This window comes from Nonomuraea sp. NPDC049625 (genome assembly GCF_040675285.1).
In the GTDB taxonomy this organism is placed as follows: Bacteria; Actinomycetota; Actinomycetes; order Streptosporangiales; family Streptosporangiaceae; genus Nonomuraea; species Nonomuraea angiospora_A.
Window position 1 is genome coordinate 491719 of sequence record NZ_JBFAOQ010000004.1, and the last position, 56321, is coordinate 548039.

Here is a 56321-nt window from a genome sequence, read left to right on the forward strand (position 1 = left end):
TGCCGCTGGCCGTGCAGGAGTTGCCGCCGGTCAGGTAGTGCCCCAGCCACGGGTGCTCGCCCAGGTAGAAGCCGGCCTCGCACTCCGACGGCACGGCGCTGTCGGTGCCGCCGTTGAGGTCGGGCAGCGTGGTCCAGTTGTCCTGGCCGACCGTGTGGGCCTCGACGATGACGTTGTCATAGCCGGGCTCGGTGTCGAAGGACAGCTGGAAGCCCAGCCTCGGCTGCTGCGCCGCCGTCACGGTTGCCAGGTTGACCGTCCTGGTCAGCCGCATGTACGAGTCGTCCGCGTGCGGCCCCCTGACGTACCACTGGCCCTCGATCGGGTCGAACGGACCACCCGCGCCGAGCGTGTAGCCGGCCGCCGGAGTGCCCGTGAACCTCGGCAGGTCCGTGCCCATGGGCTGCAGCACCCCCGCCTCGTCCAGCGGGTTGTCCACCGTGGCCGGACCGCCGAACGTGCCGCCCGTCCCGGCCAGCGGGCCCTTGCCGGCGAAGCCGGTCGGGGAGTTGCGGGCGATGCGCCCGCCGACGCCCATGTAGTACTGGGTGAAGTCGTCGGCCAGCAGCAGGCACTCGTCGAACAGGCCCTGGATCGTGGTGACCACGCAGTCGCCGTCCGGGTCGCCGTCGATGCCGTAGTAGATGCCTCCGACGATCGTGTCGAGAATGCCGTAGTACGCGGCCGTCTCGCCGGTGTAGAGGAGCTTGCCCCCTTCGTTGAGGTAGTCGCGGATGGAGACGGTCAGGTCCTGCTGCGACCGCTTGACGTCCGCGTCGGGCAGGTCGCCGAGCGGGGTCACGGTGACCAGGTCCTGCTGGTCCATCGACAGCCGGTTGTCGCCCAGCTCCCACACGACGCCCTTGAAGTGCGACAGCACGCCCAGGTGGTCCGGCACGCCCTGCGCGTCCACGTCCCAGGTCTCGGAGGCGTACCCGGCGGCCTGGAGGGCCTTCTTGTACGTCGTGGTGTGCTTGGGCGCCGTCACGGAGGGCGGGTAGTCCGGGTTGAAGCCGGTGTAGTCCTCGTTGGCGACGATCAGGACCTTGGCCGCGGAGTCCTTGGCCAGGGTGTAGGTGAAGTGCGAGCTGGAGACGAGCCCGGTGCCCTGCTTGAAGCCCTGGAACCAGACCTCGACCTTGTCGCCCGGTTTCGCGCCGCTCACGGTGCCGCGGTACTCGGCGAAGAACAGGTCGTTCTCGTCGCCGTACCGCTTGCCGCCCTGCCATTCCGACAGCGGCCTGGTCTGCGCCGGGCCGCCGTTGACGCGGAAGCGCAGCACCTTGCCCAGCAGCGACCGGCGGGCGGTGACCGCCACCGGCTGCGGGTCGCCGTACGAGACGCTGAAGGAGTCCGGCGCGAAGTCGGGCACCGTGCGCCCGACCACGGAGACCGGGGTGTCCGGCGTGTGCACGGTCTTGGCCGCGGCCAGCGCCAGCGGGACGTTCTTGAGGAACTCGTCCTGGATCAGCGCCTCGCTGTCGGGGAAGGTGAAGCCCTGCCCGCCGGCGCAGTCGTCGAGCGTCCACTCGTCGTTGGGGTTCCGCTCGACGGCGTCCTCGCAGGTGGACATCTCCGGCGTGATGGACATGACCTTCCGCACGTTGGTCATGTGCCCGTCCAGCTCGCCGTTGGTGGTGTAGAGCTCCGCTCCGATGTCGGGGTCGTAGCCGGGTACGGCCGGGTGGGCGTCGTCGCCGAGCATGGCCTCGAAGATCAGGTCGTCGGGCGATCGCGTGGCCTGCTGCCAGCCGACCCCGTACAGCAGCAGCATGGCGGCGGAGTGGTAGTTCAGCAGGTACGTGAAGTGCACCCGCTTGGTCAGGTTGTCCAGCGCCACGGTCTCCGGCTCCGACTGCGCCGACTTGCCGCGGTAGGTCTGGCTGGCGAGGATGTTCGACGAGCCCTCGTTGTCGTAGCCCCACTTGTAGGCGAAGTTGCGGTTGAGGTCGACGCCGTCGGCGCTGGTGAGCTGGCCGTCGCCGTCGTTGTCCCGCAGGTTCTTGCGCCACAGCCGGTTGTCGGGGGTGAAGGTGTAGTCGTAGCCGTCGGGGTTGGCCACCGGCATGAACCACAGCTCGGTGGTGTTCACGAGCTTGGTGAGCTCGGCGTTGCCGCCGTAGCCGTCGAGGAAGTGGTGCAGCAGCCGCCGCACCATCTCGGGTGTGATCCACTCGCGGGCGTGCTGGGCGGCCATGTACAGCATGGCCGGGCGCTTGCCGTCGGCGAGCTTGCGGGCGTCCTTGGTCACCTTGATCGCGGTGATCGGCGTGCCGTTGAGGCTGTTGCCGAGGTTGACGACCTTGGCGATGCCGGGCTTGGCGTCGGCCGCGGCGATGATCTCCTCGCGGATGCCGCCGGCGCCCGCGTATCTCTTGAACACCCCGTCGCCCTTCTGTGCCAGCCGCGCCTTGTCGGCGGTCTGGGCCTTCAGGGTGACGCCCTGCTTGGCGAGCGTGCCGGCCAGCGCGGCGGCGAGGACCACCTCGATGGTGACCTTGCCGTTCGCCCGCTTGACGATCCGCATCTCCTCGCGGTCCACACCGGCCGCGACGAGCTTGGCCACCTGGTCCGCGGTGAGCTCGCCGGTGTAGACGAACACGCCGTCGGGGCCCGGAGCGGGCTTGGGCACCGCCGACGCGGGCGGGATGGTGAACGAACCGAGTAACAGGAGAGTGCCAGCGAACATGATTAACGCGCGCTTCATCGCGCCTCCGAGAAATCAGCCCCCGAATGGCTGCTAGGGATGCCCGCAATGTCCGTGTCTGCCAGGGGGCTTGTCAATCAAGACGGCCACATGTGGTCAAATTTCGAACTATGTAATCCAGGGCACGTCCGGATTCGTAGGGAGGCCCCATCCGCCGGTCAAGCTTGCGCGCGTCACGGTGGCGCGGCGGTGAGGCGGAGAAGCGTCACCCTGGAGGGCCCTCGGCCCGGTGCGGCGGGTGGGGCCCACCGTGCGCAGCCGTAAAAGACCGTGGTGGTGAACGCGCAACGGGCCGCCCGCCGTAAGAACGGCGGGCGGCCCGTGAGACGAGCGCTGGACGAAATTAATCGTTCAGGTGCTGGCGCAGGTAGGACTCGACGCCGTCGATGGAGATGCGCTCCTGGGCCATCGAGTCGCGCTCGCGGATGGTCACCGCGTGGTCCTCGAGCGTGTCGAAGTCGACCGTGATGCAGAACGGCGTGCCGATCTCGTCCTGGCGCCGGTAGCGGCGGCCGATGGCGCCCGCGTCGTCGAACTCGACGTTCCACCGGCGGCGCAGCTGCGCGGCCAGGTCACGGGCCTTCGGCGACAGGTCGGCGTTGCGCGAGAGCGGCAGCACCGCGGCCTTGACCGGCGCGAGCCGGTGGTCGAGCCGCATGACCGTGCGCTTCTCCATGACGCCCTTGGCGTTGGGGGCCTCGTCCTCGCTGTAGGCGTCCAGCAGGAACGTCAGCGTGGCGCGGTCGACACCGGCCGCGGGCTCGATGACGTAGGGGACGTAGCGCTCCCCCGTGTCCTGCTCGAAGAAGCTCAGGTCGGTGCCCGACGCCTTGGAGTGGGCGGTCAGGTCGAAGTCGGTGCGGTTGGCGACGCCTTCGAGCTCACCCCACTCGGAGCCGGTGAAGTTGAAGCGGTACTCGATGTCGACGGTGCGCTTGGAGTAGTGGGACAGCTTCTCCTTCGGGTGCTCGTAAAGGCGCAGGTTGTCCTTGTTGATGCCCAGGTCGGAGTACCAGCGGTAGCGCTCGTCGATCCAGAACTGGTGCCACTCCTCGTCCGTGCCCGGCTTGACGAAGAACTCCATCTCCATCTGCTCGAACTCGCGGGTGCGGAAGATGAAGTTGCCCGGCGTGATCTCGTTGCGGAACGACTTGCCGATCTGGCCGATGCCGAACGGGATCTTCTTGCGCGCCGACTGCTGCACGTTGAGGTAGTTGATGAAGATGCCCTGCGCGGTCTCGGGGCGCAGGTAGGCCAGGCCCGACTCGTCCTCGACCGGGCCGAGGTAGGTCTTGAGCAGGCCGCTGAACTGCCTGGGCTCGGTGAAGGTGCCCTTGTTGCCGCAGTTGGGGCAGGTGATGTCGGCCAGGCCGCCCTCGGGCTCCTTGCCGTTCTTCTCCTCGTACGCCTCGATCAGGTGATCGGCGCGGAAGCGCTTGTGGCAGGAGAGGCACTCGGTCAGCGGGTCGGTGAAGGTCTCGACGTGACCGCTGGCCCGCCACACCTCGGGGGCCAGCACCACGCTGGAGTCGAGGCCCACCACGTCGTCGCGCGACTGGACCATCGACAGCCACCACTGCCGCTTGACGTTGTTCTTGAGCTCGACACCCAGTGGACCGTAGTCCCACGACGCGCGCAGTCCGCCGTAGATCTCGCTCGACGGGTAGACGAGCCCGCGGCGTTTGGCGAGGCTGACGATGGTGTCCATGACGTCGGTGCGTCGTGCCATTTTGGTTGATTCTCTTTCCGGCTGGAGGTCGGCGAGTGAAATTGGTGAGATCCCAGCTTAGGGGACGCACGGACCCTCTCGCGCGCCAGTAATCGTTAAGCGCCTTCCTGCGTGTAAACGTCCTCGAACGCACTGGGTTCGTTGACCATGAGAATCATCAGTGGATACATCACCATCCGGGCGGCGGAGAGCGCTCTGCGGTAGAAACCGGCACCCTCCCACTCCGTGACCAGGGCCCACAGGTTGGGCTCATCGACCGAACGGGCCAGCCTGCCCCGCTGGTAGCCCGGCTGGGCGGCGAACGTGTCAAGGATGGTGTGGCCCTGCTTGACGAAATCTTGGGACTGGGACTCTGGAACGGTGTATCGGATCACGGCGAGCACCCGACCAGATTAAACGCGTTACGCCCGTCTGATGCGCCGACCCGGTCAGGCGGCCCGCCCGCTCGGCGCCCTGCCTCCCGCCTGTCTCCCGTAGGCTCTGGGTGTGGCCCCAGACAGCAAGCGCCCGCTTCCCAAGGGCGAGCAGTTCTTCACGCCGGGCGCGACCGGCCTGCGCAAGGCCGTCGAGCGGCGCAGCGCCGTGCCGATGACCTACCTGTTCACGCAGGTGCCCCGATGGACGGCGCCGACGGTGCTGGTGGTCCTGCTGCTGGCCGGGTTCGCCGTGGCCAACCCGCTGGGCGGCGTGGCCGTGCTGCCGGCGATCGCCTTCATCGGCTGGCTGGCGTACCTGTCGTGGCCGTCGCTGGGGATCGGCGGAAAGGTGATGCGGGTCGCCATGCTGACCTTCCTCGTGCTCCTGGCGGCGACCCGCTTCGGCCTCATCGCCCCCTAAGGCAACAGGGTGTAGTGCGGGAAGTTGCCCGGCAGGCGCTCGCCGTCCGGGCCCCCGATGGAGGACGCGGTGGAGGACACGGTGGAGGACACGGTGGAGGCCCGCACCAGCAGCTCGCCGCCGACGAACGCGCCGCGCCAGGACGCCCCGAGCCCGCCGAACAGCTCCTCCCGGTCGCCGCGCGAGCGCGGCCGGTTGTGCCCCACCTTGAACGCCCGCACCTCCGGCGCCAGCCGGTGGAACGTCTCCTCCTCGTCGCACGACAGCGTGGCCACCAGGGCGCCGTTGCTGGCGTTCATGGCGGCCAGCAGCTCGGCCTCCGTGTCCACCAGCACGATGGTGTCCACGGGCCCGAACGGCTCGGCGTGGAAGAGGGGTGAGGAGCGGGGCGGGTTGAGGAGCGCTGTCGGCGCCAAATACGCCGAAATATCCTGCCCCGGCAGGAAATGTCCGGCGTCGAGCGACGCCCGATGCACCGGCACCCCGCCCCTGGCCACCGCCTCGTCCACCTGATCGGCCAGTTCCTTGGCCTTGGAGGCGTTGATCAGCGGCCCGAAGTCCAGCTCCGGCAGCGGATCGCCGGGATCGGCCACCGCGAGCGGATGACCGAACCGCAGCGACCCCACCGCCGCCAGGTACGCCCCCAGGAACTCGTGGAACAGCGACCGCCGCACCACGAACCGCGGATAGGCCGTGCACCGCTGCTTGCCGTAGTCGAACGACGCCCGGATCTGCCTCGTGAGCAATTCCCAGTCGCCGTACTCCCACACGCCCCAGCAGTTCAGCCCCTCCTGCTCCAGCACGTGCCGCCGCCCGAGGTCGGCCAGCGAGGTCGCCACCTTGGCCCCCGCGTCCCGGCCGCCCACGAACGACACGCTGCCCAGCGCCCGCCCGCCGGCCAGCACCGGCGACAGCTCCGCCCCTCCCCCGCTCACCAGCGTGAACGGCAGCCCCTCGCGCACCGCCAGCGCGCAGGCGAGCGTCAGGCAGCACAGGCCGCCGTCCGTGGGGGTCTTGGCGATCACCGCGTTGCCGGCCAGCGCCTGCACGAGCATGGCGTGCATGAGCACGCTCATCGGGTAGTTCCAGCTCGCGATGTTGCTGACGGGCCCGGGCAGCGGCATCCGCCCGGCGACCATGCGGTCGATCTCGGCCACGTACCAGCGCACGCCGTCCAGGCAGCGGTCCACGTCCGCGCAGGCCGTCTTCCACGGCTTGCCGATCTCCCAGACCAGCAGCAGGGCCAGCAGGTCGCGGTGGGCGGCCATCGACTCGACGGCGGCCGACACCATCGCCTTGCGCTCGGCGAGCGGCAGGTGCCGCCAGCGCCGGTGCTCCTCCACCGCGCCCGCCACCGCCCGTCCCGCGCCCGCCCGGTCGATCCGGGGCAGGCCCGCGATGGCGGTGCCGTCCAGCGGCGAGAAGCCGGGCACGGGGCGCCCGTCGCGGTGCCAGATGCCGCCCCAGTGGTTGAGCACCCGGTCGTCGTGGAATGCCTCGGGGGCCGCCGAACAGCACCGTTCGTAGGCGTCCCGCCAGGCCGTACCCGGCTTGATCCGCATGCGTTCCTCCTCAGTCGGACCAGTCGGCGGTGATGAGCTCGGGCAGCGGCTCGAACTCCTTGATCGCCTCCAGCGACGGACCCATGGCGGCGTTGGCCTCGCGCTCCACCATCACCTCCACCAGCACCGGCAGCCGCTCCCGCGCCGACTCCGCCGTCGCCCAGGCCAGCGCGTCCCGGATGTCGCCCGGCAGCTCCACCCGGCGCGCCGGGCAGCCGAACGCCTCCATGGCCTTGACATGGTCGATGCCGCCTTCTCCGTAGTGCAGGTCCACGGCGTAGTTCATGTCGTACGGGATCTCGGCCTGCCTGATGAGGCCCAGGTACTCGTTGTTGATCATGACGATGACGAACGGGATCCGGTACTGGGCGGCCACCGCCACCTCCTCCATGAGGAACTGGAAGGAGTAGTCGCCCACCACCGCCACGACCTGCCGCTCCGGATGCGCGCACTTGACGCCCATCGCCGCGGGCACCTCCCAGCCCAGCGGCCCGGCCTGGCCGCACACCAGGTAGCGGCGCGGCAGGTAGGTCGTCTGGAACTGGCCCGACCAGATCTGGTAGAGCCCGATGGCGGTGACGAACGTGGTGTCCCTGCCGAAATACTCGTTGATCTCCCTGAACACCCTGGGCGGCTTGATCGGCACGTCGTCGAAGTCGTCGCGGCGGGCCATCGTCCTGCGCAGGTCGGCGACCTTCCGCACCCACTTGCCCGGCTGACGCGGCCCGCCCCGGCGGCGCGCCTCGTGCAGCAGCTCCCCGAGCACCGGCCGGGCGTGCCCGACGATCCCGAGATCCGGTTCGAAGACCCGGCCGATCTGCGTGGGCTCGATGTCCACGTGCACGAACGTGCGGCCCCGGCGATAGACGTCGAGGTCGCCGGTGTGCCGGTCGCCGAAGCGGGCCCCGATGGCCAGCACCAGGTCGCTCTCCAGGAACGCGGCGTTGCCCCACCGCGTCTGGGTCTGGATGCCCGCCATGCCCGCGAACAGCGGGTGGTCCTCGGGGAAGGCGCCCTTGCCCATGAGCGTCACCTGCACGGGCACCTGGAGGTGCTCGGCCAGCGCGCGCAGCTGGTCGGACGCGTCCGCGATGATCACGCCGCCGCCGGCCAGGATGATCGGCCGCCTGGCCTCGGCCAGCAGGTCCACGGCCTTGCGCACGGCTCCGGGCAGCGGCGCGGGCTCCTCGACGGGCAGCGGCGCGTCCAGCTCCCGGTCGTACAGGCAGGTCCCGCGCTGCACGTCCACCGGCAGGTCGATGAGCACCGGGCCGGGCCGCCCCGACCGCGCGATCCTGAACGCCTCCCTGAACACCCACGGCGCCTGCGCCGGCTCCTTGAGCTGCACCGCCCACTTGGTCACCGGCCGGGCGATCTCCACGATGTCCACCGCCTGGAACGCCTCCTGGTGCAGCTTGGAGGAGACCGCCTGGCCGGTGACGCAGATCATGGGGATCGAGTCGGCCAGGGCGGTGTAGAGGCCGGTGATCATGTTCGTGCCGGCGGGGCCGGAGGTGCCGATGCAGACGCCGACGTTCCCGGTCACCCTGGACCAGCCGTCGGCCGCGTGGGTGCCGCCCTCCTCGTGGCGTACGGTGACGTGCCTGATCGAGCTGTGCTGGAGCGCGGCGTAGAGCGGCAGGATGGCCGCGCCCGGGATGCCGAAGACGGTGTCCACCCCCTCCGACTCCAGCACCGCCACCACGGCCTCCATACACGGAATCCTCTTCATCCGTTGAGCCTTTCCACGACCTTCAGGAGGGCGGAGTGGTCGAGCGAGCCGTGGCCCTGTGCCCTGGCCGCGGCCACGAGCTGGGCGACCTGCCCGGTGAGCGGCAGGCTGACCCCGGCCTCGCGGGCGGCGGCGACGGCGATGCCCATGTCCTTGTGGTGCAGGTCGATCCGGAAGCCGGGGTTGAACTCCCGCCGGACCATGGTGTGCCGCTTGAGCTCCAGGATCCTGGAGCCCGCCAGGCCGCCCGCGAGCACGTCCAGCCCCGCCAGGGGGTCCACGCCGGAGGCTTCGAGCAGCACGATCGCCTCCGCCACGAGCCCGTAGATGCCGCCGACGACGAGCTGGTTGGCCGCCTTGACGGTCTGTCCCGCGCCGGCCGGGCCGACGTGCACGACGGTCGTGCCCAGGGTGCCCAGGACGGGCCGGGCCGCCTCGACGTCCTCGGCCACCCCGCCCACCATGATCGACAGGGTGCCGTCGATCGCGCCGCGCTCGCCGCCGCTGACGGGGGCGTCCACCGCCCGTACGCCGGCGGCCGCCGCCTGCCCGGCGACCCAGCGGGAGGTCTCGGGCTTGATGGTGCTCATGTCGATGTAGAGCAGGTTCGGGCGGCCGTACTCGACGATCAGCGGCGCGACCTCCTCCACCTGCGGCGAGTCGGGCAGCATCGTGATCACCACCTCGGCGCCGCCGACCGCGTCGACCACGCCGGAGGCGCCCTTGCCGCCCAGGCCGACGAGCTGTTCGACCCGCTCGGCGCTCACGTCATAACCGGTCACGACATGTCCGGCCTTGAGGAGGTTGGCCGCCATCGGGCTGCCCATGATCCCCAAACCGACGAACCCGATGTTCACGCCTGCCTCCAGTCGAACGCGCCCGGCCCCTGGTGCCGGTACTCCAGGCCGACGTGGCCTCGGTAGCCCGCCGCCGCCAGCCGGACGAAGATCTCGTCGTACGGCATGCGGCCGCTGCCGGGGTGTCCCCTGCCGGGGTCGTCGGCGATCTGCACGTGGCCGAACCTGGCGCTGTGCCGGTCGATGAGCTCCAGCACGTCCTCGCCCATCCGGTGCAGGTGGTAGAGGTCGGCCAGGAAGGCCACGTTCTCCCGGTCGACCTCGTCGATCAGCTCGAACGCCGCCCGCGACGACGTGATCGGATATTTCGGGTTCTCGTGGGAGTTGAGGGCTTCGACCACCACGGTCGCGCCGATCGAGGCCGCCGCGTCGGCCGCCCCGCGCAGGTTCGCCACGGCCAGGGCCCGGTCGGTGCCGGGATCGTTGCCGTACAGGGCGTTGAGCACGCCGCAGCCGAGCTCGCCCGCCAGCCGGACCGCCACGTCGATGTTGGCCCGGAACCGGGCGGAGCCGTCCGGCCTGGCCAGCAGGCCGCGCTCGCCGGCGGCCATGTCGCCCGCGTCGAAGTTGAGGCCGGTCAGGCGCACCCCGGCGTCCTCGATCGCCTGCCGCAGCGCCGCCACCTCGGCGCCCGCGGGGTCGGGGACGCCGAACGGCCACCACAGCTCGACCGCGTCGAACCCGGCCTTGGCCGCCGCCGCGGGCCGCTCCAGCAGCGGCAGCTCCGTGAAGAGAATGGACAGGTTGACGGCGAATCTCACGCCGCACCCCGCCGGCTCAGGGCTGAGCGCATGAGGCGGGCGGTCTCCGACGGGGTGCGCCCGACCCGGACCCCGGCCGCCTCCAGCGCCTCCTTCTTGGCCTGGGCGGTGCCCGACGAGCCGGACACGATCGCGCCCGCGTGCCCCATCGTCTTGCCCTCCGGCGCGGTGAACCCGGCCACATAGGCGACCACGGGCTTGCTGACGTTCGCGGCGATGTAGGCGGCGGCCCGCTCCTCGGCGTCGCCGCCGATCTCGCCGATCATGACGATGGCGTCCGTGCCGGGATCGTCCTGGAACGCCTGGAGGCAGTCGATGTGGGTGGTCCCGACGACCGGGTCGCCGCCGATGCCGACGGCGGTGGAGAAGCCGAGGTCGCGCAGCTCGTACATGAGCTGGTACGTCAGCGTGCCCGACTTCGACACCAGCCCGATGCGCCCGGCGGAGGTGATGTCGGCGGGGATGATCCCGGCCGAGGACTGCCCCGGGCTGATGAGCCCCGGGCAGTTGGGGCCGATGATCCGGGTGCGACCGTGCGCGAGTGCGCGGAAGCGCACCGCGTCGTGCACGGGGACGCCCTCGGTGATCACCACGCACAGGGGCATCCCGGCCTCGACCGCCTCCTCCACGGCCGGGCCGGTGAAGCGCGGCGGGACGAACACCACGGAGACGTCGGCCCCGGTCTCCCCCATGGCCTCGGCCACGGACCCGAACACGGGCACCGAGCGCTCGCCGAAGTCCACGGACCGGCCGCCCTTGCCGGGTGTCACCCCGGCCACGACGTCGGTGCCCGCGGCCAGCATGCGGGCCGTGTGCCTGGTGCCCTCCGCGCCGGTCATGCCCTGCACGAGCACCCGGCTGTCCTTGGTCAGAAAGATCGCCATCACGCACCTGCCGCGAGTCTGGCCGCCATCTCGGCGGCGCCGTCCATGGTGGAGACCTGCCGGACCGCCGGGTGCCGGGCGTCGCTCAGGATGCGCCGGCCCACCTCGGCGTTGTTGCCGTCCAGGCGTACGACGATGGGCCTGGCCAGGCCGCGCTCGCCGAGGAGCTCGAGCGCGGTGACGATGCCGCTGGCCACCGCGTCGCAGGCGGTGATGCCGCCGAAGACGTTGACCAGCACCGAGCGCACGTCGGGGTCGGCCAGGATGATCTCCAGTCCGTCGGCCATGATCTTGGCGGACGCGCCTCCGCCGATGTCCAGGAAGTTCGCGGGGGCGGCCCCGGCCCCGGCGACCACGTCGAGCGTGCTCATGACCAGCCCGGCGCCGTTGCCGATCACGCCCACCCGGCCGTCGAGCTTGACGTAGTTCAGCCCCTTGGCCCGGGCGCGGTCCTCCAGGCTGCCGGTGGCCTCCCCGTACTCCCAGGCGTGCCGGAACGCGGAGTTGTCGTCCAGGGTGACCTTGCCGTCGAGGGCCACGATGCGCTGGTCGGTGGTGCAGATCAGCGGGTTCACCTCGACCAGCAGGGCATCCTCCGCGACCAGGACCCGCCACAGCTTCTCCAGCACCTCGGCCGCCTGCTCGGGCAGCCCCGCCTTGGCCGCCAGCAGGCGCGCGGCGTCCGCGTCCACGCCCGTCACCGGGTCGACCGGCAGCCGCACCAGGGCGTCGGGGTCGGTGGCGGCCAGCTCCTCGATCTCCATGCCTCCCCGGCCGGACACCATCGCCAGGAAACCGCCCTCAGCCCGGTCGACAAGGAAAGCCGCGTAGTACTCCTCGAACGGGACGGTCGCCGCCTCGACCAGCACGCTGCGCGCGACGTGCCCCTTGATGTCCATCCCGATCACGTGCTCGGCCTCGGCCTCGGCGGTGACCGGCCCGGCCGCCGTCCTGATCCCGCCCGCCTTGCCGCGTCCGCCGGTCTTCACCTGGGCCTTGATGACGACGGGCGCGTTCAGCTCGGCCGCTATCGCGCGGGCCTCCGCCGGGGTGGCCGCGATCCTGCCGGCCGGGACCGGGATCCCGTGACGCCCGAAGAGCTCCTTCGCCTGATACTCGTACAGGTCCATTCGAGCCTCCTTTGTAGACGGTATACCGTATGGAAAAACCCTCGTCTAGGGTCTCGACAGTCTCTCGTCTACTGGATATTCCATACAGTATGGAGAATGCAGTTAGAGACTGGCGCGGGCGTTCGTACCTCCCCGGACCCGTCCCCGCCGACCGCACGCGCATGTTCTGGCTGGCCTGGGGGGCCATGGCGGCGATCAGCCCGCTCCAGTACGGCTACGCCGCCCTCCTCGCCAAGGAGGCCACCGGGCTCACCCTCCTGGCCGTCTGGATCGCCTGCCAGGCCGCGGGCGCCCTGCCCGCGCTCCACCTGGTACGGCGGGGCCGCCTCGGCGTCCGTACCAGCCTGGCCGCGGGAGCCGCCCTGAGCTTCGCCGGCCTCGCCGCGGCGGCGCTCCCGCTGAGCACCCCGGGCGCCTTCGTGGGGTACGCACTCCTCGGCGGGCTGGGCGCGGGCCTGGTCTACGGGGTCTGCGGCGAGGTCGTCTCCTCCTGGTACCCGGAACGGCCCGCCGCCCGGGTCGGGCTGATCACCGGCGCCTTCGGCTACGGCGCGGTGCCCCTGCTCGTCTGGGCCGGGATCGCGCCGGCCGCCACGTCCATCGCGTTCCTGGTCGCGGCGGTCGTCGCGCTGGCGGTCATCGGGACCGCGGCCCGGCACCTGCGGCTGCCTCCCGCGCTGTGGTGGCCCGCGGACGTGGACCCGCGCTCGCACGCGCTCGACGCGGCGCGGCTGCGCACGACGCCGGAGGCGGCCCGGCAGTTCGGGCCGGCGCAGGCGCTGCGCACGCGTACGCTGCCGGCGCTGGCCCTGATCCTGACGTGCGCGGGCGCGGTGTCGGTCTTCGACGTGATCGTGATCGCGGGGACCGGGTCGTGGGGCGCGCTGGCCGTCCTGGTGGCGCTGAACGGGGCCAGCCGGTCGGTGGCGATGCGCTGCTCGGAGCTGTACGGCCGGCGCCGCGTGCTCGCCGCCGTCCTGACCGCCCTCGCCACCGGCCAGGTGCTCCTCGCCATCGCCCTCGCCACCACGCCACCCGGCGCCGGGCCCGTGCCGGCCGGAGGGCCGCTGTTGTGGTTCGGGGCCGTGGCGGCCGGGCTCGGGGGCGGGGCGTTCTACCCGCTGCTCGCCAGCCTGGTGCGGGAGTTCTTCGGGGTCGAGCGGGCGGGCGAGATCCACGCCGTCGTCTACAGCGCCAAGGCCCTGGCCGGAGCGGGGGCCGCCGCCCTGGCCCTGCTCGCCCTGAGCGCGCCTGTGCCCGCGCTCGCCGTCGCCGCCGCTCTCGCCGCCCTTCCGGCCCTGGCCATCCCCCGCCTCCGCATCCCCGGCCTCCCGGCCACCATCCCCTTGTGACACCCACCCGCCCCGCCGGTCACGGGCGCCGCCCTCCATCACCGGGGCGCCTGTGATGAGGCTCACGGCCAGGAGAGATCCTTGGACGGTATGCTGTAGGCAGTCGACGAAAAACCGTAACGCAGCCCTGGAGACGTGACCATGTTGCTGTCGGATCAGGCCGGTCAGGCGGCGGCCACCAAGATTCCCCGCCCAGCCACGCTCCGCGAGAGCGTTATCGAGGCTATCCAGGAGCTCATCGTCTCCGGGCAGCTCAAGCCGGGCCAGCACCTCGTGGAGAGCGAGCTGGCCGAGCTGCTCGGCGTGTCCAGGCAGCCGGTCCGCGAGGCGCTGCAGCAGCTCAGCGGCGAGGGCTGGGTCGACCTGTTCCCCGGCCAGGGCGCGTTCGTGCACGTCCCGACCGTGGAGGAGGCCGACCAGCTGCTGGCCGTGCGCACGCTGCTGGAGACCGAGTCCGCCAGGCTCGCCGCCAAGCAGGCGGGCGAGGACGGCGTCAAGCGGCTGCGCGCCCTGTGCGCGCGGGGCATCGCGGCGGTGGAGGCCGACGACGTCGACTCCGCCGTGGCGACCAACTCCGAGCTGCACGCCCTGGTGACCGCCCTGTCGGGCAACAAGGTCCTCTCCGAGCTGGCCAGCCAGGTCGCCAGGCGGGTGCGGTGGTACCACACGCCGGTGGCCCGCCAGCGCGGCATGGCCTCGTGGGAGGAGCACACCTCGCTGATCGACGCCATCGAGGCGGGCGACGAGCGGCGCGCGGCCAAGATCATGCGCGAGCACACCGAGCACACCCGCGCCTCGTACATGGCTCAGCGCGAGCAGGAGCCCGTCCAGCCGGCGCCCAAGCCGGTGCGGCGGCGCCGGACGCGGCAGCCGGGTTGATCTGCCGTTCACAAGAGACCGCATGCTCCGAAACACCTCGGGTAGAGGATGGAGCCGGACGAATGGAGGTGCGTGACCATGAAGGCGTTCATCCGCTTTCTCCTCGGTGATCCCGCGGGCCAGGCAGCGGACGGCCGGGTGATCGGCCTGGGTCTGAGCACAGCTCTCAAGAAGCACTACTCCGCCGACGAAGCGGACCGCTACCTGCGCGAGTGGGCGGCCGCGGAGCACGACGTACCCAACTGTCCGCGTCACTGAGGAGCCGCGGCAGGGACGATCGCCCCGATGCCGCGGCGTGGTCAGCGTTCCACGGGCTCGGGCTCCACCCCCTCCGAGGCCGCGGCGGACGCCCTCGCGTCGCGGGCCGACTTGATGAGGCTCAGCACCGTGGTGACGGCTAGGGTGCCGACGATGACGCCGAGGGAGACCAGGATCGGGATCTCCGGCGCCCACGACACGCCGTCGTGGTGCAGGGCCTCGAGGATCAGCTTCACGCCGATGAAGGCCAGCACCACCGACAACCCCTTGCTCAGGTAGACGAGCCGGTCGAGCAGCCCGCCGATGAGGAAGAAGAGCTGGCGCAGCCCCATGAGGGCGAAGGCGTTGGCGGTGAAGACCAGGTACGGCTCCTTGGTGAGGCCGAAGATGGCCGGGATGGAGTCGAGCGCGAAGAGCAGGTCGGTGGTCCCGATGGCGACCATGACGATCAGCATCGGGGTGACCATCCTGCGGCCGAGGTGCACGGTGAGCCGGGCGCCGTGATAGGTGTCCGTGGTCGGGAGCACCCGGCGCACCGCGCGCAGGGCGACGTTCTCGGAGAACTCCGCCTCGTCGTCCTCGCCGCCCATGAGCTTCCACGCCGTGTAGACGAGGAAGGCGCCGAAGACGTAGAAGAGCCAGTCGAACCTGGCCACCGCGCCCGCGCCGGCCGCGATGAACGCGCCGCGCATCCCCAGCGCCAGGATGATGCCGATGAGCAGCACCTTCTGGCGGTACTCGCGCGGCACCTGGAAGCGGCTCATGATCAGTAGGAAGACGAAGAGGTTGTCCACGCTGAGCGAGTACTCGGTGATCCAGCCGGCGAAGAACTCCCCGCCGTGCGCGGGGCCCGACAGCAGCAGGAGTCCCACGCCGAAGGCCGCGGCCAGGGCGACGTAGAACGAGACCCAGGCCACGCACTCCTTCATGGACGGCTCGTGCGGCCTCCTGGCGACGAGCCAGAAGTCCACGGCGAGCACGACCGCGAAGCCGGCGATCGTGGCCAGCCAGATCCAGGGCGGCAGGTTCACCGGCGGGCCCCCTTCCGTGCGCGCAACATCCCGGCGTGCCGGACGTAGACGCCGAGCAGGTCCTTGGCCAGCGGGTTGGCGGCGGCACGGCGGATCAGCCAGTACGGCATGATCCGCTCGTGCAGCCAGACGAAGCCGATCGCGAAGCCGAGGCTCACCATCGCCTGGTACGCCAGGAACGGCAGCACTCCGTCGGCCAGGCCGATCCCGACCAGGCTCTCCTGCGTGAGCCGGGACACGGGGAAGGCCGCCACCCAGTACAGGCCGACCGGCCCGAAGGTCCCCGGACGGAACACGCCGTGGCCGAGCAGCACGCCGTACAGGCCGCCGAAGAGGGCGAGCGGCACGGCGAGCGACAGGGCCGACAGCGCGGCCATCCCGGTGGGCTGCCCCGCGAACAGGGTCAGCCCACCGGCCATGGCTCCGGCGACGGCTCCGATCGACGCCCCTGGCAGGGCGAGTTCGAGGCTGTGCCGTCCGTCCATCAGCCCACGACCACGCCGAAGGCGAACAGACTGTAGAACAGCATCCCCAGGTAGAACACCGCACCGAAGCCGATGATGACGTTCGTCCACCACTTGGGCCGGATCGGTTTGGGCAGCATGCGGTTGTTCACCAGGAGCAGGGTCACGCAGTACGCCCCCATCGCGAACGTCGACAGGAACGCCAGCGTGTCCAGGATCCCGCTCGGCCCGTCGGCCGGTCCGAACAGCAGGATCAGGATGCCGAAAATGATCACGCCCCAGAGGAAGACCCCGTACAGGCGCGACATGCCCAGCTTCTTCGCCCCGGGCACGAAGTGGTACGTCATGTCAGCCTGGCCCCGGGAGAAGGAGTCGAACAGCCCCAGGGTGGCGTTCAGGCCGATCAGCGCGATGAACCCGAGGAACACCGCCCCGAGCACCGAGCTGCCCGCGTGGGAGACGGCGTTGGCCATCGCGGTGAGCGCCACCTCGCGGTCGTCACCCTGGATGACCTCCCGCACGCCCGGGTTGAGCCGCACGGCGGACTGCGCGATCACCGTGAACGAGATCGTCACCAGCATGGTGACGCCCCAGAACAGCAGCAGCGCGTCGAACGTGACCCAGCGCCGCCATCCCTTCCACTTGGCCATCTCGGCCGGGTCCTCGGTGTCGAACATGAACCCGCGCGCGGGCATCTCCTCTTGCTGTCCCGCGTGCCGCAGCCCGCGGATCTGCGGGATGTGCGCGCCCATGCCGGCCCCGGAGTCACGCAGGTGCAGCGTGTACCACATCTGCTGCATGCCGGAGGGTCCGGCGAAGGCGCACGCCCCCACGATGACGGGGAACCAGGCCGCCGACATGGCCTCCGACGGGAAGTAACCGAAGGAGAACATGCCCGAGAGCGTGGAGGCCACGTCGCCCCAGGAGCCGACCATGGCCGCGACCACCGCCGTGCCGATCACGAGTGTGCCGATGAGCAGCGACAGCACGTTCTCCAGCACGTTGTAGATCACCTTGGCCAGGCTGAACACCACGCCGACCAGGACGAGCCCGACGATGGCGGTCACCATCCACGGGATGCCGGTGATCTCCTCGAACGCCGCCGCCCCGGCCGACAGGTGTCCCGGCCAGATGTAGACGGCGATGGCCACGATGAAGAAGAACCACATCAGCGGCTTGAACACCCGGGCCGCGCCGGAGAAGATGCTCTCCCCCGTCGCCATGGCGTAGCGTGCCATCTCCAGCATCACGAAGGCCTGCAGCGTGACGCCGATCAGGAACAGCCACCTGATCTCGGGCCCGAACAGCAGCACCAGCCTGGGCCACATGTACGACTCGCCCATGCCCACGCCCAGCGCGACGAGGAAGACCGTCGGCCCGAGAATGTGCACCGACGGAGGCGCGTCGGGCAGCTTCCTGATGGGCATCGGCGCGAGCCGGCCCGCTTTCCATACTCGTTCGTCCTCGACCGGCGGCGTGGCCGTCGCCGGTGGTGTTTTCGATGTGTCCACCTACGGACCTCCTGGGGGGTTGTTGCTTCCTCGTGCGCCCCGATTAGCCCCCTCACCCGGCTTGTTGCGCTCGGCTCTTAGCGCAACAAGCCGGCAGCCCTGGCCCAGCGGTATTTCGCGCCGAGGACCGCCACGGGCTTCTCCGTCGTGTACGGGTACGCGACCACGCCGTGCTCGAACAGGTACTCGCTGGCCTCCTCTACCTCGGTGTCGCCGGCGAGCGACGCGACGACCGGCTTGACGTTGCCCTTCGCCCGCTCCTCCGCCACGACGCGGGCGATGAGCTCGGCGAAGACCATCGGCGGCGTCACGATCGTGTGCCAGTAGCCCAGGACGAGCGCGTGGATGCGCTCGTCGGCCAGGCCGAGGCGGACCGTGTTCTCGTAGGTCGAGGGGGGTTCGCCGCCGGTGATGTCGATGGGGTTGCCCGCCGCGCCGAACGGCGGGATGTAGGCGCGGAAGGCCGCGTCCAGGTCGGGCGGGATGTCCATGAGCGTCAGGCCGGCGTCCACGATGGCGTCCGACAGCAGCACGCCGGAGCCGCCCGCCCCGGTGATGATGACGACGTTCTCGCCCTTGGGCGCGGGCAGGATCGGCAGCGCGCGGGCGTATTCGAGCATGTCGTTGAGGCCCGGCGCGCGCACGACCCCGGCCTGCCGCAGGATGTCGTCGTAGACCTTGTCGTCGCCCGCCAGCGCGCCCGTGTGCGAGCCCGCCGCCCGCGCGCCCATCGCGGTGCGGCCGGCCTTGAGCACGATGACCGGCTTCTGCCTGACGACCCGGCGCGCGGCCTCGACGAAGCCGCGGCCGTCCTTGAGGTCCTCCAGGTGCATGGCGACGGCCTTGGTGTTGTCGTCCTGCTCGAAGAAGGTCAGCAGGTCGTCCTCGTCCACGTCGGCCTTGTTGCCGACGCCGACGATGGCCGAGACGCCCATCTTGGTGGTGCGGCTGAAGCCCAGGATGGCCATGCCGATGCCGCCGCTCTGCGAGGTCAGCGCCACGCTGCCCTTGACGTCGTACGGGGTGCAGAACGTCGCGCAGAGGTTCTCCGGCGTGTAGTAGTAGCCGTAGATGTTGGGTCCGAGCATGCGCACGCCGTGCCTGCGCGCGATCTCGACGATCTCCTTCTGCCCCTCGACGTTCCCCGTCTCGGCGAACCCCGACGGGATCATGATCGCGCCCGCCACGCCCTTGCGCCCGGTCTCCTCCAGCGCCGGCGCCACGAACTTGGCGGGGATCGCGAACACGGCCACGTCCACGTCGCCGGGCACGTCCGAGATGCTCTTGTACGCGGTCAGCCCCATGATCTCGTCGGCCTTGGGGTTGATCGGGAAGATCTGCCCCTGGTAGCCGCCGTTGATGAGGTTGCGCATGACCGAGTTGCCGATCTTGCCGGTCTCGGCGGAGGCGCCGATCACGGCCACCGAGCGCGGCTTGAAGATCCGCGTCATCTGCCGGAGGATCTCCTCCCGCGACAGGCGGGCGACCTCGGCGGGCTTGTCGCCGATGAGGATGCGCACGTCGGCGGCGACCGCGCCGTTCGCGTCGGCGAAGACGGGGTTGAGGTCCACCTCGACGATCTCGGGGAAGTCGGAGACCAGCCGGCCGACACGCTCGATCAGCTCCGCCAGCGCCTGGCGGTCGGCGGGCTCGGCCCCCCGGGCACCACGGAGCACTTCTGCCGCCCTGATGTCGTCCAGCATCCCAAGCGCATCTTCTCCCGAGACGGGGGCGAGCCGGAAGGTCACATCCTTGAGCACCTCGACCAGAACGCCGCCCAGCCCGAACGCGATGACCTTGCCGAACGTGGGATCGGTGACGGCGCCGACGATGACCTCGTGGCCGCCGCCGACGAGCTGCTGCACCTGGACGCCGTCGATGGCGGCGTCGGCGTTGTACGCGCGGGCGTTGGCGAGGATCGTGTCGTAGCCCGCGCGGACCTCCTCCGCGCTCTTCAGGCCGACCAGCACGCCGCCCGCGTCCGTCTTGTGCAGGATGTCCGGGGAGACGATCTTCAGGACGACCGGGAGGCCGATGCGCTCGGCGATGGAGACCGCCTCGTCGGCCGAGGTGGCCAGGCCCTCGCCCGGGGTGGCGATGCCGTACTCCTCGCAGATCTTGCGCCCCTCGGGGGCGGTCAGGGCCGTGCGGCCCTCGGCGAGCGCCTTCTCGATGACTTCCCTGACCACTAGATGACTCCGTTCGTCTTCAGTTGGGCCAGCTCGTCCGCGCTGACGCCGAGCTCGCCGTAGATCTCCTGGTTGTGCTCGCCGAGCAGGGGCGGGGTGCGGACGTCGACCGGGGAGTCCGACAGCTGCAGCGGGCTGCCGACGGTCACGAACTCGCCGCGCTCCGGGTGGTCGACCGTGACGACGATGCCCTCCTCGCGCAGGCTCTCGTCCTGGACCAGCTCCTTGGTGGACAGGATCGGCCCGCACGGGATGTTCTCGGCGTTGAGCCGGTCGAGGACCGTCCACTTGTCGTGGCGGATCGTCCACTCCTCGATGAGCTGGAACATCTTGTCCAGCTTCGGCAGCCGCGCCTCGGGCGTCGCCCACTCGGGGTCCTCGGCCAGCTCGGGGCGGCCGATGATGTTCGAGATGGGCTTCCAGCCGACCGGCTGCACGATCACGTAGATGTAGTCGTTGGGTCCGCCGGGCGCGCAGCGCACCGCCCAGCCGGGCTGGCCGCCGCCGCTGGCGTTGCCCGAGCGGGGCACCTCGTCGCCGAACGTCTTGTTCGGGTACTCGCGCAGCGGGCCGTGCGCCAGGCGCTGCTGGTCGCGGAGCTTGACGCGGCACAGGTTCAGCACGGCGTGCTGCATGGCCACCTGTACGCGCTGCCCGCGGCCGGTCTGCTGGCGCTGGTAGAGGGCGGCCAGGATGCCGGCGACCGCGTGGATGCCGGTGCCCGAGTCGCCGATCTGCGCCCCGGTGGCCAGCGGCGGGCCCTCCTCGAAGCCGGTGGAGGTCATCGAGCCGCCCATGGCCTGGGCGATCACCTCGTACGCCTTGAACTTGGCGTACCTGCCGGTGCCGAAGCCCTTGATCGAGGCGTAGATCAGGCGCGGGTTGAGCTCCTGGAGGCGGTCCCAGGTGAAGCCCATGCGGTCGACCGCGCCCGGGCCGAAGTTCTCGACCAGGATGTCGGCGCTCCTCACCAGGTCGGTGAAGATCTCCTTGCCGCGCTCGCTCTTCATGTTGAGGGTGATGCTGCGCTTGTTGCAGTTGAGCATCGTGAAATAGAGGCTGTCGACGTCCGGGAGATCGCGGAGCTGCTGCCGGGTGATGTCGCCGGTCGGGGCCTCCAGCTTGACGACGTCCGCGCCCAGCCAGGCGAGCAGCTGGGTGCAGGACGGGCCCGACTGGACGTGGGTCATGTCGAGGACGCGGACACCTTCGAGAGCCTTCATGTTGGAGCTCCCCTACTTGTACATCGTCTGGTTCATGGTTCCGGGGGCGTAGACCTCTGGATCGACCCACACGTTGATCAGGGAGGGCTTGCCCGACTCCCGGGCCCGCTCCAGCGCGGGGCGGATCTCGGCCGGGTCGCGCACCTCCTCGCCGTGGCCGCCGAGCAGCTTGGCGAAGTCGCCGTAGCGGATGTCGCCGAGGGTGTTGCCGACACGGGCGCGGTCCTCGCCGTACTTGGCGGCCTGGCCGTACCTGATCTGGTTCATGGACGAGTTGTTGCCGATGACCCCGATGAACGGCAGGTCGAAGCGGACCATGGTCTCGAAGTCCCAGCCGGTCAGGCTGAAGGCGCCGTCGCCGAACAGGCAGAGCACCTCCTTGTCGCGCCGCGCCTGCTTGGCCGCCATCGCGAACGCCATGCCGACGCCGAGCGTGCCGAGCGGTCCCGGGTCCATCCAGTGGCCGGGCGACTTGGGCTGCACGACCTGGCCGGAGAAGGTGACGATGTCGCCGCCGTCGCCGATGTAGATCGTGTCCTCGGTGAGGAACTCGTTGATCTCGTGGACCAGGCGGTAGGGGTCGATGGGCTGGGCGCTGGAGAGCTGGCGGGGCAGGCGCTTCTCGTACGCCTGGGTCTCCACCGCGCGCAGCTCGTCCATCCACTCCTTGCGCTTGGTGACCGCGTTCTCGATGCGGCCGCTGGCGGCCTGGGCCGCCGCCGCGAGGACGAGGCCGGCGTCGCCGACGATCCCCAGGTCGATGTCGCGGTTCTTGCCGACCGTGCGGTAGTCGAGGTCGATCTGGACCACGGCGGCGGTCGGCGACAGGCGCTTGCCGTAGCCCATCCGGAAGTCGAACGGGGTGCCGACGATGATGATCAGGTCGGCGTTGGTGAAGGCGTACCTGCGGCTGAGCTGGAAGTGGTGCGGGTCGCCGGGCGGGAGCGTGCCGCGGCCCGAGCCGTTCATGTACGCGGGCACGTTCAGGGCCCGGACGAAGTCGATCGCGGCGTCCGTGGCCCGGCACGTCCACACCTGGCTCCCGAGCAGGATGCACGGCTTCTCCGCGTGCGCCAGCATGTCGGCCAGCCGCTCGATCGCCTCGGGGTCGCCCTGCTGGCGGGTCGAGGCCCGGTAGTGCCCGGTCTTGGGGATGCGCGCCTTCTCCAGGGGGACCTTCGCGTCGAGCACGTCGCGCGGGATCTCCAGGAACGACGGGCCCGGAGCGCCGTGGTAGCACTCGCGGAAGGCCATCGACACGATGTCCGCCACCCGCTCCGTGCTCGGCACCGTGGCCGCGAACTTGGTGATCGGGCTCATCATGTCCACGTGCGGCAGGTCCTGCAGCGAGCCCATCTTGTGCTGGCTCAGCGCTCCCTGGCCGCCGATGAGCAACATGGGGCTCTCCGCGCGGAAGGCGTTAGCCACGCCCGTGACCGCGTCGGTCGTGCCCGGCCCGGCGGTGACCACCGCGCAGCCGGGCTTGCCGGTGATGCGCGCGTACCCGTCGGCCGCGTGTGCCGCCACCTGCTCGTGGCGTACGTCGATGACCTCGATGCCCTCATCGACGCAGCCGTCATAGATATCGATGATGTGGCCGCCGCAGAGCGTGTAGATCACGTCCACACCCTCGGCCTTGAGTGCCTTGGCTACGAGATGACCACCAGAGATCGTTTCCGACATCATGCCACCCTTTCCGGCGTCGGCTGTCTTCCGCATACTGCATACCGTATGACCGCAATGGTTACTCCCTCCCGTTCGGCCTGTCTAGCCCCCCGGGGGCAACTCGATCAGCTCGACCTGCTCACCGGCCCACCCCGGAGGGACGACGGCCAGCGCGTCGGCCAGCGCCGCCCCCCACAGCGAACCCGGCCGGTCGTGCCCCACCGGCACCGCGCCCCGGCCCGACCTCCGGACCGGCACGAGCCGCGTGTCGCGCGGGTGCGCCCGCACCGCTCCGGCCAGCGCCGACGTCTCCGTGCGGACGGGGATCCCGGCCAGTTCTCGCAGGATGGGTGCGAGCAGCGTGAGGGCCGCGCCGAGGGCCGCGAACGGGTTTCCCGGCAGGCCGACGACCAGCGACCCTCCGGGCAGCCGGGCCAGGAGCTGCGGATGCCCGGGCCGCACGGCGACGCCGTCGACGATCACGTCGGCGCCGAGGTCGCCGAGCACGGCCCTGAGGTGGTCGGCGGGCCCCTTGGACGACGCGCCGCACACGACGAGGACGTCCGCCGCCCCGGTCTTGAGTGCGGCGTGGAGCGCTTCCCGGCCGTCGGGCAGCACGTCGGTGCTCGCCACCCGGCCGCCGGCCCACGCCACCAGCCCCGGCAGGAACGGGCCGATGGCGTCGCGCACCCGGCCCGGCGCGGGCAGGCCCTCGTGCACGACCTCGTCCCCGGTGATCAGCACCGCGACCTGCGGGCGGGGCCGTACCGGCAGCTCGTCGTGGCCCAGCGCGGCGGCCAGCCCGAGCGCCACCGGGGTCACCACCGCGCCCGCGCCCAGCACGACCGCGCCCTCGGCGATGTCCTCGCCCCGCCGCCGGATGTGCCGCCCGAGCTCGGCGGCGCCGTTCACCCGCGCCCCGTCCACCGCGGCCTGCTCGTACGGCAGCACCGCCGACGCCCCCGCGGGCGTCGGCGCGCCGGTGGCGATCTCGACCGCCTCCCCCGGCCGCAGCTCCTTCCCGTAGCAGGCGCCACCGGCCAGAACCCGGCCGACCACCCGCCACGGGCCGGCACCGGCCACCGCGTAGCCGTCCATCGCCGAAACGTCCACCCCGGGCACCGCCACCAGAGCCGTCAACGGCGCGGCGAGGCGGCCGCCGAGAGCGTCGGCGAGCAGCACGGACGCGGGTTCGAGGGGCGTCGCGGCCCCCTTCGCGAGGGCCCGCGCGGTCACCCAGGTCGTCGATTCCATCACTAGATCATGCCGAAGAACGGTCACAGGCATGCTCCTTGACCCACGTTTTTCCATACTGTATACCGAATGCAAATCCGACGCGAGAACGGAGCGCAGCATGAAGGTCGCTGTTCTTGGCGCCGGCGCCATCGGCGCATACGTGGGGGCCGCCCTCCACCGGGCGGGAGTCGAGGTGCACCTCATCGCGAGAGGCGAGCACCTGCAGGCGATCCGGCGCGCCGGTGTGCGGGTGCTCACCCCCAGAGGCGACTTCACCGCCCATCCCCATGCCACCGACGACACCACCCAGGTCGGCCCGGTGGACCACGTCTTCCTGGGCCTCAAGGCGAACAGCTACGCCTCCGCGGGCCCCATGATCAGGCCGCTCCTGCACGAGGCCACGAGCATCATCGCCGCGCAGAACGGCATCCCGTGGTGGTACTTCCACGGGCTCAAGGGCCCCTACGAGGGCTACCGCATCGAGAGCGTCGACCCGGGCGGCGCGGTCACGACCGCGCTGCCCCTGCACCGTGCCGTCGGCTGCGTCGTGTACGCCGCCACCGAGATCGAGCGGCCCGGCGTGATCCGCCATCTTGAGGGCACCCGCTTCTCCATCGGCGAGCCGGACGGCGAGCTGACCGAGCGGTGCGCCGCCTTCAGCCAGGCCGCGATAGCCGGCGGGCTCAAGTGCCCGGTGGAGCGCGACCTGCGCAAAGACGTGTGGGTCAAGCTCATGGGCAACATCGCCTTCAACCCGATCAGCGCGCTGGCCAGGGCGACGATGGCCGGGATCTGCCGCCACGACGGCGCCAGGGAGCTGGTCGTGGCCATGATGCGGGAGACCGTCGAGGTGGCCGGGCGGGTCGGCTGCGATCCGGGGATCTCCATCGAGCGCCGCCTGAAGGGGGCGGAGAAGGCGGGCGAGCACAAGACCTCCACGCTGCAGGACCTGGAGAAGGGCAAGCCGCTGGAGCTGGACGTGCTGCTCGCGGCGGTGGTCGAGCTGGCCGACCTCACCGGCGCCGAGGTGCCGACGCTGCGTGCCATCCACGCGGTGAGCGACCTCCTCAACGCCAACCTTGTCCGCGCGGTCTAACGGGGAATACCGTAGCCTGTATACAGAATGGAGGGATCATGAGCTATGACCGCCTGACCCATCCACTGGTGCGTGAGAACGGCGTGCTGCGCAGGGCGACCTGGGAGGAGGCCCTGGAGCGGGCGGCGGAGGGCTTCCGCCGCAACCTCGCCGCGCATGGGCCCGACTGCTTCGCCATGTTGTCGTGCGCCCGTTCCACCAACGAGATGAACTACGTCGGGCAGAAGTTCACCCGCGTGGTGATCGGCACCAACAACGTGGACTCCTGCAACCGCACCTGCCACGCGCCGAGCGTGGCGGGGCTGTCGGCGGTGTTCGGCAGTGGTGGCGGCACGTCCTCCTACCAGGAGGTGGAGGACACCGATGTGATCGTGATGTGGGGTTCGGCGGCGCGTAACGCCCACCCCATCTTCTTCCAGCACGTGCTGAAGGGCATCCACAACGGCGCGCGGATGTTCGCGGTGGACCCGCGCCGCACCGGCACCGCCCAGTGGGCCGACCTGTGGCTGGGGCTGAACGTGGGCACGGACATCCCCCTCGCCCACGCGGTGGCCAGGGAGATCATCCAGGCCGGGCTGCACAACGAGGCGTTCATCGAGCGGGCCACGGTCGGGTTCGAGGAGTTCAAGGAGTCGGTCGAGCCCTGGACGCTGCCCGTCGCCGAGCAGGTCACCGGCGTGCCCGCGCACGCCATCCGCGAGCTGGCCCACGCCTACGCCCGCGCCGACCGCGCCCAGCTGTGCTGGACGCTCGGCATCACCGAGCACCACAACGCGACGGACAACGTACGGGCCCTGATCAACCTGTCCCTGCTCACCGGCCACGTCGGCCGCTACGGCTCCGGCCTGTCGCCGCTGCGCGGCCAGAACAACGTGCAGGGCGGCGGCGACATGGGCGCCATCCCCAACCGGCTGCCCGGCTTCCAGGACATCCTCGACCCCGGCATCAGGGCGCGTTTCGAGAGCGCGTGGGGCAGGGAGATCCAGCCCCGCTACGGACTCAACCTCACCCAGATGCTGGAGGCCATGGCCGACGGCGAGGTGACCACCTGCTATCTCATCGGTGAGAACCCCGTGCAGTCCGAGGCCGACTCCCTGGCCTGCATCAAGCGCCTGTCCATGCTCGACCACCTGGTCGTGCAGGACATCTTCCTCACCAAGACCGCCCAGATGGCCGACGTCGTGCTGCCTGCCAGCGCCGCCTGGTGCGAGGCGGACGGCACGTTCACCAACAGCGAGCGCCGGGTCCAGCGGGTGCGCAAGGCCCTCGATCCGCCGGGCGAGGCGCGCGACGACATCTGGATCATGTGCGAGCTGGCGCGCAGGCTGGGCCACGACTGGCACTACGACGGCGCCGAGGAGGTCTGGAACGAGCTGCGCGCCATGTCGCCCCAGCACCACGGCATGACCTACCAGCGGCTGGCCGACCTGCAGGGCATCCAGTGGCCCTGCCCGTCGGAGGACTCGCTGGAGCCGCCCTACCTGCACGGCAGGCTGTGGGAGAGCGACCCGGTCAGGCGGGGCGTGCCGGCTCCGTTCGCGGTGCTGCGCCATTCGCCGCCGGTGGACCTGCTGGACGAGGAGTATCCGCTGCGGTTGACGACCGGGCGGCGGCTCGACTCGTACAACACGGGCGTGCAGTCCTCCGGGTTCGCCTCTCCCCTGCGCCGGGGCGAGACGGTGGAGCTCTGCCCCGAGGACGCCGACCGGCTCGGCGTCGTCGCGGGCGAGGAGGTGCGGATCACCTCGCGGCGCGGGTCGGTGGTCGCGCCGGTCTTCATCGACCCCGCCCTGCGGCCGGGGCTGGTGTTCATGACCATGCACTTCCCGGACGAGGTGGACACCAACTCGCTCACCATCGAGGCCACCTGCCCGATCGCGGGCACCGCCGAGTTCAAGGCGGCGGCCGTACGCGTCGAGAAGCTCGTGAAGGCCGGGTGATCAGATGGATCTGAGGTTCCGTGGCGCAGAGCCGTCCGACGAGGAGCGCGCGGCCGTCGACGCCCTGCTCGGGCCGCCCGCGTCGGCGTGGGACGGCGGCGGGAGGACCGAGGCCGACCTGCGGGTGGCCGCCCGCGCCGAGTCGCAGCGCGACATGCTGCTGCCCGCGCTGCACGCGGTCAACGACCGGGTCGGGTGGATCAGCGAGGGCGCGCTCGACTACATCTGCCGCCGCCTGACCGTGCCGCCCGCCGAGGCGTACGGGGTGGCGACGTTCTACTCGCTGTTCTCCATGGAGCCGCGGCCGAAGCGGGTGCTGCACGTCTGCACCGACCTGGCCTGCCAGGCCAAGGGCGGCGAGGACGTACGCAGGCGGGTGGAGGAGCGGCTCGGCCCGCCCGGCAAGGCGTGGCACGAGAGCCCCTGCCTGGGCCTGTGCGAGCGGGCCCCCGCCGCGCTCGCCCTGGAGGCGGGCACGCCTCCCAAGGCCCAGGTGTACGCGCCCGCGAACGCCTCCCTGACCCTGGACTCCCCCACCCCCAACGGCACCACCCCCAGCCTCGACGTCGCCGGTGACGCCCCGGTGGCGGCGGCCGTGCCGCAGTCCGGGCAGGACGGGCTGACCCTGCTCAGGAGGGTCGGCACGACCGATCCCGCGAGCCTGGACGACTACCGGGCGGCCGGCGGCTACAGCGCGCTCAGGAGGGCGTTCGAGCTGGGGCCCGCCGGGGTCATCCGGGAGGTCCTGGAGTCGGGGCTGGTCGGCAGGGGCGGCGCCGCGTTCCCGACCGGCCGCAAGTGGGACGCCACCGCGCGCCAGCCCGACCACCCGCACTACCTGGTCTGCAACGCCGACGAGAGCGAGCCGGGCACGTTCAAGGATCGCGTGATCATGGAGGGCGACCCGTACGCGCTGGTGGAGGCGATGACGATCGCCGCCTACGCCACCGGCTGCGCCAAGGGATACCTCTACATCAGGGGCGAATACCCCAGGGCGACCGCGCGGCTCCAGCACGCCATCGCGACCGCCCGCGCGCGGGGCCTGCTCGGCGACGACATCCTCGGCAAGGGCCTGTCGTTCGACATCGAGCTGCGCAGGGGCGCGGGCGCGTACATCTGCGGCGAGGAGACCGCGATCTTCAACTCCATCGAGGGGCAGCGCGGCGAGCCGCGCAGCAAGCCGCCGTTCCCCGTGGAGAAGGGGCTGTTCGGCAAGCCGACCGTGGTCAACAACGTCGAGACGCTGGTCAACGTGCTGCCGATCCTGGAGCGCGGCGCCCGGGCGTACACGGCGGCCGAGCCCAAGCTGTTCTGCGTCTCGGGCGCGGTCGAGCGGCCCGGAGTGTACGAGCTCACGTTCGGGACGACGTTGCGCGAGCTCCTGGACATGACCGGCACCACCGGCACGACGAAGGCGGTGCTGCTCGGCGGCGCGGCCGGCGCGTTCGTCACCGACCTGGACATCCCGCTCACCTTCGAGGGCACCAGGAACGCGGGGGCGACGCTCGGCTCCGGCGTGGTGCTCGTCATCGACGACACCGTGGACATGAAACGCCTGCTGCTGCGCATCGCGGAGTTCTTCCGCGACGAGTCCTGCGGCCAGTGCGTGCCCTGCCGGGTCGGCACCGTACGGCAGGAGGAGGCCCTGCACCGGCTCTCACGCCGGGTCTCCGACGACGATCTCGTGCTGCTGCGCGAGGTCGGCCAGACCATGCGGGACGCCTCGATCTGCGGCCTCGGACAGACCGCCTGGAACGCCGTCGAATCGGCCATCGACCGTCTGGGAGTGTTCAAATGATCCCGCTCCAGCCGCCCCGGCGGCTCATCGACGTCCAGATCGACGGCGAGGACGTACGGGTGCCGGAGGGCTCGACGATCCTCGACGCCTGCCACGCGGCGGGCAAGGACATCCCCACCCTCTGCTACGGCGACACGCTGACCCCGAAGAACGCCTGCCGCGTCTGCGTCGTGGAAGTGGAGGGCGCCAGGACGCTGGCGCCCGCCTGCTCCCGCAAGGCCGAGGCCGGCATGAAGGTCGGCACCGACACCGACCGGGCCCGGCAGAGCCGCAAGGTGGTGCTGGAGCTGCTCGGCTCCTCCGTGGACATGTCGACCACCCCTCGCGCCGCCGAGTGGGCCGAGGAGTACGGCGCCGACCCCACGCGGTTCGGCGACGACGCGGCCACGGTCGAGCAGCCCGCCAAGGTGGACAACGACCTCTACGTGCGCGACTACAGCAAGTGCATCCTGTGCTACAAGTGCGTGGACGCCTGCGGCGACCAGTGGCAGAACACCTTCGCCATCGCCGTCGCGGGCCGCGGGTTCGACGCGACGATCTCCACGGAGTTCGAGGCGCCGCTCACCGACTCGGCCTGCGTCTACTGCGGCAACTGCGTGGAGGTGTGCCCGACGGGCGCGCTGTCGTTCAAGACCGAGTTCGACATGCGGGCCGAGGGCACCTGGGACGAGTCGCGGCAGAGCGAGACCACGACGGTCTGCAGCTACTGCGGGGTCGGCTGCAACCTGACCCTGCACGTGCAGGACAACAAGATCGTCAAGGTGAGCTCGCCGCACGACAACCCGGTGACCAAGGGCAACCTCTGCGTCAAGGGCCGCTTCGGGTACGGCTATGTCTAGGGCGCTCATCCGGGCCGAGGGGAGCGCTCGTGTCTAGGGTCGCGGTGAAACGGCGGATCCTGCGGGTCAAGGACACCGCCCGCATCCCCAAGGTCGACTCGCTGGCCGCCGAGGAGCCGCTGGAGATCCGCCTCGACGGGACGCCGCTGACGGTCACCATGCGCACGCCCGGCGACGACTTCGACCTGGCCGCCGGGTTCCTGGTCAGCGAGGGGGCCGTGGGCGCGGCCGACGACATCGCCACGATCCGCTACTGCGCGGGCGCGACGGTGGACGGCGGGAACACGTACAACGTGCTCGACGTGCGGCTGGCGCCCGGCGTGACGGCGCCCGCGCCGCGCAACTTCTACACCACGTCCTCCTGCGGCGTCTGCGGCAAGGCGTCGCTGGAGGCGGTACGCACGGTGGCTCGCTGGAGCGCCGGAGACGACCCGGTCGAGCTGGCGCAGCCGACCGTCGCCGCCCTGCCGGACCGGCTGCGCGCGGCCCAGCGGGTGTTCGACCGGACCGGGGGCCTGCACGCGGCCGGCCTGTTCACGTCCGACGGCGAGCCGCTGTGCGTGCGCGAGGACGTGGGCCGGCACAACGCGGTGGACAAGCTGCTCGGCTGGGCCCTGCGCAACGACCGGCTCCCTTTGCGCGGGACCGTCCTGATGGTGTCGGGCCGGGCCTCGTTCGAGCTGGTGCAGAAAGCGGTCATGGGGGGCATCCCGGTGCTCGCCGCTGTCTCGGCGCCGTCGTCGCTCGCGGTCGAACTGGCCGCGGAGGAGGGGCTGACGCTCATCGGGTTCCTGCGCGGGGACTCGATGAACGTCTATACGGGCGAGCGCCGCCTGAGCATCACCCCGAGCGCCGGCTATGGCTCGGCCGGCGCACACTCACCGGGGTGATGGCGGGATGCCGCACGGCGCCCTGGCCCCCAGCCGCCGTCCGGCATCCCCTCCCTGCTTATTGCCTCCGCTTCGCGGAGGCGGGCTCGGTCGCTGCGATCCGGGGATTTTGACAACCATTTTCATTTTGGCGCATACTGACTCACATGATGTCAGGATTTTCCCGGTCGTACGCCGTCGGATTGCTGGCCGGGGCCACCCTCCTCACCACCGCCGCCTGCGGATCCGGCTCCGCCGAGACCGCCGCAGGGGGCAGGCCGGAGGTGGTCGCCGCGTTCTATCCGCTCCAATGGCTGACCGAGCAGGTGGGGGGATCCGACGCGCACGTGACCGTCCTGACCGCCCCCGGCGTCGAGCCGCACGACCTCGAGCTCAGCATCCAGCAGGTGACCGAGATCCAGAAGGCGGCGCTCACGGTCTACATCAAGGGCGTGCAGCCCGCCGTGGACGACGCGGTCGACGCCGACAAGAGCTTCGACGCCGCCACGGCCGTAACGACCCTGCCCGCGAGCGGGCACGAGGAGGGCGAGGAGGAGCACGGCCACGAGGTCTCGTACGACCCGCACCTCTGGCTGGACCCCACCCGCCTGGCCACCATCGCCACCAAGCTCGGCGAGCGCCTGGCCGCCGCCGACCCGGCGCACGCGCAGGCGTACAAGGACCGCGCCGCCAAGACGGCGGGCGCGCTTGGAACGCTCGACCAGGAGTTCGCCAAGGGCCTGAGCACGTGCAGGACCAAGTCGCTGGTCACGGCGCACGAGGCGTTCGGCTACCTGGCGGACCGTTACAAACTCAAGCAGGTCGGCATCACGCTCGACCCCGAGACCGAGCCGTCGCCCGCGCGCATCTCCGAGGTGGCCAAGCTGGCCAAGGCCGAGGGCGTGACCACGATCTTCACCGAGTCCCTGGTCAGCCCCAAGGTGGCCGAGGTGCTCGCGAACGAGGTGGGCGCGAAGACCGCCGTGCTCGACCCGCTGGAGAGCCGGCCCTCCGGCGATTACCTGTCGGCCATGCGCGATAACCTCAAAACCCTACAAACAGCACTGGGGTGTACGGCATGAGCGAAACGGCCTTCGCGATGACCGACGGCCGGGTCTCCTTCGATGGCAAGCCCGTCCTCCGGGGGATCGACCTGACCGTCTGCCCAGGGGAGGTCGTCGCCCTCCTGGGGGCCAACGGCTCGGGCAAGTCGACGCTGGTCCGCGCACTGCTCGGCCTCACGCCGCTCACCGGCGGCTCGACGCTGATGTACGGGTCCCCGCCGGGCAGGTTCCGCGACTGGTGGCGCATCGGCTACGTGCCGCAGCGGCTCCAGGTCGGGGGTGGCGTGCCCGCCACCGTACGCGAGGTCGTGGCCTCGGGCCGGATCGCCAGGCAGAGCCGCCTGCGCAGGACCAGCCCGGCCGACAAGGCCGCCGTGGCCGGCGCGCTGGAGGCCGTCCGGCTGGCCGACCGCGCGAACGACCCCGTCCAGTCGCTGTCCGGCGGCCAGCAGCAGCGGGTGCTCATCGCCCGGGCGCTGGCCGGGGAGCCGGACACGTACGTGATGGACGAGCCGACGGCGGGCGTGGACGCCGACACGCAGCAGTTGCTGGCCGACACGCTGGCCGGGCTGGTGCGCGACGGCAAGACGGTGGTGCTGGTCGCGCACGAGCTGGGGCCGCTGGAGCCGATCATCACGCGCGGCGTGGTGATCCGCGAGGGCCGCGTCGCGCACGACGGCAGGCCGCCGCGCCCGGAGGGCGACTGCGCCCGGCCGGGCCACGAACATCAGCATCCGCACGCGGCCACGCCGGCCGCGGGGCCGTTGACCGGCTGGCAGGGGGAGGCGCCGTGAACGGCCGCCGACGGAGGGAACCGCGATGATCATGGATCTGCTCCAGGAGCAGCTCTTCCAGCTCGCCCTGGTGGCCGCGCTGCTGGTGGGCCTGTGCGCGCCCGCCGTGGGGACGTTCATCGTGCAGCGCAGGCTGGCGCTGCTGGGTGACGGCATCGGTCACGTGGCGCTGACCGGCGTCGCCCTCGGCTTCCTGACCGGCACCACGCCCGTGCTCACCGCCGTGATCGTCTCCGTCGTCGGGGCGGTGGCCATCGAGCTGGTCAGGGCGCGCGGGCGGACCAGCGGCGACGTGGCGCTGGCACTGCTGTTCTACGGCGGGATCGCGGGCGGCGTCATGCTCATGGGCATCGCGCCGGGCGGCAGCAACGCCAAGCTGAACTCCTACCTGTTCGGCGCCATCGCCAGCGTCACGGTCCAGGACATCTGGGTCATCGCCGCGCTGGCCGTGGCCGTGATCGGCGTGGTCGTGGTCTTCGGCAGGGAGCTGTTCGTGCTCTGCCAGGACGAGGAGATGGCCAGGGCGAGCGGCCTGCCGGTCCGCTTCCTCAGCCTGCTGATCGCGGTCACCGCCGCGCTCACCGTCGTGATCGCGATGCGCGTGGTGGGCCTGCTGCTGGTCAGCGCGCTGATGGTGATCCCGGTGGCCACCAGCCAGCAGCTCACCCGGGGTTTCCGCACGACGATGGGGCTGGCCATGCTGTTCGGGGTGCTCGCCTCGGTGGGCGGCCTGCTCGCCTCCACCTACTCGGCCAAGGTGCCTCCCGGCGCGGCGATCGTGCTTCTTGCTCTCGCCGGCTTCGTCCTGGCCCTCGGTGTCGGTAAATTCGTACGCCGAGGCCGTACCCAGGAGTCGACAGTGAGCGAGCGACCGAAGATGCGCGTGGAGGAGGTCGCATGACGACGAGACGCGACGCCGTGCACGACACCCTCCGCAGGAGCGAGGGGTTCCGCAGCGCGCAGGACGTCTATGCCGAGATGCGCCTGCACGGGGCGAAGATCGGCCTGACCACCGTCTACCGCGCCCTGCAGGCGCTGGCCGACGGCGGGCAGGTCGACGTGCTGCGTACGGACGAGGGCGAGTCCGTCTACCGGGCGTGCGCCAGCGACGTCCATCACCACCACCTGGTCTGCCGCCGCTGCGGCCACACGGTGGAGGTGGCCGGTCCCGCGGTCGAGCGGTGGGCCGAGGCGGTGGGCGGCGAGCACGGCTTCACCGAGATCACCCACACGGTCGAGGTCTTCGGCACCTGCGCCGCCTGCTCCAAGGGCTGACCGGCGTCAACCGGCCTTCGGCACCTGCTGCTCGCGCGGCTCTATCCGGCGTGTCTCGCCGGGCTGCGGCGAGCGGGTGCGGGTGCGGGAGCCGTACAGGACTCCGAGGACGATCACCGCGCACCCGGCGAGCTGCAACGCCGACGGCCGCTCGCCCAGCACCACCGCGGACAGCGCGACGGTCGTCATGGGCTGGACGAGCAGCAGCAACGCGGTGAGCGCGGCCGGCTGGCGCGGCAGCGAGAACGTGATCAGCGACCACCCCAGCACCTGCGGCCCCAGCGCGAGCAGCAGCAGCCACCCGTGCGCCGGCCAGCTCGGCATGAGGTCGGCACCCCCGAAGAGCGGGCTCAGCAGGGCGATGGCCACGGTGGCGACCACCGTGGCGTGTGCCAGCGGCCCCACGGCCCGCGCCGGCCCGGCCTTCATGAGCAGCAGGAACGCCGCGTACGAGATGGACGTGGCGACCCCGGCCAGCACCCCCATGATCGGATCGCGCCCGTAGGCGGCGCTGTCGAACACCCCGGAGATGAGCACCACCCCCGCGAACACGATCGGCGTCGCGACCATCAACCGGGACGACGGCCGCTCCCCGAACAGCGCCCAGGCCGCGAACGCCACCAGGAACACCTGCAGATTCCCCAGCACGGTGGCCAGCCCCGCGCCCACGTAGTCGATCGCGTGATGCCAGAACAGCAGGTCGAGCGCGAACACCACGCCCGCCAGCCAGGCCAGCACCACCCCTTTCCACGGCAGCGGCCCCAGCCTGCGCCGCTCCAGCCAGGCCAGCACGATCATGGGCGGCACGGCGTACGCGCAACGGAACAACGCGGACGTGGCAGGCGATACACCTGAGAGCCGAACCAAGGGGGCGGAGGTGGAGATGATCAGCGCACCGACGATCGCGATCAGCACGATACGGCGATGTGCACTCATAGAAACCCCCGTACGGCCATGCAGGAGATACAGTGCGACCACGCTAGAACCCGGCGCGGACAGGAGTCAACATGCCGTTTGGCCATGACATGGTGCATTCTTTGGCCACCGTTGTCGAGCTGGTCAACACCTCGCCCTCCACCGGGGGCGACGAGGGCCTGCCGGGCCTGGCCGAATTGCAGGCGTTCGTGGAGTCCCGCCAGATCAGCGGCGTCACCAAGCTGACGCCCCGCGACCTGGGCCAGGTGCGGATGGTACGAGAGGTGTTCTACCGCGTCTTCATCTCCCCGGACCAGCCCACGGCGGTCCGCACCCTGAACGTCCTGCTCGCCGAGACGCGCATCACCCCCCGGCTGACCGAGCACGACGGCCACCCGCTGCACATGCACTATTTCGCCGCGGACTCCACCCTGGCGGAGCACGTGGCGGCCGACTGCGGCGTCGCCCTGGCCCACCTGCTGGTGGAGGGCGAGGTCGAACGCCTGCGCACCTGCTCGGCCCCGGACTGCGACCGCGTCTTCGTCGACGAGTCCCGCAACCGGTCCCGCGTCTACTGCGACAGCCGCACGTGCGGCAACCGCATGCACGTGGCCGCCTACCGCGCCCGCCGCCGCGCCTAACCCCGCGGAAAGCCCAGGGCTCCCGGGGGGAGCTCGGGAGCCCGGGAGAATCGGGGAACCCCGGAAGAAAAGCTCGGTCCTCGCACTGAGGCGCGCTACGCGCGATGGAGCACTCGGGCAGCGCCCTGTGGGGGCAAGCCCCCACACCCCCAGGCGGGGCCCTGCCGGTCCCCGCACCCCTCGGACGCGACCCCGATTACCGCACCGAGCCTCGATAACGGCGTCCCGAAGGGCACAGCAGGACCTACACCTCAGCCTCGGGAAGACTGGGCATATTGTTGATCACATCCCCGCCCTCGACCTCGCCCTGCATTGCGATTTTCGCAACTAGAACATAGGATTCATCCATGGCCGGGGACGCGACAGCACGAGTACGTCAACTGATAGCGGAAAGCGGCCTGACCCAAGCCGAATTCGCCGTCAAGGCAGGGCTTGATGCCCCAAAGATGTCCAAGTCGTTGTCGGGTGTTCGAAGATTCACATCGCTGGATCTCGCCAGAATCGCCGACCTGTGCGGCGTATCCGTCGATTGGCTGCTCAGGACAGACCCAGTCACGCCCGCGACAGCCGCACGGACGGCCACGGTCCCCCTCAAGTCCGCGGACTCGGCGATCCGCGAAGCCGAGCGACTCGCACAGTTGCGGGCAGACCTCGCATTCCTTGGATATCACCAAGAAGTGCCGCGATTCGCACTCACCAGAATGTCCGCGTCATGTATGGATCAAGGGCGGGATCTCGCCGCTCTCGCTACAACGCACGCGGCGCAGAAGGGGATCGCCCTGTGGCGCTGCAGGGACCTGGCTGGTGCGGTTGAAGCAGCCTTTGGCGTCGATGTGCGAGTTCATCGCCTGGCTGACGGCTTCGACGGCTTGTCGTGGTCCGACGACCACAGCTCGCTGATCGTGGTGGGCACTTCGGAAGTGCCTGCTCGCCAGAGGTTCACCATCGCCCACGAGCTTGGGCACCTCCTCGCGGGAGACGACCAAGGGCTCCACGTCGATGCGGATATTCACGACACGGAACACAAGAGCAAGCCTTCCGAGAAACGCGCGAACACGTTCGCGGCGGAGCTGCTCCTGCCCGCCGAGATGCTGCGCGAGAAAACTCATGGCATCACCTGGTCGCTCGAGGCGTTCGCCCTGCTGGCGTGCGAGCTGTGGGTCTCGCCCAGCACTCTCGCGTGGAAGCTGTTCAATCTCCATCTGATCGACAAGAGACAGTGCAATTCCTTCAGAGGATTGACAGCCTGGGAGGCCGCAAGGAAGGCGAACGCCGTCGAGTCGCTCGGCGAATGGATCCAGCAGACCTCGCGGTCGCGAATTCCCGCTCCTCTCGTTCGTACGACCTTCCAGGCTTACGCCGACGGGAAGGCCACGCTGCGGCCGTACGCGAATCTGATCGGCGTTGCCACCGATACGTTGCGTGCGGCCATCAGCGACATGAGAGAGGACTCTCCCCCCGAGTCATGAGCTGGTATTGGTTTCCCGACAACACGGTGCTGCAAGATTGCCGTCGACGGATGGCTCGGCGAGCCCATTGAGATCGATGATCCCCTCGAAGTCGATCAAGTCGAGCGGATCAGGCGTGCAGTTTTCGGCGGCACCCGGCACGAGCCGTTGAAACATCTGGGTGAAGCGCAGACTTGCCATGTGATTCACAACTGGGCGGAATATGTCGGCTCATACTGGATCACCGACGACCGCGACGCACAGGAGTATGCGCGTCCTATCGGGATCACGACCCGGGATACGGCCGATCTGATCAGTGAGGGGATCACCGACGGCTGCTGCAGTCGCGGCGACGGCTTCAGCCTTCTGCAGCTCATGCGGATGAGGGGTCGCAACCTTCGTATCCCGCCGAATCAAACGCGTCTTTGATCACCGAGGCGTCGGCGTTTCGGCCGACCCACGCAAATCAGCCTCAGCCATCGATTGTCGAGCGCACGCCGAAAGGGTTGTCGATGGCGTACCGCCAGCGCCCGTCCCTTCCGCGGCGGGCGACGTCGGTGGCGGTGCCCTCGATGTGGACCTGCTGCCCGTCCCGGTCCACACCGTCGATGGCCCAGTCCACGATCAGCAGGGCCGTGTCGCCCGCGGTGTAGACGTGCCGCGGCCGGACCGTGATCGGCAGTCCCAGGGCCATGAAGCGGGCGTTGGCGGCTTGGGCCTGCGGGCCCGTCAGCGGGGAGCCGGGCTCGGGTACGAAGACCGCTCCGCTCTCGTAGACCTCGGCCACGGCCGCCGGGTCGCCGGTGTTGAAGCGGTCGGCGAACACGGCAGGCACGTCCTCGGGGCGTTCGGCGAGTTGGCGCATCGCAGTTGCACGTCCTTCCGGCAGGTAGAAATCGGGTGGATGCGGAAAAGCTAGGAGGCTCCCTCGTGACTCACCAAACGGTTGGCCATCCCGGTCTGCCCGATGATCCTCGGGCCGAGGTCACCGAGCCGGATCCGTCGTGTCCGGTGGAGATCGCGCTCGCGGCGCTGCGCGGGCGGTGGACGACGCTCGTGATCCGCGAGTTGCTGCGGGGTGAGCGTGGGTTCACGGAGCTCCGGCAGGCGCTGCCCGAGTTGTCGGACAAGGTGCTGTCCGATCGGCTGGCGCAGCTCGCCGAGGCCGGGGTGCTCGAACGTCGCCGGAGGTCCGGATGGCCGCCCCGTACGCACTATCGGCTCACCCCGCACGGGCGCCGCCTCGGGCCCGTCCTCCAGGCGCTCTGGGACTGGGGCGCCCAGGTTGAAGGCCGCCATGGGCAGGAGGTCCAGTCGGGTCTGGCCGCCACGGCCGAGAGCGATCACGACTGAGCGCGGGTGGGTGAGCGGGTGAGCGCGGGTGGGTGAGCGGGTGAGCGCGGGTGGGTGCGGCTTTGTTCGGGCGGTGAGGTTGCTCTACAGTGAGGATCACTCTGATCAGGAGCTCCCCAGAAGCGCGCCGCAGAACGGGAGCCCTGCCTCCCCCGTCGTGGAGGTCCTGGAGGGGCGGCATCGATTCCGCATACCCCTTCACGGAGGTACCTCATGAACGTCGGTCTTGGCCTGCCCATCAGCGACCCCGCGGCCCTGCTCGACTGGGCCAGGCGCGCTGATGCCGGCCCCTTCACCACCCTCGGTCTCCTCGACCGGCTCGTCTACGACAACCCCGAACCGCTGATCGCCCTCGCCCTCGTCGCCGGGGCCACCACCCGCGTACGCGTGCAGACCGAAGTGCTGCTCGCACCGCTGCGCGAGCCCGCCCTGCTGGCCAAGCAGGCCGCGACCCTGGACCGGATGTCCGGCGGGCGGCTGGTGCTGGGGCTCGGCGTGGGCGGTCGCGAGGACGATCACCTGGTCGCGGGCACCGACCTCCGTACCCGGGGACGGCGGCTCGACGAGCAGATGGCCGTCATGCGGCGGCTGTGGTCCGGCGAGCCGTACGGTGACGGCGCCGGCATGATCGGGCCGCTCCCCGCCCGGCCGGGCGGGCCAGAGGTGCTGTTCGGCGGCTTCCAGCCGGCCGCCCTGGCGCGGGTCGCGCGCTGGGGAGACGGGTTCCTCGCCGCCGCCGCGCCGTCGTGGGCCGGCGGGCTCATCGACACGGTCCGGCGGTTCTGGCGGGAAGCCGGGCGGTCCGGCGAGCCCCGCGTCGTCGCCCAGGTGAACGTGGCGCTCGGCTCCGAGGACGTCGTCACCGAGGCCCGTACGGCGATGGGCGCCTATTACGAGTTCACCGGCAGGGCGGACCGGATGGTCGCCGGGATGCTCACCACGCCCGGGCAGATCCGCGAGTGCGTCGCGCAGTATGCGGACCTCGGCGTGGAGGAGGTCATGCTCTACTGCTACGGCGGCGATCCGGGCCAGGTGGACCGGCTGGCGGACGTGGTAAGCACCCTTTGATCAAAAGCACCCCTTGATCAACAGAAGTCCTACAGCAGGGCCAGCATCCGGTCCGCCTGCGCGGGCCGGATCTCCCGGCGGCAGCGCAGCAGCCAGAACAGCGCGAGCAGCCGCCGGCACTCCGTGAGCCTGGCCGCCTCCTCGGCGGTCAGCTCGAACCGGTCGAGCACGGCGGTCAGCCCGGCCGGATCGTTCTCCCAGACCGAGATGTGCTCGGTGACCTCGGCCAGCTCGAACGCGCGGTCGCTGAGCCCGGAGTACTCGAAGTCGATGACCCGGACCCTGGTGCCGTCCCACAGGTAGTTGGCCAGGTTCCCGTCGCCGGTGCCGAACACCGGGGTGCCCGGCTGCGCGAACATCGCCTCCAGGCTCGGCCCGGACACCCAGTCCGTGGCCGCGCGGAGGGCTTCGGCGGTCGCGGGTTCGGGCGTGGCCGCCGCCGCCCAGTCGCGTACCTTCCGCAGGAGATAGACCGGGTGCCCGGCACGCGCCGGCATCCGGTCGAGCAGCCGGGACGGGACCGAGCGCTGGACGCCGGTGATGGCCCCGGCCAGGGCATCGACGAGTTTCCCCGCGATCTCCCCGCGTACCGTCGTGCCGTCCAGGCGGGTCATCACCACGGTCGGCGGGTCGGCCTCCAGCTCGGCGGTCACCGGCGCCGGGGCCAGGCCGGGATCGTGTTCGCCCAGCAGCTCCAGGGCACGCCATTCGCGTTCGGGCTCACCGTAGTCCGACGACCGGTATCGCTTGATCACCACGTCGGACCGCACCTCGATGGAATGGCCGCCCATCCGCCCTCCGATCTTGTCGAATGGGACGACATGCTAGACCAATCACCCGAAGTCGCGGCGGCGAAGAGCCGCGAGGGCGCCGCCGAGGAGCAGCGCCGTGAGGGCCGTCAGCGCGAGGGCGGGACGAACGTCGAAGGAAGTTCCGAGCATCGGGTTGGGGATGTAGTGGAACGGCTCCAGCGGGGTCCCGTGCCACAGCCCGTACAGGGGGCTGACGATCTTGCCGAGCCCGGCGGTCAGGAGCCAGACGATCCAGGAGATCGCCACGCTCGCCCTCGGCACCAGCCCGTACGCGAGCACGCAGACCGCCCCCACGCACCAGGCCGCCGGCACGGCGCTCAGCGCCCCCGCCAGGAAGCGGGGCAGGTCGCGGGCGAGATCGCCGACGAGCAGCGAGTACAGCGTGCCGAACACGAGCCCGGCGACGGCCATCAGCGCCGCCGTGCCGAGCCCGGTCACGACCAGGTGGCCGGCCGCCCAGCGCAGGCGGGTCATCGGGGTGGACTGTACGGTCTCCGCGCGGCCCGAGGTCTCCTCCGAACGCAGCCGCAACGTCATGAGCACCGGGTAGAGCGCGACGGCGTACGCGATGACGAGGATCAGGTACCACGAGTACGCGCCCAGCGCCGTGCCCGTGTCGGACACGCCGAGGAGGCTCGTGATGCTCCGCACCACGATGCTCGGCCGCGAGAGCAGGTCCTGGGCGAGCGGGCTGAGCCCGGCTCCGGCCACGGCGAAGCACGCGACCCCGGCCGCCCACTTGACCAGCAGAGCGCGGTGCAGCCGCCAGGCCAGGCTGATCGGGCCACGCAGCTCCGGCGCCGACTCCCGGCCCAGGCGCTCGGGCAGCAGGCCCTCACCGAGGTCGCGGCGGCCGAGCAGCCGGTACGCGACCGCGCACAGGGCCACGCTGACCAGCACCGACACCCCGAGCAGCCACCACCGCTCGTCCTGGTACGCCCGCACCAGGTGGCTCCAGCCGATCGGCGACAGCGCCTTCAGCCAGTACTGTCCGGTCGCGTCACCGGCGTAACGCATCACGTAGGCGGCGCCGAGCGCGGCCAGGCTGATCGCGGTGGCCGTGCGGGCGCTGCGCGCGAGCTGCGCGGCCACTGCCGCGACGGCGCCGAACACCCAGCCCGCGACCGTGATCGCGGCCCCGTAGGCGACGGTCCCGACGGGCTCGAACCCGAGCCCGACGAGCACGGCCCCGGTCAGCACCCCGCCGGCCAGGCTGATCCCGCTGGCTACCAGCAGGGCGGCGGTCAGCGGCGCGTGGCGGCTCACCATGCCGGAGCGGACCAGCTCGGCCCTCCCCTCGTCCTCCTCCCTGCGCGTGTGGCGGATGACCGACATGAGGGCCGCGAGCGCGCTCGCCACGTACAGGAACCCGCCGCTGCGCCACGTCGCGATCACCTCCAGCCGCGGCTCGATGAGGCCGCCGCCGAGCGCGCGCAGGAAGACGTTCCTGGTGGCGAGTTCGACATAGGTGAGCTTCAGCTCGTACGTGCCCATGGCCCGGTTGACGTAGGACACCAGCGCCAGGGCCAGGGCCACGATCAGGAGGATCCACCAGGGCGCGATGCCCCGCTCGCGGCGCAGCGCCAGGCGGACGAGGTGGCCGGTGCCTGCCAGGGCGCCGGCCCGGCCTTGTCGTGCGTCAGCCATTCGGCATCAGCTCCTACTCACGAGTACAGCCAACTGTTCCGACGAACAGCAGGCTATACCCGCGTATAGGCGACAGCCAGCCCTGGGCCCCGATCGAGAGGTTGGGGCCGGTCAGACCGGGTTGGGGAGCGCCCCGCCGTAGCGCCTGTCGCGCTTCGCGAAGACCTCGCAGGCCTCCCACAGATCCCTGCGGTCGAAGTCGGGCCACAGCCGGTCGAGGAAGACCATCTCGGCGTAGGCCGACTGCCACAGCAGGAAGTTCGAGAAGCGCTGCTCCCCCGACGACCGCACGAACAGATCCACCTCGGGGATCTCCGGCTCGTCCAGGTAACGCGCGAACACCTTCTCGTTGACCTTGGACGGCTTGACCCGCCCGGCCGCGATGTCCTCGGCCAGCCTGACCGCCGCCTCCACGATCTCGGCCTGCCCGCCGTAGTTGACGCAGAACTGCAACGTCAGCTTGCTGTTGCCGACCGTCATCTCCTCGGCCGCCTGCAACTCCGAGATGACGCTCTTCCACAGCCGCCCCGGCTTGCCCGCCCACCGGACGCGCACGCCCATGGCGTTGAGCTCGTCGCGCCGCCGCCGGATCACGTCGCGGTTGAACCCCATGAGGAAGCGGACCTCGTCGGGCGAGCGCCGCCAGTTCTCCGTGGAGAACGCGAACGCGCTCAGATAGGGGATGCCCAGCTCGAGCGCCCCCTCGATGACGTCGAACAGCGAGGATTCGCCCGCTTTGTGCCCCTCGATGCGGGGCAGGCCACGAGACTTGGCCCAGCGGCCGTTGCCGTCCATGATGATCGCGACGTGCTTGGGCACCAGGTCGCGCGGGATCGGCGGGGGCGTCGCGCCCGACGGATGCGGGGTCGGAGGTCGTACGTTCACACAGGCTCCCTTTCGACGTGTCGGAGAGAGCGTATTCCGTGTTCGAGGTGCCATTGCAGATATGCGGCAACGAGCCCGCTGCACTCACTCCGGTGGCGCGACTCCGAGGCGTCGGCGGTGGCCCAGTCGCCACGCAGCAGCGCCGTCATGAGCCCGATCGTCTCCCCGGCGGGCACGGCCGAGCCGGCCGGGCGGCACGCCCCGCACACCACGCCCCCCGCGACGATGGCGAACGCCCTGATCGCCGGTGCCTGGCACTTGGCGCACGCGTCGAGCGCGGGGGCGTATCCGGCCACGGCCAGCGAGCGCAGGAAGTACGCGTCCAGGACCAGCCGGGCCTCGTGGACGCGTTCGGCCAGCGTGCGCAGCCCGCCCACCAGCAGCAGGAACTGCCGCAGCGCCGGCTCCTTCTCCCCGTGCGTCAGCCGGTCGGCGGTCTCCAGCATCGCGCTGCCCGCGGTGTAGCGGGGATAGTCGGCCGCCAGCGTCTCGCCGTAGGGTCTGATCGTCTCTGCCTGCGTGACGACGTCGAGCGTACGGCCGACATGGAGCTGCAGGTCGACATGCGTGAACGGCTCCAGCCTGGCGCCGAAGCGGGACTTCGTGCGGCGCACGCCCCTCGCCACGGCCCTGATCTTGCCGGTGCGCTTCGCCAGGATGGTGACGATGCGGTCGGCCTCACCGAGCTTCTGTGTGCGTAGAACTACGCCTTCGTCACGGTAGAGACTCACTCGGACATCTTACGGCCGCACCGAAGCGACGTTACGGGCATGCTCTGGTGACGCGACTTTACGTCACCCTCACTAGACTTTGACGTCTGTCCCCGGATTACCCGTTGTTCAACCCCCCGCTACCGCCTCGAAAGGGAGTCATGACCCGCGTGGTCCTGCTGGGCGCCTCGCCCGGCCCCGACACCTCTCCGACCGGCCTGAGGCTGGCCGCGCTGCCCGGCACGCCCACCGTGGCCGAGCGCCTGCGCAGCCAGCTCACTTCCCTGGATCCGCGGCTCGCCACGATCGAGTCAGGCGACGTGGCCGCCGCCCTGCGCGCGCTGGCCGACGTCGCGGAGACCGCGACGGAGAACCTCTTCATCATCCCGGAAAACTCTGTCATCCACGACGAGCTGATCTACCAGATCACCAAGGCCAAGCGCGGCGCGCTGGCGCTCGTCGCCAAAGAGCCCCGGCCGGAGGTGACAGAGGAGGAGCCGCAGGAGGACATCGTCCCGATCGACGAGGCAGAGCCCGAGATCGGCCTCGGCCGCCTCGAAGGGCTGCCCATCCGCTCGCGCGTCGGCAAGTCGCGCGTGGTCTCGGTGGGCACCGCGCGCCACGCCGTGACCAGGCCCAACGCCATCCTGCTCGGCCCGCTGCACCTGAGCGCGCGCAACGCGCCCATGCTGGCGCAGACCTGCCGCGAGCTGGCCGCGATGGCCGACACGTTCGGCGAGGACGACGACCTGCTGCAGCTGATCGTGTTCGGCCTGGTGCGCAACGGCGTGTCGGTCGGCATCAGGGGCCGGCGCGACCTGTTCTACCGCCGGGTCACGACCCAGGAAGAGGTCAACGAGGCCGGCACCGAGATGGCCGGCATGAACGAGGACCGGGCCAGGCTCAACAACGCGGTCAAGGGCGCCGACGGCTTCTTCACCACGTACTTCGTCTCCACCTACTCCCGCTTCATCGCCCGCTGGGCGGCACGGCGCGGGCTGACGCCCAACCAGGTGACGCTGATCTCGATCACGCTCGGCGTGGCCGCCGCAGCCTGCTTCGCCACCGGCGACCGGCCGTGGATGGTGCTGGGCGGTGTGCTGATCTACTTCGCGTTCGTGTTCGACTGCGTGGACGGGCAGGTCGCCCGCTACGCACGTAAGTTCGGCGTGCTGGGGGCCTGGCTGGACGCCACGTTCGACCGGTTCAAGGAATATGTGGTCTTCGCCGGGCTCGCCGTCGGCTGGGTCGTCTCGGGCAACAGCGACGACATCTGGATCCTGGCGCTGGCCGCGATCGGCCTGCAGTCCGTACGCCACCTGCTCGACTTCTCCTTCGGCGTCTCCAACCGCCGCAAAGCCCCGTCCCCGCTGCCCACGCTGGCACTGGACGCGCCCGACGACCGCGACCTGCGTCAGGCCCTCACGCGCCGCAAGGTCGAGCGCAGCCAGGGTCTGCGAGGCGTGCTCAAGATGTGGACCAAGGCCGGCAAGTTCCGCGCCGTCCACTGGGCCCGCAAGATGATCGTCTTCCCCATCGGCGAGCGGTTCGCGGCCATCGCGATCACCGCCGCCCTCTTCGACGCCCGGATCACCTTCATCACCCTGGTGATCTGGGGCTCCGTCGCCGCCGCCTACACGCTCACCGGACGCCTCATGAGGTCGCTCGTATGATCACCCAACCGCAGGCCATGGCCACCCCCACGCCGGACCCCGACGAGGAACGCCGTCGCATCCAGACCGCCCGCCTGCTCGCCTACCGTGACGACGGCCCGCTCGCCCACGCCCTCGCCGGCAAGCTCGGCAAGGGCCTGCCGCCCGTGCCCGCCACGCTCGTGGCCCTCCTGGCCGTGCTGGCCTTCCTGGTCACCGGCCTGCTCGACCAGGGCGGCCCGATCCTGCTCCTGCCCGTCGCGACCACGCTGCTGCTCGTGCTGCCGACCACGCCGCGCGACCATCTGGGCCGCTTCGACTGGCTCACCCCGCCGCTGCTGCGCGGCACCGAGTTCCTCGCCGTGATCTCGATCGGCCTGGCCGCGGGCGCGCCCAAGTGGCTGCTGTTCGTGCTCGTCTACGTCGTGGGTTACCACACGTACGACACCGTCTACCGGACCCGGCAGAGCATCTGGCCGCCCGCCTGGGTGTTCCACGCGGGGCTGGGCTGGGAGCTGCGCCTGCTGGTCATCGGCCTGGGCGCCGCGCTCGGCATCCTGACGCCGGTGCTGGCGGTGCTTACGGCGTACCTCTTCGTGCTGTTCGCGGTGGAGAGCGTGACGAGCTGGGTCCGCCTCGACAAGGCCTCCGCCCAGGCGGGCGCCGACGCCGAGCAGGACCTCGAGGCCTCCCCCGAGGACCAGCTCGAACAGGCCACCGGCGAGGCCGACAAGGGCTGACCCCACACGCGGCCCGGCTTGCCGACGCCCGCCCCGAGCACAAAGGGCCTCCCGAGGGAGCGCTTCGCGCTCGGGGCTCAGGCGTTCTTATGGAGGCGCCTTCCGGCGCAACCCCCGCGCCTACGGCGCCATCACGCAGCCCACCCCTTGACCGACGAGGCGGTGGGCCGACTGACGCCCACCAGACCAACCCGCCTCCGGCCACCCGTCGGCCAGGACGCAACACCGCTGAACGGCAACCCGACTGAGACCCCTGCTCCGAGATGGGGTGCGGCAAGGCTACGCACGTACGGCGGCAGTGAGTTGCCGTACTCCAGGCACTCGCGGATGATGCGCGGCGAGGTTGTCAGCAATCGCTCGGATAGACGGTCGATCTCGGACCTCGGCCGGCGCTTCCTTGTGCGCAGTCAGCAACGCGGCGACGGTCTCCTCCGGCTGACCTGCCTGCCACCAGACGCGGGCCATGTCCGTGTGCAGCCGTCCGCGTCGTTCGGGCGTAGGGAACATGCCCGGATGCAGGCCGCGCCCCACGCGTAGCGCTGCGCCTGTGTCCTTCAGTGCGTAGTGGATGTCCACCTCGTACAGGCGGACGAACGCCCGGCCGGCCCCCGGGCGGCCGGCGACGCGTGCGAGACGGTCGGCGGCCCGATGCGCGTCCCCCACCTGGTCCAGCGCACTGGCCCTGTCACCGGCCCAGCTCGCCGTGTATGCCGAGGCGCACACCAGCCGCATGTAGGTGTTGGCCTGCGTCGGCGTGCGCAGCCCGGCTGCGTCGAGCCGGTCTATGGCCCGCTGGATCACGGCGGCGGCTGTCTGATGGCGGCCCTCCGTCCGCAACACCATGCCGAGCGCGCGCGCACTGGCGCCCATCGCCACTGGGTCCTCCGAGCGGTCCGCATACAGCACGGCGCGATCGGCGGTGAGCCGGGCCGTCGCCGGCCTCCCGACCTTGTTCATCGTGTCCGTCGCCAGGTCATAGCAGGAGGCCAGCAGCGCCCAACCGCCAGGCGTACCCGATCGCTCCGCCATGTCCCGTGCCGCAGTGAGCAGGGTCGGCAGTCCTGCCACCAGCGCGGACAGCGCACTCGTGTCGTACTGGCGCCGCGCCACCTGGAGCCGCTGCGTGATCTCCGTTTGATCTGTCGGGGCCTCCGGCTCGAGCGGTACGGCGAGCACGTCATCCACTTTCTGGATCAGCTGGATGGGAATGCTCAGTCCCACCGCGGCCAGTAGTGTGCGTCGCCGCATCGGATCTCCCCCTGTATCGTCTTGCTCACTAACTGTAATTTCCGGCCGCCTGCGGATGCAGTGGCCACACGCCGATATGGCGTGCAGGTCAGGCCGAAGCCCCAGCCGCTCGGGTGGTACTCGATACAGGCGGCACAGTGCCGCGGCGTACTCCGGGCTGGGCGTTGCGGTGCCGTGCTCCCACCGGCACAGCATCGCCGGTGTCGTCGGCGGCTCGGGCAGGCCGGCCGCGCGGTACAGGGCGGCGAGGGCCTCCAGCGCCGTCGGCCGCGACCAGCCGTAGGCCAGCCGGTACGCCTCCAGAGGCCGCAGCTCCGGTACGGCGGTCAGAATCTCCTGCGCGATCTGCTCTGCGGGAGCAGCGCGGCGCTGGCAGTCCAGACGGGTTTCCCGGGCACGGCGCTGCAGCTCTGCCCGTCGTGCTCGGCTCATGGCCATGGCGACCTCCAGCGCGCCCATCCTGTGCAGACCGTAACGCCACGAGGACGGAACGAACATTGCCGCCGAGGCAATGTTCCGGTCAGGGCGGCATTGATGCCTGCCATCGGCTCAGCGGAGTGTGGCGGCACTCAATCACCCAGCAACGGAGGGCCGACACCATGCACGTCCTCAGATCCGGCGCAGCCGTGCCGCTCGGCGCGTACCCAATCGGCCAGTCCGAGCCGACTGGCGGCTTCACCCCCGGCCACCTTGCAGTCGTGGCCCTGAGTGGGCCCGACAACGTCGGCAAGACCACACACGCCCGCCTCCTGCAACACCGGACCGGCGCCCGCAGCCTCGGCCCGCTGGACGACTACGACCGCCGCTGGCAGCACGCCAAACGCAACGGCCTGCCCGATTGGTGGTTCGGCACCGCGCCGATCGAAGAGGTCGCAGACGTGCTGGCCTGCTCCTACCTCGCCCGCTCCGCCGCCGCCCAGAGCGGTCCGCCCGCCCCCCTGATCCTCATCGACCGCGGCATGACCATGCTCGTGGCCTCTGTCGCTGCCACTATCGCCGTCCGCGACCACACGCGCACCGAACTCGCCGCCGAGCGCGCTCACCTCCTGCTCGCCCCTTACGCGTCGGCCATCGCCCACGCCCAGCAAGCCGAGCACGAAATCCTGCTTCTGCACCACGCCGCCCCCCGCGAAGGCGCCCGGATGGCACTGTCACGGGAGCCCGCGATCACCCCCGTCTACCGCCGCTACCAGCACGCCCTCAACGAGCACCTCGCCAAACTCCCCCCGAGCGACGCAATCGTGGCCGGTGAACGCCCCATTCTCGCCGTGCACGCAGACATCTGTGCCACGCTCACCCGCCCGGCCGTCCTGGCACCCACGATCAATGATCGGTGGATCATCGCGCTCGGCGGCCTGTCGGAATGCGGCAAGTCCACCGCAGGCCGCCATCTCCAGCACGAGCACGGCGTCACCCGCCTGAAGATCGGCTACCTGCTCGACCTCGCCGCCGCCCGCCACCGGCTCACCGACATCTACGCCCTCCCCATCGCCGAGCAAGCCGAACTGCTGGCGCAGGAACTCGACGCCTACGCGCACGCCCACCACTACCAGCAGACGTTCAGCATCGAAAGCCTCCACAGCCACGACCTGGCCACCGAACTGCGCAAGCTCCTCGGCGACAGCCTCACCACGGTCTACCTCGACGCCGACCCGACTGTGCGCGCCACGCGCGGCACCCTCGGCCCAGACGACGTTACCGAACGCGACCGCATCAAACGCGCCCGCGGCGCCGACCGCGTCCGCGACATCGCCCAGCACGTGATCGACAACAACCGGTCGGCCACCGAACTCGGGCACGCCCTGGACCGGCTGATACGCGATCGACTCTGGCCACGCCGCTCCCCGCGGGTGGTGCTCCCGGCCGAGCTCGGCCTGCCCGATCACCTCACCGGCTTCCTCGACTACACGGTGGCCGCACTCACCCGGCCAGACGACACAGTCCGCCTGATCGCGATCACCGGCTCTGGTGCCCGCGGAAAGTATCTGGACGGCTGGTCCGACCTGGACGTGCTCATCGTGGCCGACCCGCCGGCACTGCCCGCCATCGGCGCGGCTCTCCGGCAGGCCCGTGGGCGCCTCGCTGGCGTCAAGCTGGGGCTGACCGTGCTCGCTCCCGCTGAATGCCAGGCCGGCGCGCTCACGTCCCGCCTGCTGTACACGCTCGCCCAGATCGCCGACGGCGCGCTCCCCGCGATCTGGGCCGCCCCCGGGTTCACCGTGCCGCATCCGGACGCGGCCACCGTGACGGCGCGCACCTGGCGGGACGGAGCGACGGCGGCTATGGACCTGCGGCGGCTCCTTCTGCGCGAACCCATCGACGTGCGCGCGGTGTACAAGGTGGCCGCGCTGCTGGCGAAGATCGTGCTGCGGTGCGAGGGGGAGCTGCACGCCGCCGACAGCGACGCCCTGGTCGCGTTCGCCAAACTCGCCAGCGACCTGCCCGAGGCCCCATCCGACCCGCGGTTCGGCGCGGCCGAGCAGGTCACCGCGATGGCCGAACAGGTGCTGGCGTGGTGGCTGGCCAGCCTGGAATCGGCAGTATGACCGCGATGATCCAGGACGCGCCCGGCAACTTCCACCACCACGATGACGGCACCTTCCGCAAGAACATGCCGGCGGCGCTGGCCCAAGCTGAGGCGCGCGGCCATGCGGCAGTACGCGGCCATCTTCCGGCCGCCGTCCTTCTCGGCACCACCGTCGACCCCGACGGCCGGCACACCCTGATCTATCAGGACGTGTTCGCCGACGGCCGCTGCACCGCTCTCCTTGCCGACCTCATCACCCGCGCCGACGCCGACCCCCGCCAGGTTCCCGCCGTCACCGCCCTCATGGACGCGGCCTGTGACAGCATCCTGCTGGCTGCCGAGCGCACCGGCGAACCAGCTCCGATCGGCTCGTGCCGCCCCGGCCTGTATGCCGAACGGCTACGCCCAGGCGGACGGCTGGACCGCTGGTACGGTGCGGAGCCCCCGCTGACCGTCGTCACCGGCGAGTCGACCGTCGACATCGACTTCCTCCGCCTGTTCGCCCAGCTCCGCGAGCAACTGGCCCCGGCCACGGTGACAGCTACGGCGCTCACTCAAGGCGACCCGACTGAGCCGAACCTCGCCGCCCCGTTGTGCTGGCTGGACTGCGAACACGCCGGCCGCAATGCCTTGCCCGGAGAGGCGGCCATCCTGTTGTGGTACCTCCTGGCAATGGGCGGCTGGCTCGTGCCGAGGTACAAGCCGCTGACCTACTGGCGGACCGTCCGCACGCCCGGCCCGGCATGGCCCCCAGCGCTGACCCACTTGCGCACCGGACAAGGCCGACTGGAGGTCAGCGGCAACCTGCAGGTGGGCGCGGGACGCCACGCGGCAATCGCCACCCTGACGCGGCGCCTGCACGGCGACCTTGGTGCACTCGTCGCGGCCGGCGACGATCCGCTGAGCGCCCTCCGCCCATGGCTGGTGCTGCGTATCCTGGGCGTCCTGCCTCTCACTGCCATGGCTCAGGCGGACCGGGCGTTCTGTCTGGCGTTACTGGCCCAGGTGCTGTGCGAGCGCATCCTGCTGGAGGGCCTCGCCCGCGTCGAGCCCGGCCCGGTGGCGGTGAACGGCATACAGCCAGCCCGATCGGAAGGACGATCATGAAGACACGCGTTCGGGGCGTTCTCGTCACGCCGGGCAACGGCGTGTTGACCATTAAACGGGTGCGGCCCGCAATGGCGCCGTACTGGGTGCTTCCCGGAGGTGGCGTGGAGGACAGCGATGCCAGCCTGGAGGAGGCGCTGCTGCGGGAGATACGCGAGGAACTGGCGGGCGAGGCGCGTATCCACTCGCTGATCCACGTGATCGACGGTGCAGACGAACGTCAGCTCTTCTTCCTTGCCACCATCGAGTCCTGGGATCCGGCGAAGCGGACAGGCCCGGAGTTTGCCGAGCCGGCCAGAGGCGAGTACCTCGTGCAGGAGGTACCGCTTTCGGCTGCGGGGATCGCGTCGATCGATCTGAAGCCCGAGCAAGTGGCCGAGCTACTGGCCGAACACGGGTCTGGCATGTTCGAGCTCGCCGACCTGCGGCCGGAGTGGCTCCCCTCCGCACGCTGATCCCGTCGTCGTGCGGCGGCACAACGAGCCTTTGCCGGGTTTCCCTGGGCGCCGCCCTACTGGCGCCCGGGGCAGGCATCATGGAGGCATGGCTCTCGACCTGCCTGCCGAACTGTGGACTGCGGAGAATGCGGCCCGCGAGCTCCATCCTGAGATGACTGTCGAGCAGGTGCGCGCGCTCGTCGCCTTGGTCGGCCTCCAGCCGATCGGGAAGCGCCCAGGAGGGTTCCGCACCTTCCCTCTGTCGCGGCCCCACGTGGGCCGATGGCGTGGTCAACCGGCAGGCGCCCTGCTCCTTGTCCGACGCACGCGCCTTGCGCCACTTGGCGTACCTCAGCTCTTCACTGCTCGGCATAGCGCTCCATCACCTCACGAATGATCTGCTCGCTGACGAACGTGGGCTGCGCCACGTGACTGAGCGCGTCCCATCGCTCGCTGATTGCCCGAACCCTCTCTTCTTGTCTGGTCACCTCTCCGGTCTCCGCCGCCTCCAGGTACGCGGCATCGGCGGAGCGCTCCACCTGCGCGAGCACGAATGACCCCAGCAGACCCGCAGTGACGCCTGCCGCCAGAGGCACGATGCGCACCGTGATGCGGGGGTGCGCCGCCATCGACAACAGATGCGCGAGTTGCTCGCTCATGACCTCCGCTCCTCCTATCGGACGGAGCAGGACGGTCTCGTCCAGCAGCACAGAGTGCATCGGCGGAGTCGGCCGGGTAAGGATCTCCTGCCGCTTGAGCCGCGCCCGCACAGCCATGTCCACCTGCTCGGGAATCACTCCTGGCTCGCCCTTGAAGAGGGTCGCGGCGTACCGCTCCGTCTGGAGGAGCCCCGGGATGAGCGCGAGCTGGTATGCCCGGATGGTGTGGGCGGCCGCCTCGATGCCGGGCCAGTCGCGGAACCAATCGGGGCCCCGGGTCGACGTGGATCTCCGGAAGCAGCTCCAGCAGCTCGCCGTTGAACCCGAGGACCCGTTCGACTTCTTCGGTGACGTGCCGGTCCAGCCTGCCGCCTACAGCCCTGCACGGCGCCGACTATAACCGTAGGAGGTCAAGTCTTTACTGTAAGTTAAGAAGCTCTCATTCTCGGGCCACGAGCGATGCGTGTGACGGTGACATCGCCGCCATTCCGGATAGTGGCCGTTTAGCCTGGGGGCAGGGACACGGGTCCAGCTGAAGCCTGGAGACGCGGATGGCGTTCTTGTCGCGGCTGTTCAAGCGGGGCGATCCGCCGGCCGAGCGGGAGGAAGCGCGTCGGCGGGGGATGCGGGACGCCCGGGAGCATCCTTTGGGCGAGTTCACCGATCCGGAGTTCCAGCCCGCCTACGTCACCGAGGTCCGGGCCCTGGCCCGTGAGCAGGTCACCGAGGTCGATCGGCGACTGGCGGCCACCCGTACCGCGATCCTGGGGCGGGCGCTGGGGGCGCGCGAGGTGATCTTGCAGGAGCTGGCCAGGAGTGACACCCACCCGGAGCCGGCCCTCGCCAACGGTCACGTCTCTGACGAAGTCGACGAGCAGCAGCCGGACGCGTTCATCTCGATCGCGGAGGCGAGAGCGCGGCGGGCGGAGGCGCGGCGGCGGGCCGTGGTCGAGGAAGCGAACGTCGGCGTGCAGCGGGCCAGGGCCCGCATCGAGCACCTCACCCAGGAGTGGGAGAGCGCGCTGATCGAACGCGACCACGAGGTGGAGGCGGTGCACGCCAGGGCCGAGCAGCTCATCGCCGCGTACAAGGGCGGGGTACTGGGGGCCCATCCGCGCAGGGAGGAGATCCCGTCCTTATGGAAGGGCGAGGTCATCGCGATGGGCGCCACGGGTGAGACCGTCACGGCGGTCTCCGGGCGGGAGGAGATCGCGCGGATCCTGCGCGAGGTCGAGGACCGCATCGAGGTGTGGCACGCCGAGGTGATGCCCCGCGAGCTGCCGGGAGGGGCGCGCCGCCAGCTCTCGCCGCCGCCGCCCGCCGATCCCGGCGATCCCGGCGTCCCGGAGGACCGCGACGCGAGGGACGCCGGGGACGATCGCGCTTCAGGGAGTGAGCAGGAGGGCACGTGAGGGCCGAGGAGCGTGACGGCGACGACGACGAGGCTCGGGAACGGGGCATCCCGGCGCGCAGGCCGGTGGCGGCACGAGGAGCGCCCGACCCCGTCGCGGCGTCGGAGGCGTGCAGGCCGGAGGCGGTGGCGCGTGAGGTTGGGGCGGCGTCGGAGGCGTGCAGGCCGGAGGCGGTGGCGAGGGCGCGTGGGGTTGGGGCGGTGCTGGGGGTGATCCTGCTGGTGGCCGGCACCGTGGCGGCGTGCGGGACGGAGGCCAAGGCGGTCTGCGGCGTGATCGTGGACTCGACCAGCTACGCCGACCCCGCCACCTCCAGGAACGACGTCACCTCCAAGCTGCCCGCCTTCGCCCAGGGGTGCGACTGGATCGGGTTCGCGGCCGTCACGGGCAGCTCGGAGAGCAGCACCTGCCGCCAGGACCCGGTCTCCATCGCCGCCACCCAGGCCGAGAACCCCAACGACAACCCCGTGGTCGAGGATCGCGTCAGGGCGCACCGGATCACGGAGGTGGTGCCGAGGGCGGTGAAGCTGTTCGACTGCCCGGCGGAGGGCGAGGGCTCCGACGTGCTGGGAGCACTGCGGTACGCGGCCAAGCAGCTCGGCGCGCAGCGGCAGCCGGACAAGCCGCACCGGCTCATCGTGTTCAGCGACCTGATCAACAACCGGGGCGACCTGAACATCAACAAGCTGGACCTGAACGAGGGCGCGCGCAAGCAGAAGATCAAGGAACTGCGGGACGCGCGGCTGCTGCCCGACCTGACCGGGTACTCGGTGGTCGTGCACGGCTTCCTGCGGGAGAAGACGTCGAGCCCCGACCGGTTCCCGCTGCTCGAAGGCTTCTGGAGTGAGGCCTTCGAGGCGTCCGGCGCGAGCACGGTGGATCTGCTCTAGGAGAGCGCGCTCCCTCCGGGTACGCAACGTTGACAGCAGGTAAAGACTGTGTTGACATCGGCCCAGAGAGCGCTCTCTCCCATCAGGCCCCCCACCCCCCATGGAGCAACGATGACAACAGCCCTCCGGCACCGGCGCCGACTGGCGGCGGTGGCCGTGGCGCTCGCGGCGCTCAGCGGCCTGCTCGTCAACGTGGCCGTCAGCGCCTCGGCCGCCGTCCCGCCCACCCCGTCCGGCTGGTCGCTCGTCTGGTCGGACGACTTCGACGGCGCCGCCAACACGCTGCCCTCGTCCACCAACTGGATCGTCGACACGGGGCACGCCTACCCCGGCGGCCCGGCCAACTGGGGCACCGGAGAGATCCAGAACTACACGTCCAGCACCTCCAACCTCAGCCTCGACGGCGGGGGCAACCTCCGCATCACGCCGCAGCGCAGCGGCTCGGGCGAGTGGACCTCGGCGCGCATCGAGACCCGGCGGGCCGACTTCAAGCCCGCCGACGGCCGGATCCTGCGCATCGAGGGGCGCATCCAGATGCCGAACGTGACCGGCGACGCCGCGCTGGGCTACTGGCCGGCGTTCTGGGCGCTCGGGGCGCCGTACCGGGGCAATTACTGGAACTGGCCGGGCATCGGCGAGTTCGACATCATGGAGAACGTCAACGGCATCAACGCCGTCTGGGGCGTGCTCCACTGCGGCGTCAACCCGGGCGGGCCGTGCCAGGAGACGACCGGCCTCGGCGCCAACCGCGCCTGCCCCGGATCGACGTGCCAGGCGGCCTTCCACAGCTACCGCTTCGAGTGGGACCGCAGCGTCAGCCCCAACCAGCTGCGGTGGTACGTGGACGGGCAGCAGTTCCACAGCGTGAGCCAGTCGCAGTTCGACGCGGCGACCTGGTCCAACATGACGGGGCACGCGGGCTACTTCCTGCTGCTCAACGTGGCCATGGGCGGGGCCTTCCCCAACGCGCTCGGCGGCCAGACGCCCACGGCGGCGACCGTGCCGGGGCGGCCGATGCTGGTCGACTACGTGGCGGTGTGGCAGAGCGGCAGCGGCACCCCTCCGACGAACCCGCCCGGCGGCGTGGACGCCCGTTCGACGATCCAGGCCGAGCAGTACCAGGGGCAGTCGGGCACCATCGTCGAGACCACCACGGACACCGGCGGCGGCCAGAACGTCGGGGCGATCGCCAACGGCGACTGGCTCCGGTTCGACGGCGTGAACTTCGGGACGGAGGCCGCCCGCCAGTTCAGGGCCAGGGTGGCGTCCGGGGCCGCGGCCGGGGTGAGCGGGCTGGTGCAGGTCCGGCTGGACAGCCCCACCGCCGCTCCCATCGGGGACTTCGCCCTCGCCAACACGGGCGGGTGGCAGAGCTGGCGTACGGTGCCGGCCAACATCTCGGGCGTGACCGGCACGCACACCGTGTACCTGACCTTCAGCAGCGGTCAGCCCGCGGACTTCGTCAACGTCAACTGGTTCACGTTCTCGACCAGCTGAGGCCCTCAGAGCTTCTCGAAGAGGCGCGGGAAGACCTTGGAGACCTTGGACAGCAGGTACTCGCCGTAGGTGCCGGTGAAGTCGACCTGGCCGTCCCAGCGATGGCCGGGGGCGTACGGCAGCGGCGGTACCTCGCTGTCCCAGCCTGGGTCGAAGAAGAACGGGAAGCTCAGGCGCTCGTTGCCGCTGCGGTTGCGCACCCGGTGCGGGGTCGAGCGGTAGTGGCCGCCGGTGAGCTTGTCGAGCATGTCGCCGATGTTGCAGACGAAGGTGTTCTCCAGGGGCGGGGCCTCGATCCAGCCGCGCGGGGTGCGTACCTGGAGGCCGCCGTTGGCGTCCTGGAGGAGGAGGGTCAGCAGGCCGTAGTCGGTGTGCTCGCCGACGCCCCAGGTGTCGGGGTCGTCCGGCGGGGCGGGCGGATAATGAAATATCCGGAAAAGCACGGTTGGCTGGGCGGTGTAGCCGGAACGGAAGTAGTCCTCGTCCAGGCCGAGGCTCAGGGCGATCCCCGACATGACGGCCTGGGCGAGCGCGGTCATCGAGCCGAGATGGTCGAGCACGGCGTCGCGGAGCTCGGGCACCTGGGCGGGGAACAGGTTCGGGCCGTGCAGCGGCAGCGGGCCCGGCGGCTCCTCGGCGCCGAAGTAGATGCCCTCCTTCAGGTCGGGCCGCCCCGAGGTCAGCTCGCCGCCGACCGGGAAGAAGCCGCGCCAGGCCTTGCCTCCCCGTTCCATGGAGATCTCGGCCTTGACCTCTTCGGGCAGGGCGAAGAAGCGCCTGCTCGCGGCGTCGAGCCGGCGCGGGAGGTCCGGCGGCACGCCGTGGCCGGAGACGTAGAAGAAGCCGCTGTCCCGGCACGCCTCGCCGATCGCCTCCGCCACGGCACGCTTGGCGGGGCCAGCGGCGGCGGCATCGGCAGGATCAGCGGCGGCGGGGGCGGTGGGGTCGGCGGCGAGCAGGGGCGAGACGTCGATCACCGGCAATTCGCTCA

Annotated in this window: 53 protein-coding genes (2 of these 53 only partly in view); 27 read left to right on the top strand and 26 right to left on the bottom strand. The window is 70.7% G+C overall.

The annotated features are described in order from the left end of the window. From AB0J87_RS20605 to AB0J87_RS20615, 3 genes are all read right to left on the bottom strand, one after another. A protein-coding gene (locus AB0J87_RS20605; RefSeq protein ID WP_363967319.1) for a M14 family zinc carboxypeptidase crosses the window boundary here: on the bottom strand, nucleotides 1-2707 show its 5' portion. The gene continues 404 nt to the left of window position 1, outside the view; the window shows 2707 of its 3111 coding nt (coding positions 1-2707); its start codon is at nucleotides 2705-2707; its stop codon lies beyond the left edge, outside the window. A gap of 343 nt (nucleotides 2708-3050) precedes the next feature. Then, entirely contained in the window at nucleotides 3051-4436 is a 1386-nt protein-coding gene (locus tag AB0J87_RS20610; RefSeq protein WP_350725101.1) for a glycine--tRNA ligase, read from the bottom strand. A gap of 95 nt (nucleotides 4437-4531) precedes the next feature. Further along, nucleotides 4532-4819: an antibiotic biosynthesis monooxygenase gene (locus tag AB0J87_RS20615; protein ID WP_192791193.1), complete on the bottom strand. Its 288-nt coding sequence runs from the start codon at nucleotides 4817-4819 to the stop codon at nucleotides 4532-4534. A gap of 103 nt (nucleotides 4820-4922) precedes the next feature. Here AB0J87_RS20615 and AB0J87_RS20620 point away from each other — a divergent pair, with 103 nt between their 5' ends. After that, a complete protein-coding gene (locus AB0J87_RS20620; RefSeq protein ID WP_355208086.1) occupies nucleotides 4923-5273 on the top strand; it encodes a DUF6703 family protein in 351 nt (116 codons plus the stop codon). On the opposite strand, the gene AB0J87_RS20625 is transcribed toward AB0J87_RS20620, so the two are convergent. Genes AB0J87_RS20625 through sucC form a run of 6 tightly spaced genes read right to left on the bottom strand, consistent with a single transcriptional unit; the run spans nucleotide 5270 to nucleotide 12199 of the window. Continuing rightward, entirely contained in the window at nucleotides 5270-6835 is a 1566-nt protein-coding gene (locus tag AB0J87_RS20625; protein ID WP_363967321.1) for an aldehyde dehydrogenase family protein, read from the bottom strand. The genes AB0J87_RS20620 and AB0J87_RS20625 overlap by 4 nt on opposite strands. Before the next feature lie 10 nt (nucleotides 6836-6845). Further along, complete coding sequence (gene gcl / locus AB0J87_RS20630; protein ID WP_363967323.1) at nucleotides 6846-8567, bottom strand: glyoxylate carboligase; 1722 nt, start codon at nucleotides 8565-8567, stop codon at nucleotides 6846-6848. Next, the gene (locus AB0J87_RS20635) at nucleotides 8564-9424 is read right to left on the bottom strand and encodes an NAD(P)-binding domain-containing protein (protein ID WP_363967325.1); all 861 of its coding nucleotides are present in this window, start codon (nucleotides 9422-9424) and stop codon (nucleotides 8564-8566) included. Before AB0J87_RS20635 ends, gcl begins: the two co-directional genes overlap by 4 nt. Continuing rightward, the gene (locus AB0J87_RS20640; RefSeq protein WP_363967327.1) at nucleotides 9421-10185 is read right to left on the bottom strand and encodes a TIM barrel protein; all 765 of its coding nucleotides are present in this window, start codon (nucleotides 10183-10185) and stop codon (nucleotides 9421-9423) included. Before AB0J87_RS20640 ends, AB0J87_RS20635 begins: the two co-directional genes overlap by 4 nt. Next, nucleotides 10182-11069, bottom strand: a complete 888-nt coding sequence (gene sucD / locus AB0J87_RS20645; RefSeq protein WP_350725090.1) for a succinate--CoA ligase subunit alpha — start codon at nucleotides 11067-11069, stop codon at nucleotides 10182-10184. The genes AB0J87_RS20640 and sucD overlap by 4 nt, the downstream gene beginning before the upstream one ends. Next, the gene (gene sucC / locus AB0J87_RS20650) at nucleotides 11069-12199 is read right to left on the bottom strand and encodes an ADP-forming succinate--CoA ligase subunit beta (RefSeq protein ID WP_355208100.1); all 1131 of its coding nucleotides are present in this window, start codon (nucleotides 12197-12199) and stop codon (nucleotides 11069-11071) included. Before sucC ends, sucD begins: the two co-directional genes overlap by 1 nt. A gap of 89 nt (nucleotides 12200-12288) precedes the next feature. On the opposite strand from sucC, the gene AB0J87_RS20655 reads away from it, so the two are divergent. From AB0J87_RS20655 to AB0J87_RS20665, 3 genes are all read left to right on the top strand, one after another. After that, on the top strand, nucleotides 12289-13551 hold the full coding sequence (locus tag AB0J87_RS20655; RefSeq protein ID WP_363967329.1) for a hypothetical protein: 1263 nt from the start codon (nucleotides 12289-12291) through the stop codon (nucleotides 13549-13551). A gap of 141 nt (nucleotides 13552-13692) precedes the next feature. Beyond that, nucleotides 13693-14430, top strand: coding sequence for a GntR family transcriptional regulator (locus AB0J87_RS20660; protein WP_350725084.1), 738 nt, complete (start codon nucleotides 13693-13695; stop codon nucleotides 14428-14430). A 78-nt stretch (nucleotides 14431-14508) separates the two neighbouring features. Beyond that, nucleotides 14509-14688 carry a hypothetical protein gene (locus AB0J87_RS20665; protein WP_350725083.1) on the top strand — a complete coding sequence of 60 codons (180 nt, stop codon included), beginning with the start codon at nucleotides 14509-14511 and terminating at the stop codon, nucleotides 14686-14688. A gap of 41 nt (nucleotides 14689-14729) precedes the next feature. On the opposite strand, the gene AB0J87_RS20670 is transcribed toward AB0J87_RS20665, so the two are convergent. From AB0J87_RS20670 to AB0J87_RS20700, 7 genes are all read right to left on the bottom strand, one after another. Next, a complete protein-coding gene (locus tag AB0J87_RS20670; protein ID WP_350725081.1) occupies nucleotides 14730-15719 on the bottom strand; it encodes a TerC family protein in 990 nt (329 codons plus the stop codon). Further along, the gene (locus AB0J87_RS20675; RefSeq protein ID WP_363967331.1) at nucleotides 15716-16204 is read right to left on the bottom strand and encodes a hypothetical protein; all 489 of its coding nucleotides are present in this window, start codon (nucleotides 16202-16204) and stop codon (nucleotides 15716-15718) included. Before AB0J87_RS20675 ends, AB0J87_RS20670 begins: the two co-directional genes overlap by 4 nt. Then, nucleotides 16204-17694, bottom strand: coding sequence for an Nramp family divalent metal transporter (locus tag AB0J87_RS20680; protein WP_363967333.1), 1491 nt, complete (start codon nucleotides 17692-17694; stop codon nucleotides 16204-16206). The genes AB0J87_RS20675 and AB0J87_RS20680 overlap by 1 nt, the downstream gene beginning before the upstream one ends. Before the next feature lie 77 nt (nucleotides 17695-17771). Further along, nucleotides 17772-19883 carry an acetate--CoA ligase family protein gene (locus AB0J87_RS20685; RefSeq protein ID WP_363967335.1) on the bottom strand — a complete coding sequence of 704 codons (2112 nt, stop codon included), beginning with the start codon at nucleotides 19881-19883 and terminating at the stop codon, nucleotides 17772-17774. Further along, nucleotides 19883-21106: a formyl-CoA transferase gene (gene frc, locus AB0J87_RS20690; RefSeq protein ID WP_355208121.1), complete on the bottom strand. Its 1224-nt coding sequence runs from the start codon at nucleotides 21104-21106 to the stop codon at nucleotides 19883-19885. The genes AB0J87_RS20685 and frc overlap by 1 nt, the downstream gene beginning before the upstream one ends. Before the next feature lie 12 nt (nucleotides 21107-21118). Beyond that, entirely contained in the window at nucleotides 21119-22825 is a 1707-nt protein-coding gene (locus tag AB0J87_RS20695) for a thiamine pyrophosphate-binding protein (protein ID WP_363967337.1), read from the bottom strand. A gap of 48 nt (nucleotides 22826-22873) precedes the next feature. Beyond that, nucleotides 22874-24028: a molybdopterin molybdotransferase MoeA gene (locus AB0J87_RS20700; protein WP_363967859.1), complete on the bottom strand. Its 1155-nt coding sequence runs from the start codon at nucleotides 24026-24028 to the stop codon at nucleotides 22874-22876. A 97-nt stretch (nucleotides 24029-24125) separates the two neighbouring features. On the opposite strand from AB0J87_RS20700, the gene AB0J87_RS20705 reads away from it, so the two are divergent. From AB0J87_RS20705 to AB0J87_RS20745, 9 genes are all read left to right on the top strand, one after another. Next, nucleotides 24126-25103, top strand: coding sequence for a 2-dehydropantoate 2-reductase (locus tag AB0J87_RS20705; RefSeq protein ID WP_350725070.1), 978 nt, complete (start codon nucleotides 24126-24128; stop codon nucleotides 25101-25103). A gap of 38 nt (nucleotides 25104-25141) precedes the next feature. Further along, nucleotides 25142-27043, top strand: coding sequence for a molybdopterin-dependent oxidoreductase (locus AB0J87_RS20710; RefSeq protein ID WP_363967339.1), 1902 nt, complete (start codon nucleotides 25142-25144; stop codon nucleotides 27041-27043). Nucleotides 27044-27047: 4 nt separating this feature from the next. Continuing rightward, entirely contained in the window at nucleotides 27048-28841 is a 1794-nt protein-coding gene (locus AB0J87_RS20715; protein WP_363967341.1) for an NAD(P)H-dependent oxidoreductase subunit E, read from the top strand. Further along, the gene (locus tag AB0J87_RS20720; protein WP_363967343.1) at nucleotides 28838-29680 is read left to right on the top strand and encodes a 2Fe-2S iron-sulfur cluster-binding protein; all 843 of its coding nucleotides are present in this window, start codon (nucleotides 28838-28840) and stop codon (nucleotides 29678-29680) included. The genes AB0J87_RS20715 and AB0J87_RS20720 overlap by 4 nt, the downstream gene beginning before the upstream one ends. A 29-nt stretch (nucleotides 29681-29709) precedes the next feature. After that, nucleotides 29710-30570: a formate dehydrogenase accessory sulfurtransferase FdhD gene (gene fdhD / locus AB0J87_RS20725; RefSeq protein WP_350725062.1), complete on the top strand. Its 861-nt coding sequence runs from the start codon at nucleotides 29710-29712 to the stop codon at nucleotides 30568-30570. A gap of 146 nt (nucleotides 30571-30716) precedes the next feature. Then, nucleotides 30717-31631 (top strand): metal ABC transporter substrate-binding protein, encoded by a 915-nt coding sequence (locus AB0J87_RS20730; protein ID WP_363967345.1) that lies wholly within the window; start codon nucleotides 30717-30719, stop codon nucleotides 31629-31631. Beyond that, a complete protein-coding gene (locus tag AB0J87_RS20735; protein ID WP_192791173.1) occupies nucleotides 31628-32407 on the top strand; it encodes a metal ABC transporter ATP-binding protein in 780 nt (259 codons plus the stop codon). The genes AB0J87_RS20730 and AB0J87_RS20735 overlap by 4 nt, the downstream gene beginning before the upstream one ends. 28 nt (nucleotides 32408-32435) lie before the next feature. Then, nucleotides 32436-33308, top strand: coding sequence for a metal ABC transporter permease (locus AB0J87_RS20740; RefSeq protein ID WP_350725343.1), 873 nt, complete (start codon nucleotides 32436-32438; stop codon nucleotides 33306-33308). Continuing rightward, nucleotides 33305-33682 (top strand): transcriptional repressor, encoded by a 378-nt coding sequence (locus AB0J87_RS20745; protein WP_350725059.1) that lies wholly within the window; start codon nucleotides 33305-33307, stop codon nucleotides 33680-33682. The genes AB0J87_RS20740 and AB0J87_RS20745 overlap by 4 nt, the downstream gene beginning before the upstream one ends. A gap of 6 nt (nucleotides 33683-33688) precedes the next feature. On the opposite strand, the gene AB0J87_RS20750 is transcribed toward AB0J87_RS20745, so the two are convergent. Then, entirely contained in the window at nucleotides 33689-34618 is a 930-nt protein-coding gene (locus tag AB0J87_RS20750; RefSeq protein WP_363967347.1) for a DMT family transporter, read from the bottom strand. A gap of 92 nt (nucleotides 34619-34710) precedes the next feature. Here AB0J87_RS20750 and AB0J87_RS20755 point away from each other — a divergent pair, with 92 nt between their 5' ends. After that, on the top strand, nucleotides 34711-35238 hold the full coding sequence (locus AB0J87_RS20755) for a CGNR zinc finger domain-containing protein (RefSeq protein WP_363967861.1): 528 nt from the start codon (nucleotides 34711-34713) through the stop codon (nucleotides 35236-35238). A 347-nt stretch (nucleotides 35239-35585) separates the two neighbouring features. Next, the gene (locus AB0J87_RS20760; protein ID WP_363967349.1) at nucleotides 35586-36707 is read left to right on the top strand and encodes an XRE family transcriptional regulator; all 1122 of its coding nucleotides are present in this window, start codon (nucleotides 35586-35588) and stop codon (nucleotides 36705-36707) included. Here the strand turns inward: AB0J87_RS20760 and AB0J87_RS20765 are convergent. Continuing rightward, the gene (locus AB0J87_RS20765; protein ID WP_363967350.1) at nucleotides 36702-36887 is read right to left on the bottom strand and encodes a hypothetical protein; all 186 of its coding nucleotides are present in this window, start codon (nucleotides 36885-36887) and stop codon (nucleotides 36702-36704) included. The two genes, AB0J87_RS20760 and AB0J87_RS20765, sit on opposite strands and share 6 nt — an antisense overlap. Between AB0J87_RS20765 and AB0J87_RS20770 the strand changes: the two genes are divergently transcribed. Continuing rightward, nucleotides 36888-37115, top strand: a complete 228-nt coding sequence (locus tag AB0J87_RS20770; protein WP_363967352.1) for a hypothetical protein — start codon at nucleotides 36888-36890, stop codon at nucleotides 37113-37115. Between the two features lie 43 nt (nucleotides 37116-37158). On the opposite strand, the gene AB0J87_RS20775 is transcribed toward AB0J87_RS20770, so the two are convergent. Beyond that, on the bottom strand, nucleotides 37159-37551 hold the full coding sequence (locus AB0J87_RS20775; protein WP_363967354.1) for a DUF4440 domain-containing protein: 393 nt from the start codon (nucleotides 37549-37551) through the stop codon (nucleotides 37159-37161). A 65-nt stretch (nucleotides 37552-37616) separates the two neighbouring features. Between AB0J87_RS20775 and AB0J87_RS20780 the strand changes: the two genes are divergently transcribed. Together AB0J87_RS20780 and AB0J87_RS20785 are read left to right on the top strand one after the other, a co-directional pair. Then, complete coding sequence (locus tag AB0J87_RS20780) at nucleotides 37617-38039, top strand: helix-turn-helix domain-containing protein (RefSeq protein ID WP_363967355.1); 423 nt, start codon at nucleotides 37617-37619, stop codon at nucleotides 38037-38039. Nucleotides 38040-38252: 213 nt separating this feature from the next. Continuing rightward, entirely contained in the window at nucleotides 38253-39107 is an 855-nt protein-coding gene (locus tag AB0J87_RS20785; protein WP_363967357.1) for an LLM class flavin-dependent oxidoreductase, read from the top strand. Between the two features lie 29 nt (nucleotides 39108-39136). Here the strand turns inward: AB0J87_RS20785 and AB0J87_RS20790 are convergent, their stop codons facing one another. The 4 genes from AB0J87_RS20790 to recO all read right to left on the bottom strand — a co-directional run bounded on the left by AB0J87_RS20790 (nucleotide 39137) and on the right by recO (nucleotide 43182). Further along, nucleotides 39137-39898: an aminoglycoside phosphotransferase family protein gene (locus AB0J87_RS20790; protein ID WP_363967358.1), complete on the bottom strand. Its 762-nt coding sequence runs from the start codon at nucleotides 39896-39898 to the stop codon at nucleotides 39137-39139. Between the two features lie 42 nt (nucleotides 39899-39940). Beyond that, on the bottom strand, nucleotides 39941-41566 hold the full coding sequence (locus AB0J87_RS20795; RefSeq protein WP_363967360.1) for a polyketide antibiotic transporter: 1626 nt from the start codon (nucleotides 41564-41566) through the stop codon (nucleotides 39941-39943). A 111-nt stretch (nucleotides 41567-41677) separates the two neighbouring features. After that, nucleotides 41678-42451 carry an isoprenyl transferase gene (locus tag AB0J87_RS20800; protein ID WP_363967362.1) on the bottom strand — a complete coding sequence of 258 codons (774 nt, stop codon included), beginning with the start codon at nucleotides 42449-42451 and terminating at the stop codon, nucleotides 41678-41680. Beyond that, nucleotides 42448-43182: a DNA repair protein RecO gene (gene recO / locus AB0J87_RS20805; protein WP_350725044.1), complete on the bottom strand. Its 735-nt coding sequence runs from the start codon at nucleotides 43180-43182 to the stop codon at nucleotides 42448-42450. The genes AB0J87_RS20800 and recO overlap by 4 nt, the downstream gene beginning before the upstream one ends. Nucleotides 43183-43322: 140 nt before the next feature. Here recO and AB0J87_RS20810 point away from each other — a divergent pair, with 140 nt between their 5' ends. Together AB0J87_RS20810 and AB0J87_RS20815 are read left to right on the top strand one after the other, a co-directional pair. After that, on the top strand, nucleotides 43323-44834 hold the full coding sequence (locus tag AB0J87_RS20810) for a CDP-alcohol phosphatidyltransferase family protein (protein WP_363967364.1): 1512 nt from the start codon (nucleotides 43323-43325) through the stop codon (nucleotides 44832-44834). Continuing rightward, nucleotides 44831-45553, top strand: a complete 723-nt coding sequence (locus AB0J87_RS20815) for a DUF5941 domain-containing protein (protein ID WP_363967366.1) — start codon at nucleotides 44831-44833, stop codon at nucleotides 45551-45553. The genes AB0J87_RS20810 and AB0J87_RS20815 overlap by 4 nt, the downstream gene beginning before the upstream one ends. Nucleotides 45554-45832: 279 nt before the next feature. Here the strand turns inward: AB0J87_RS20815 and AB0J87_RS20820 are convergent, their stop codons facing one another. Then, nucleotides 45833-47260 carry a helix-turn-helix transcriptional regulator gene (locus tag AB0J87_RS20820; RefSeq protein ID WP_363967368.1) on the bottom strand — a complete coding sequence of 476 codons (1428 nt, stop codon included), beginning with the start codon at nucleotides 47258-47260 and terminating at the stop codon, nucleotides 45833-45835. Nucleotides 47261-47400: 140 nt separating this feature from the next. Between AB0J87_RS20820 and AB0J87_RS20825 the strand changes: the two genes are divergently transcribed. Genes AB0J87_RS20825 through AB0J87_RS20835 form a run of 3 tightly spaced genes read left to right on the top strand, consistent with a single transcriptional unit; the run spans nucleotide 47401 to nucleotide 50890 of the window. Continuing rightward, on the top strand, nucleotides 47401-49347 hold the full coding sequence (locus AB0J87_RS20825) for a nucleotidyltransferase domain-containing protein (RefSeq protein ID WP_363967370.1): 1947 nt from the start codon (nucleotides 47401-47403) through the stop codon (nucleotides 49345-49347). Beyond that, nucleotides 49344-50435, top strand: a complete 1092-nt coding sequence (locus tag AB0J87_RS20830; RefSeq protein WP_363967371.1) for a hypothetical protein — start codon at nucleotides 49344-49346, stop codon at nucleotides 50433-50435. The genes AB0J87_RS20825 and AB0J87_RS20830 overlap by 4 nt, the downstream gene beginning before the upstream one ends. Then, nucleotides 50432-50890: an NUDIX domain-containing protein gene (locus AB0J87_RS20835; RefSeq protein ID WP_363967373.1), complete on the top strand. Its 459-nt coding sequence runs from the start codon at nucleotides 50432-50434 to the stop codon at nucleotides 50888-50890. Before AB0J87_RS20830 ends, AB0J87_RS20835 begins: the two co-directional genes overlap by 4 nt. A 341-nt stretch (nucleotides 50891-51231) precedes the next feature. Here AB0J87_RS20835 and AB0J87_RS20840 read toward each other — a convergent pair whose 3' ends face one another. Next, nucleotides 51232-51774, bottom strand: a complete 543-nt coding sequence (locus tag AB0J87_RS20840) for a DUF5753 domain-containing protein (protein WP_363967863.1) — start codon at nucleotides 51772-51774, stop codon at nucleotides 51232-51234. Between AB0J87_RS20840 and AB0J87_RS20845 the strand changes: the two genes are divergently transcribed. The 4 genes from AB0J87_RS20845 to AB0J87_RS20860 all read left to right on the top strand — a co-directional run bounded on the left by AB0J87_RS20845 (nucleotide 51728) and on the right by AB0J87_RS20860 (nucleotide 55330). Next, nucleotides 51728-51931 carry a hypothetical protein gene (locus tag AB0J87_RS20845; RefSeq protein ID WP_363967375.1) on the top strand — a complete coding sequence of 68 codons (204 nt, stop codon included), beginning with the start codon at nucleotides 51728-51730 and terminating at the stop codon, nucleotides 51929-51931. The genes AB0J87_RS20840 and AB0J87_RS20845 overlap by 47 nt on opposite strands. Before the next feature lie 151 nt (nucleotides 51932-52082). Beyond that, the gene (locus tag AB0J87_RS20850; RefSeq protein ID WP_363967376.1) at nucleotides 52083-52943 is read left to right on the top strand and encodes a hypothetical protein; all 861 of its coding nucleotides are present in this window, start codon (nucleotides 52083-52085) and stop codon (nucleotides 52941-52943) included. Then, nucleotides 52940-53833 carry a vWA domain-containing protein gene (locus tag AB0J87_RS20855; protein ID WP_363967378.1) on the top strand — a complete coding sequence of 298 codons (894 nt, stop codon included), beginning with the start codon at nucleotides 52940-52942 and terminating at the stop codon, nucleotides 53831-53833. Before AB0J87_RS20850 ends, AB0J87_RS20855 begins: the two co-directional genes overlap by 4 nt. Before the next feature lie 111 nt (nucleotides 53834-53944). Further along, entirely contained in the window at nucleotides 53945-55330 is a 1386-nt protein-coding gene (locus tag AB0J87_RS20860) for a glycoside hydrolase family 16 protein (RefSeq protein ID WP_363967380.1), read from the top strand. A gap of 5 nt (nucleotides 55331-55335) precedes the next feature. Here the strand turns inward: AB0J87_RS20860 and AB0J87_RS20865 are convergent, their stop codons facing one another. After that, nucleotides 55336-56321, bottom strand: the 3' portion of a protein-coding gene (locus tag AB0J87_RS20865) for a 2-oxoglutarate and iron-dependent oxygenase domain-containing protein (protein WP_363967382.1). The gene runs 1 nt beyond the window's last position; only the last 986 of its 987 coding nucleotides appear in the window; its start codon straddles the right edge of the window (only 2 of its three bases are visible, at nucleotides 56320-56321); its stop codon occupies nucleotides 55336-55338.

Bases quoted from the DNA above. Each gene is read 5' to 3' on its own strand.
- AB0J87_RS20610 (WP_350725101.1), bottom strand. From the start codon at position 4,436: ATGGCACGACGCACCGACGTCATGGACACCATCGTCAGCCTCGCCAAA.
- AB0J87_RS20625 (WP_363967321.1), bottom strand. From the start codon at position 6,835: ATGCGGATCAAGCCGGGTACGGCCTGGCGGGACGCCTACGAACGGTGC.
- gcl (WP_363967323.1), bottom strand. From the start codon at position 8,567: ATGAAGAGGATTCCGTGTATGGAGGCCGTGGTGGCGGTGCTGGAGTCG.
- sucD (WP_350725090.1), bottom strand. From the start codon at position 11,069: ATGGCGATCTTTCTGACCAAGGACAGCCGGGTGCTCGTGCAGGGCATG.
- sucC (WP_355208100.1), bottom strand. From the start codon at position 12,199: ATGGACCTGTACGAGTATCAGGCGAAGGAGCTCTTCGGGCGTCACGGG.
- AB0J87_RS20655 (WP_363967329.1), top strand. From the start codon at position 12,289: ATGGAGAATGCAGTTAGAGACTGGCGCGGGCGTTCGTACCTCCCCGGA.
- AB0J87_RS20660 (WP_350725084.1), top strand. From the start codon at position 13,693: ATGTTGCTGTCGGATCAGGCCGGTCAGGCGGCGGCCACCAAGATTCCC.
- AB0J87_RS20665 (WP_350725083.1), top strand. From the start codon at position 14,509: ATGAAGGCGTTCATCCGCTTTCTCCTCGGTGATCCCGCGGGCCAGGCA.
- AB0J87_RS20675 (WP_363967331.1), bottom strand. From the start codon at position 16,204: ATGGACGGACGGCACAGCCTCGAACTCGCCCTGCCAGGGGCGTCGATC.
- frc (WP_355208121.1), bottom strand. From the start codon at position 21,106: ATGAAGGCTCTCGAAGGTGTCCGCGTCCTCGACATGACCCACGTCCAG.
- AB0J87_RS20695 (WP_363967337.1), bottom strand. From the start codon at position 22,825: ATGCGGAAGACAGCCGACGCCGGAAAGGGTGGCATGATGTCGGAAACG.
- AB0J87_RS20705 (WP_350725070.1), top strand. From the start codon at position 24,126: ATGAAGGTCGCTGTTCTTGGCGCCGGCGCCATCGGCGCATACGTGGGG.
- AB0J87_RS20710 (WP_363967339.1), top strand. From the start codon at position 25,142: ATGAGCTATGACCGCCTGACCCATCCACTGGTGCGTGAGAACGGCGTG.
- AB0J87_RS20715 (WP_363967341.1), top strand. From the start codon at position 27,048: ATGGATCTGAGGTTCCGTGGCGCAGAGCCGTCCGACGAGGAGCGCGCG.
- AB0J87_RS20720 (WP_363967343.1), top strand. From the start codon at position 28,838: ATGATCCCGCTCCAGCCGCCCCGGCGGCTCATCGACGTCCAGATCGAC.
- AB0J87_RS20730 (WP_363967345.1), top strand. From the start codon at position 30,717: ATGATGTCAGGATTTTCCCGGTCGTACGCCGTCGGATTGCTGGCCGGG.
- AB0J87_RS20735 (WP_192791173.1), top strand. From the start codon at position 31,628: ATGAGCGAAACGGCCTTCGCGATGACCGACGGCCGGGTCTCCTTCGAT.
- AB0J87_RS20745 (WP_350725059.1), top strand. From the start codon at position 33,305: ATGACGACGAGACGCGACGCCGTGCACGACACCCTCCGCAGGAGCGAG.
- AB0J87_RS20750 (WP_363967347.1), bottom strand. From the start codon at position 34,618: ATGAGTGCACATCGCCGTATCGTGCTGATCGCGATCGTCGGTGCGCTG.
- AB0J87_RS20760 (WP_363967349.1), top strand. From the start codon at position 35,586: ATGGCCGGGGACGCGACAGCACGAGTACGTCAACTGATAGCGGAAAGC.
- AB0J87_RS20765 (WP_363967350.1), bottom strand. From the start codon at position 36,887: ATGGCAAGTCTGCGCTTCACCCAGATGTTTCAACGGCTCGTGCCGGGT.
- AB0J87_RS20775 (WP_363967354.1), bottom strand. From the start codon at position 37,551: ATGCGCCAACTCGCCGAACGCCCCGAGGACGTGCCTGCCGTGTTCGCC.
- AB0J87_RS20785 (WP_363967357.1), top strand. From the start codon at position 38,253: ATGAACGTCGGTCTTGGCCTGCCCATCAGCGACCCCGCGGCCCTGCTC.
- AB0J87_RS20790 (WP_363967358.1), bottom strand. From the start codon at position 39,898: ATGGGCGGCCATTCCATCGAGGTGCGGTCCGACGTGGTGATCAAGCGA.
- AB0J87_RS20795 (WP_363967360.1), bottom strand. From the start codon at position 41,566: ATGGCTGACGCACGACAAGGCCGGGCCGGCGCCCTGGCAGGCACCGGC.
- AB0J87_RS20810 (WP_363967364.1), top strand. From the start codon at position 43,323: ATGACCCGCGTGGTCCTGCTGGGCGCCTCGCCCGGCCCCGACACCTCT.
- AB0J87_RS20815 (WP_363967366.1), top strand. From the start codon at position 44,831: ATGATCACCCAACCGCAGGCCATGGCCACCCCCACGCCGGACCCCGAC.
- AB0J87_RS20820 (WP_363967368.1), bottom strand. From the start codon at position 47,260: ATGGGCGCGCTGGAGGTCGCCATGGCCATGAGCCGAGCACGACGGGCA.
- AB0J87_RS20825 (WP_363967370.1), top strand. From the start codon at position 47,401: ATGCACGTCCTCAGATCCGGCGCAGCCGTGCCGCTCGGCGCGTACCCA.
- AB0J87_RS20830 (WP_363967371.1), top strand. From the start codon at position 49,344: ATGACCGCGATGATCCAGGACGCGCCCGGCAACTTCCACCACCACGAT.
- AB0J87_RS20835 (WP_363967373.1), top strand. From the start codon at position 50,432: ATGAAGACACGCGTTCGGGGCGTTCTCGTCACGCCGGGCAACGGCGTG.
- AB0J87_RS20845 (WP_363967375.1), top strand. From the start codon at position 51,728: ATGAGCGCGAGCTGGTATGCCCGGATGGTGTGGGCGGCCGCCTCGATG.
- AB0J87_RS20850 (WP_363967376.1), top strand. From the start codon at position 52,083: ATGGCGTTCTTGTCGCGGCTGTTCAAGCGGGGCGATCCGCCGGCCGAG.
- AB0J87_RS20860 (WP_363967380.1), top strand. From the start codon at position 53,945: ATGACAACAGCCCTCCGGCACCGGCGCCGACTGGCGGCGGTGGCCGTG.